55 protein-coding genes and 1 pseudogene (2 of these 56 cut by a window edge) are annotated in these 57,671 nt (G+C 43.6%); 45 read left to right on the top strand and 11 right to left on the bottom strand.

The window, feature by feature from the left end:
* The 4 genes from K4H96_RS07455 to K4H96_RS07440 form a co-directional block, all read left to right on the top strand.
* Positions 1-502: the final stretch of a PTS sugar transporter subunit IIC gene (locus K4H96_RS07455; RefSeq protein WP_002896670.1), read on the top strand. It extends 860 nt beyond the left edge of the window; 502 of the gene's 1,362 nt are visible here — the last part of the coding sequence; its start codon lies off the left edge, out of view; its stop codon occupies positions 500-502.
* Positions 503-2,281 (top strand): glycoside hydrolase family 35 protein, encoded by a 1,779-nt coding sequence (locus K4H96_RS07450; protein WP_223337920.1) that lies wholly within the window; start codon positions 503-505, stop codon positions 2,279-2,281. It abuts the gene before it with no gap.
* A gap of 9 nt (positions 2,282-2,290) precedes the next feature.
* Positions 2,291-3,220, top strand: a complete 930-nt coding sequence (locus tag K4H96_RS07445; protein ID WP_223337919.1) for an aldo/keto reductase — start codon at positions 2,291-2,293, stop codon at positions 3,218-3,220.
* A 118-nt stretch (positions 3,221-3,338) separates the two neighbouring features.
* Positions 3,339-4,754: an LPXTG cell wall anchor domain-containing protein gene (locus tag K4H96_RS07440; RefSeq protein ID WP_223337918.1), complete on the top strand. Its 1,416-nt coding sequence runs from the start codon at positions 3,339-3,341 to the stop codon at positions 4,752-4,754.
* Between the two features lie 43 nt (positions 4,755-4,797).
* Here K4H96_RS07440 and K4H96_RS07435 read toward each other — a convergent pair whose 3' ends face one another.
* Positions 4,798-5,775, bottom strand: a complete 978-nt coding sequence (locus tag K4H96_RS07435) for a nuclease-related domain-containing protein (protein ID WP_223337917.1) — start codon at positions 5,773-5,775, stop codon at positions 4,798-4,800.
* 210 nt (positions 5,776-5,985) lie between these two features.
* Here K4H96_RS07435 and K4H96_RS07430 point away from each other — a divergent pair, with 210 nt between their 5' ends.
* A complete protein-coding gene (locus tag K4H96_RS07430) occupies positions 5,986-6,855 on the top strand; it encodes a glycosyltransferase family 2 protein (RefSeq protein WP_223337916.1) in 870 nt (289 codons plus the stop codon).
* A gap of 70 nt (positions 6,856-6,925) precedes the next feature.
* Here K4H96_RS07430 and K4H96_RS07425 read toward each other — a convergent pair whose 3' ends face one another.
* A complete protein-coding gene (locus tag K4H96_RS07425) occupies positions 6,926-7,702 on the bottom strand; it encodes a glycyl-radical enzyme activating protein (RefSeq protein WP_049553228.1) in 777 nt (258 codons plus the stop codon).
* 124 nt (positions 7,703-7,826) lie between these two features.
* Here K4H96_RS07425 and K4H96_RS07420 point away from each other — a divergent pair, with 124 nt between their 5' ends.
* The 9 genes from K4H96_RS07420 to K4H96_RS07380 all read left to right on the top strand — a co-directional run bounded on the left by K4H96_RS07420 (position 7,827) and on the right by K4H96_RS07380 (position 16,891).
* Entirely contained in the window at positions 7,827-8,570 is a 744-nt protein-coding gene (locus tag K4H96_RS07420) for a DeoR/GlpR family DNA-binding transcription regulator (protein ID WP_002896662.1), read from the top strand.
* An 18-nt stretch (positions 8,571-8,588) separates the two neighbouring features.
* Positions 8,589-9,560 carry a sugar-binding transcriptional regulator gene (locus K4H96_RS07415; protein WP_002914450.1) on the top strand — a complete coding sequence of 324 codons (972 nt, stop codon included), beginning with the start codon at positions 8,589-8,591 and terminating at the stop codon, positions 9,558-9,560.
* A 101-nt stretch (positions 9,561-9,661) separates the two neighbouring features.
* A complete protein-coding gene (locus tag K4H96_RS07410) occupies positions 9,662-10,153 on the top strand; it encodes a hypothetical protein (RefSeq protein WP_185773105.1) in 492 nt (163 codons plus the stop codon).
* A 330-nt stretch (positions 10,154-10,483) separates the two neighbouring features.
* Entirely contained in the window at positions 10,484-10,807 is a 324-nt protein-coding gene (locus tag K4H96_RS07405; RefSeq protein WP_002896659.1) for a PTS lactose/cellobiose transporter subunit IIA, read from the top strand.
* A gap of 20 nt (positions 10,808-10,827) precedes the next feature.
* A complete protein-coding gene (locus K4H96_RS07400) occupies positions 10,828-11,139 on the top strand; it encodes a PTS sugar transporter subunit IIB (RefSeq protein ID WP_002896658.1) in 312 nt (103 codons plus the stop codon).
* Positions 11,140-11,156: 17 nt separating this feature from the next.
* Positions 11,157-12,458: a PTS sugar transporter subunit IIC gene (locus tag K4H96_RS07395; RefSeq protein ID WP_002896657.1), complete on the top strand. Its 1,302-nt coding sequence runs from the start codon at positions 11,157-11,159 to the stop codon at positions 12,456-12,458.
* Positions 12,459-12,626: 168 nt separating this feature from the next.
* Entirely contained in the window at positions 12,627-15,068 is a 2,442-nt protein-coding gene (locus K4H96_RS07390; protein ID WP_223337915.1) for a glycyl radical protein, read from the top strand.
* A 14-nt stretch (positions 15,069-15,082) separates the two neighbouring features.
* Complete coding sequence (locus K4H96_RS07385; protein ID WP_223314782.1) at positions 15,083-15,751, top strand: fructose-6-phosphate aldolase; 669 nt, start codon at positions 15,083-15,085, stop codon at positions 15,749-15,751.
* Between the two features lie 45 nt (positions 15,752-15,796).
* Positions 15,797-16,891: a glycerol dehydrogenase gene (locus tag K4H96_RS07380; protein ID WP_002914442.1), complete on the top strand. Its 1,095-nt coding sequence runs from the start codon at positions 15,797-15,799 to the stop codon at positions 16,889-16,891.
* A gap of 67 nt (positions 16,892-16,958) precedes the next feature.
* On the opposite strand, the gene K4H96_RS07375 is transcribed toward K4H96_RS07380, so the two are convergent.
* Positions 16,959-17,522, bottom strand: coding sequence for a methyltransferase family protein (locus K4H96_RS07375; protein WP_223337914.1), 564 nt, complete (start codon positions 17,520-17,522; stop codon positions 16,959-16,961).
* A gap of 164 nt (positions 17,523-17,686) precedes the next feature.
* Between K4H96_RS07375 and leuS the strand changes: the two genes are divergently transcribed.
* Complete coding sequence (gene leuS, locus K4H96_RS07370) at positions 17,687-20,188, top strand: leucine--tRNA ligase (protein ID WP_223337913.1); 2,502 nt, start codon at positions 17,687-17,689, stop codon at positions 20,186-20,188.
* A 112-nt stretch (positions 20,189-20,300) separates the two neighbouring features.
* On the opposite strand, the gene K4H96_RS07365 is transcribed toward leuS, so the two are convergent.
* On the bottom strand, positions 20,301-21,446 hold the full coding sequence (locus K4H96_RS07365) for a low temperature requirement protein A (protein ID WP_227956445.1): 1,146 nt from the start codon (positions 21,444-21,446) through the stop codon (positions 20,301-20,303).
* A 188-nt stretch (positions 21,447-21,634) separates the two neighbouring features.
* Between K4H96_RS07365 and K4H96_RS07360 the strand changes: the two genes are divergently transcribed.
* From K4H96_RS07360 to K4H96_RS07280, 17 genes and pseudogenes are all read left to right on the top strand, one after another.
* Positions 21,635-22,453: an oxidoreductase gene (locus K4H96_RS07360; RefSeq protein ID WP_061592280.1), complete on the top strand. Its 819-nt coding sequence runs from the start codon at positions 21,635-21,637 to the stop codon at positions 22,451-22,453.
* Positions 22,454-22,471: 18 nt separating this feature from the next.
* On the top strand, positions 22,472-23,452 hold the full coding sequence (locus K4H96_RS07355; protein ID WP_223337912.1) for a helix-turn-helix domain-containing protein: 981 nt from the start codon (positions 22,472-22,474) through the stop codon (positions 23,450-23,452).
* A 158-nt stretch (positions 23,453-23,610) separates the two neighbouring features.
* Positions 23,611-24,327, top strand: coding sequence for an ABC transporter ATP-binding protein (locus K4H96_RS07350; RefSeq protein WP_061592278.1), 717 nt, complete (start codon positions 23,611-23,613; stop codon positions 24,325-24,327).
* Between the two features lies 1 nt (position 24,328).
* A complete protein-coding gene (locus K4H96_RS07345) occupies positions 24,329-25,411 on the top strand; it encodes an ABC transporter permease (RefSeq protein WP_223337911.1) in 1,083 nt (360 codons plus the stop codon).
* A gap of 44 nt (positions 25,412-25,455) precedes the next feature.
* Complete coding sequence (locus tag K4H96_RS07340; RefSeq protein ID WP_161543553.1) at positions 25,456-26,079, top strand: TetR/AcrR family transcriptional regulator; 624 nt, start codon at positions 25,456-25,458, stop codon at positions 26,077-26,079.
* A gap of 169 nt (positions 26,080-26,248) precedes the next feature.
* Complete coding sequence (locus K4H96_RS07335) at positions 26,249-26,938, top strand: VIT1/CCC1 transporter family protein (RefSeq protein ID WP_161543552.1); 690 nt, start codon at positions 26,249-26,251, stop codon at positions 26,936-26,938.
* 246 nt (positions 26,939-27,184) lie between these two features.
* Positions 27,185-28,381, top strand: coding sequence for a phosphoglycerate kinase (locus tag K4H96_RS07330; RefSeq protein ID WP_002910741.1), 1,197 nt, complete (start codon positions 27,185-27,187; stop codon positions 28,379-28,381).
* Positions 28,382-28,681: 300 nt separating this feature from the next.
* Positions 28,682-33,247: an antigen I/II family LPXTG-anchored adhesin gene (locus K4H96_RS07325; protein WP_317628012.1), complete on the top strand. Its 4,566-nt coding sequence runs from the start codon at positions 28,682-28,684 to the stop codon at positions 33,245-33,247.
* A gap of 176 nt (positions 33,248-33,423) precedes the next feature.
* Positions 33,424-34,089 (top strand): COG3942 and LysM peptidoglycan-binding domain-containing protein, encoded by a 666-nt coding sequence (locus K4H96_RS07320; protein WP_223324190.1) that lies wholly within the window; start codon positions 33,424-33,426, stop codon positions 34,087-34,089.
* Between the two features lie 176 nt (positions 34,090-34,265).
* Positions 34,266-34,790: an FUSC family protein gene (locus K4H96_RS07315; protein WP_002896642.1), complete on the top strand. Its 525-nt coding sequence runs from the start codon at positions 34,266-34,268 to the stop codon at positions 34,788-34,790.
* 80 nt (positions 34,791-34,870) lie between these two features.
* Positions 34,871-35,236, top strand: a complete 366-nt coding sequence (locus K4H96_RS07310; protein WP_002898467.1) for a MerR family transcriptional regulator — start codon at positions 34,871-34,873, stop codon at positions 35,234-35,236.
* 31 nt (positions 35,237-35,267) lie between these two features.
* Positions 35,268-36,614 (top strand): type I glutamate--ammonia ligase, encoded by a 1,347-nt coding sequence (glnA, locus tag K4H96_RS07305; protein ID WP_002896640.1) that lies wholly within the window; start codon positions 35,268-35,270, stop codon positions 36,612-36,614.
* Positions 36,615-36,668: 54 nt separating this feature from the next.
* Positions 36,669-37,088, top strand: coding sequence for a GNAT family N-acetyltransferase (locus K4H96_RS07300; protein WP_223337909.1), 420 nt, complete (start codon positions 36,669-36,671; stop codon positions 37,086-37,088).
* Between the two features lie 68 nt (positions 37,089-37,156).
* Positions 37,157-37,576, top strand: a complete 420-nt coding sequence (locus K4H96_RS07295; RefSeq protein ID WP_223337908.1) for a hypothetical protein — start codon at positions 37,157-37,159, stop codon at positions 37,574-37,576.
* A 104-nt stretch (positions 37,577-37,680) separates the two neighbouring features.
* A complete protein-coding gene (locus K4H96_RS07290; RefSeq protein ID WP_223337907.1) occupies positions 37,681-38,094 on the top strand; it encodes a hypothetical protein in 414 nt (137 codons plus the stop codon).
* Positions 38,095-38,298 (top strand): annotated as a pseudogene (locus K4H96_RS07285) (TetR/AcrR family transcriptional regulator); the annotation flags it as partial. It abuts the gene before it with no gap.
* Positions 38,282-39,028: a DNA alkylation repair protein gene (locus tag K4H96_RS07280; RefSeq protein ID WP_223337906.1), complete on the top strand. Its 747-nt coding sequence runs from the start codon at positions 38,282-38,284 to the stop codon at positions 39,026-39,028. The pseudogene K4H96_RS07285 and the gene K4H96_RS07280, both read left to right, overlap by 17 nt.
* A 29-nt stretch (positions 39,029-39,057) precedes the next feature.
* Here K4H96_RS07280 and rnjA read toward each other — a convergent pair whose 3' ends face one another.
* From rnjA to K4H96_RS07265, 3 genes are all read right to left on the bottom strand, one after another.
* Positions 39,058-40,740, bottom strand: a complete 1,683-nt coding sequence (gene rnjA / locus K4H96_RS07275) for a ribonuclease J1 (protein ID WP_223337905.1) — start codon at positions 40,738-40,740, stop codon at positions 39,058-39,060.
* 3 nt (positions 40,741-40,743) lie between these two features.
* Positions 40,744-40,974 carry a DNA-dependent RNA polymerase subunit epsilon gene (locus K4H96_RS07270; RefSeq protein WP_002903426.1) on the bottom strand — a complete coding sequence of 77 codons (231 nt, stop codon included), beginning with the start codon at positions 40,972-40,974 and terminating at the stop codon, positions 40,744-40,746.
* Between the two features lie 347 nt (positions 40,975-41,321).
* Positions 41,322-42,374, bottom strand: coding sequence for an SDR family oxidoreductase (locus K4H96_RS07265; RefSeq protein WP_002903702.1), 1,053 nt, complete (start codon positions 42,372-42,374; stop codon positions 41,322-41,324).
* A gap of 132 nt (positions 42,375-42,506) precedes the next feature.
* On the opposite strand from K4H96_RS07265, the gene K4H96_RS07260 reads away from it, so the two are divergent.
* The 8 genes from K4H96_RS07260 to K4H96_RS07225 all read left to right on the top strand — a co-directional run bounded on the left by K4H96_RS07260 (position 42,507) and on the right by K4H96_RS07225 (position 47,864).
* Complete coding sequence (locus K4H96_RS07260) at positions 42,507-42,971, top strand: MarR family winged helix-turn-helix transcriptional regulator (RefSeq protein WP_000225125.1); 465 nt, start codon at positions 42,507-42,509, stop codon at positions 42,969-42,971.
* 9 nt (positions 42,972-42,980) lie between these two features.
* On the top strand, positions 42,981-43,667 hold the full coding sequence (tsaB, locus tag K4H96_RS07255; RefSeq protein WP_223337904.1) for a tRNA (adenosine(37)-N6)-threonylcarbamoyltransferase complex dimerization subunit type 1 TsaB: 687 nt from the start codon (positions 42,981-42,983) through the stop codon (positions 43,665-43,667).
* Positions 43,664-44,116: a ribosomal protein S18-alanine N-acetyltransferase gene (gene rimI, locus K4H96_RS07250; RefSeq protein ID WP_223337903.1), complete on the top strand. Its 453-nt coding sequence runs from the start codon at positions 43,664-43,666 to the stop codon at positions 44,114-44,116. Before tsaB ends, rimI begins: the two co-directional genes overlap by 4 nt.
* A complete protein-coding gene (tsaD, locus tag K4H96_RS07245; RefSeq protein WP_223337902.1) occupies positions 44,106-45,116 on the top strand; it encodes a tRNA (adenosine(37)-N6)-threonylcarbamoyltransferase complex transferase subunit TsaD in 1,011 nt (336 codons plus the stop codon). Before rimI ends, tsaD begins: the two co-directional genes overlap by 11 nt.
* Before the next feature lie 9 nt (positions 45,117-45,125).
* Positions 45,126-45,821, top strand: a complete 696-nt coding sequence (locus K4H96_RS07240; protein WP_223337901.1) for an AzlC family ABC transporter permease — start codon at positions 45,126-45,128, stop codon at positions 45,819-45,821.
* On the top strand, positions 45,811-46,149 hold the full coding sequence (locus tag K4H96_RS07235) for an AzlD domain-containing protein (protein WP_223337900.1): 339 nt from the start codon (positions 45,811-45,813) through the stop codon (positions 46,147-46,149). The genes K4H96_RS07240 and K4H96_RS07235 overlap by 11 nt, the downstream gene beginning before the upstream one ends.
* A gap of 122 nt (positions 46,150-46,271) precedes the next feature.
* Positions 46,272-47,018, top strand: a complete 747-nt coding sequence (locus tag K4H96_RS07230; protein ID WP_223337899.1) for a class I SAM-dependent methyltransferase — start codon at positions 46,272-46,274, stop codon at positions 47,016-47,018.
* Positions 47,019-47,123: 105 nt separating this feature from the next.
* Positions 47,124-47,864, top strand: a complete 741-nt coding sequence (locus K4H96_RS07225) for a MerR family transcriptional regulator (protein WP_223337898.1) — start codon at positions 47,124-47,126, stop codon at positions 47,862-47,864.
* Positions 47,865-47,895: 31 nt separating this feature from the next.
* Here the strand turns inward: K4H96_RS07225 and K4H96_RS07220 are convergent, their stop codons facing one another.
* Together K4H96_RS07220 and K4H96_RS07215 are read right to left on the bottom strand one after the other, a co-directional pair.
* Positions 47,896-48,351 (bottom strand): 8-oxo-dGTP diphosphatase, encoded by a 456-nt coding sequence (locus K4H96_RS07220; protein ID WP_223337897.1) that lies wholly within the window; start codon positions 48,349-48,351, stop codon positions 47,896-47,898.
* A gap of 44 nt (positions 48,352-48,395) precedes the next feature.
* A complete protein-coding gene (locus K4H96_RS07215) occupies positions 48,396-49,571 on the bottom strand; it encodes a BaiN/RdsA family NAD(P)/FAD-dependent oxidoreductase (RefSeq protein WP_223337896.1) in 1,176 nt (391 codons plus the stop codon).
* A gap of 300 nt (positions 49,572-49,871) precedes the next feature.
* Here K4H96_RS07215 and K4H96_RS07210 point away from each other — a divergent pair, with 300 nt between their 5' ends.
* Positions 49,872-50,366 carry a DUF536 domain-containing protein gene (locus K4H96_RS07210; RefSeq protein WP_002896624.1) on the top strand — a complete coding sequence of 165 codons (495 nt, stop codon included), beginning with the start codon at positions 49,872-49,874 and terminating at the stop codon, positions 50,364-50,366.
* 90 nt (positions 50,367-50,456) lie between these two features.
* On the top strand, positions 50,457-52,211 hold the full coding sequence (locus K4H96_RS07205; RefSeq protein WP_223337895.1) for a glycerophosphoryl diester phosphodiesterase membrane domain-containing protein: 1,755 nt from the start codon (positions 50,457-50,459) through the stop codon (positions 52,209-52,211).
* A 116-nt stretch (positions 52,212-52,327) separates the two neighbouring features.
* Here the strand turns inward: K4H96_RS07205 and K4H96_RS07200 are convergent, their stop codons facing one another.
* Both K4H96_RS07200 and K4H96_RS07195 read right to left on the bottom strand, forming a co-directional pair.
* Positions 52,328-52,627, bottom strand: coding sequence for a YbaB/EbfC family nucleoid-associated protein (locus K4H96_RS07200; protein WP_223337894.1), 300 nt, complete (start codon positions 52,625-52,627; stop codon positions 52,328-52,330).
* 199 nt (positions 52,628-52,826) lie between these two features.
* Complete coding sequence (locus tag K4H96_RS07195) at positions 52,827-55,145, bottom strand: Xaa-Pro dipeptidyl-peptidase (protein WP_223337893.1); 2,319 nt, start codon at positions 55,143-55,145, stop codon at positions 52,827-52,829.
* Positions 55,146-55,249: 104 nt separating this feature from the next.
* Here K4H96_RS07195 and gla point away from each other — a divergent pair, with 104 nt between their 5' ends.
* The 3 genes from gla to K4H96_RS07180 form a co-directional block, all read left to right on the top strand.
* Complete coding sequence (gla, locus tag K4H96_RS07190; protein WP_223337892.1) at positions 55,250-56,146, top strand: aquaglyceroporin Gla; 897 nt, start codon at positions 55,250-55,252, stop codon at positions 56,144-56,146.
* A gap of 234 nt (positions 56,147-56,380) precedes the next feature.
* Positions 56,381-57,115 (top strand): CppA N-terminal domain-containing protein, encoded by a 735-nt coding sequence (locus K4H96_RS07185; protein ID WP_002903409.1) that lies wholly within the window; start codon positions 56,381-56,383, stop codon positions 57,113-57,115.
* Positions 57,112-57,671 carry the 5' portion of a serine hydrolase domain-containing protein gene (locus K4H96_RS07180; protein WP_223337891.1) on the top strand. 376 nt of this gene lie beyond the right edge of the window, so the window shows 560 of its 936 coding nt (coding positions 1-560); the start codon lies at positions 57,112-57,114; its stop codon lies off the right edge, out of view. Before K4H96_RS07185 ends, K4H96_RS07180 begins: the two co-directional genes overlap by 4 nt.

The following is a 57,671-nucleotide window of genomic DNA, read 5'->3' as shown; positions in this document are numbered from 1 at the left end:
TATGGCCAGTCTCTTTGGTGTGACCATGCTGGCCAATCTGGAAGCTTATCAGGCTGGGCATGCGATTCCTTACATGTGGACGGATAATTCTTTCGGTGCTTTTGTCTGGTTTGATGCGATTGGTGTTGCCATTGCCATTCTCTGGCAATCTCGGAACAAGCACTATCGCGAAGTGGCTAAGTTGGGAATTTTCCCAATGGTCTTCAACATCGGTGAGCCAGTCATGTACGGCCTGCCAATCGTTTTGAATCCAATTATGTTTATTCCATACGTCCTGACGCCAATGGTCATGGTAACAGTAGCCTACTTTGCAACCTCTATGGGCTTGGTTGCGCCGGTTACTCAAAACGTCACCTGGGTCATGCCGCCGATTCTCTACGGTTTCTTTGCGACAGCCTTCGACTGGCGGGCAATTATTCTTTCGCTGGTTAATATCGCTATTTCAACCGCTATATATCTGCCCTTTGTCAAGATGGCAGATAAACAGGAGGAGCTTGGATAGATGGCAAAATTTGAAATTAAAGAAGAATTTTACTTGGATGGCAAGCCTTTTAAGATTTTATCGGGAGCTATTCAGTATTTCCGGCTCCATCCAGACCAGTGGCGAGATACCCTTTACAATCTCAAAGCTTTAGGCTTTAATACGGTAGAAACCTATATTCCTTGGGCATTGCATGAGCCTCAGGAAGGTCAGTTTAAGGCAGAGGGCATGCTGGATTTTGAAGCATACTTCAAGTTGGTTGAGGAGATGGGGCTTTATCTCATTGTCCGTCCGACACCTTACATCTGTGCAGAGTTTGACTTTGGCGGCTTGCCGGCTTGGCTCTTGAGATATCCTTCGATGCGCCTGCGGGTCAATCATCCGCTTTTTCTGGAAAAGGTCAGTCATTTTTATGACTGGCTCTTTCCCAAGCTTCTGCCCTATCAGAGTGATCAAGGCGGCCCTATCCTCATGATGCAGGTGGAAAATGAATACGGGTCTTATGCCGAGGACAAGGCCTACATGCGCAGCATTGCGCAGATGATGAAGGTTCGTGGCGTTACGGTTCCCCTCTTTACTTCTGATGGGACATGGATAGAGGCTTTGGAGTCTGGAACTTTGATTGAGGATGATATTTTTGTGACGGGGAATTTTGGCTCTCAACCCAAGGAAAATACAGACAATCTGCGAGCTTTCATGGAGCGCTATGGCAAGAAATGGCCACTTATGTGTACCGAGTTTTGGGATGGCTGGTTCAGCCGCTGGAGCGAGGAAATCGTTCGGCGAGAGGCAGAAGATTTGGCTCAGGATGTCAAAGAAATGCTGCAGCTAGGCAGCATGAACCTTTTCCTATTGAGAGGTGGGACCAATTTTGGCTTTATCAGTGGCTGTTCAGCCCGCAAGACCAAGGATTTGCCACAGATTACCTCCTATGATTTTGACGCACCTATTACTGAGTGGGGGCAGCCAACAGAGAAATACTACGCTGTTCAGCGGGTGACCCACGAGGTCTTTCCAGAGCTTGAGCAGATGGAGCCTATTAGCCGACAGGCCAAGGCCTATGGCAGTTTTCCGTTGCTAGGTACTGCAAACCTGCTGGATGTGGCAGCGGATATCACAGAGGAAATTTTGCTGGATTATCCGCAGCCTATGGAGCAGATTGGGCAGAATTATGGCTATATCCTCTACCGTTCCGATATCAAAAATCAATACCATGAGGAAAGGCTCAAGGCCTTGGAGACTCATGACCGCTGCCATTTCTATGTCAATCAGGAGCACCTAGCTACCCAGTATCGGGAAGAAATCGGTGATGAGATGCTCTTCTCAGCTGACACCGAGCGAATTCAGATTGATGTGCTGGTGGAAAATATGGGGCGTGTAAACTATGGTTACAAGCTGGGCGCACCTAGTCAATCCAAGGGAGTCAAGGGGGGTATCATGATTAACCACCAGTTCCGCAAGGGCTGGAAGCATTATGCGCTTAAGTTTGACCAGGAAATGCTGGCCAAGTTAGACTGCTACTCAGATCCACCGGAAAAAGTCAAAGCACCGACCTTCTATCGCTTTGAAGCAGAGTTGGATGATATCGCTGATACCTTCATCGACTGCTCTAAGTATGGGAAGGGCTGTATTTCGGTCAACGGCTTCAACCTAGGCCGCTACTGGAATGAAGGGCCGATTCACTATCTCTATGTGCCGTCTAGCCTGCTTAAGGAAAAGAATGAATTTATCGTCTTTGAAACTGAAAATGTCAAGATTGAAGAGTTGACCTTGCTTGACCATCCAGTCTATAAGAAATGAGGTGTTGCGATGAAATATATGACAGTCGGAAATGAACTGGAAGGAGCCAGTCAGCTGGTTTTGGGCTGCATGCGACTGGCAGAGCATGATCCTAAAGAGGTCGTTTCCGTTCTTGAAACAGCATTAGAAGTGGGAATTAATTTCTTTGACCACTCAGATGTCTATGCTGGCGGCCAGTCTGAAGCCAAGTTTGCACAGGCTCTTCGCTCGGCTAAGATTCCCCGGGAACGAGTTCTCATCCAGTCCAAGTGCGGACTGCGGGATGTTCACACCAACTACCATTTTGACTTTTCTAAGGATTATATCATCAGCTCGGTTGAAGGCAGCTTGGAGCGCTTGCAGACGGACTATCTGGATGTGCTCCTCCTGCACCGGCCAGATGCTCTTGTGGAGCCAGAAGAGGTGGCTGAGGCTTTCTCACAGCTGCACCAAGCCGGGAAGGTCCGCTATTTCGGAGTCAGCAATCAAAACCCTTATCAGATCGAGCTGCTGCAGAAAAGTGTGGAGCAGCCCTTGATTGCCAACCAACTGCAGTTTGGTCCAGCCCACACTCCGATGCTGGATGCTGGGCTCAATGCCAATATGCTCAATCCTTTAGCAATCGTTCGGGACGGTAGTGTGCTGGACTATTGTCGATTGCATCATATCACGATTCAGCCTTGGTCACCATTTCAGGTCGACTTGAACCAGGGACTTTTTATGGAGCATCCTAAATATGCTCAGCTTACAGAAACTCTGCATGCCTTTGCGTCAGACTATCAAGTTTCTTTTGAAGCCCTAGTTCTCGCCTGGATTTTGCGTCATCCAGCACAAATGCAGCCGATTGTTGGCTCCATGAATCCGCAGCGAATTCGCTCAATGGTGGCTGCTTTTAATATTGAGCTCTCTCGAGCTGATTGGTATAAGATTTACAAGAGCGCAGGGAATCCTCTGCCCTAAGCTTGTTTTTGCTGGGAGATTATTTGTTATTCAGAATCAATGAAGCCTAAGAGCAGCGAATCAGTCTGCTTGCTTTATTGATTAAGCTCGACTCTGTGCCTTATGAAAGGAGAATGATATGAATAATAAGTTTTCTTGGCAAGCCATAGCAAAATCTGCTTCTGCTGCTAAGTATGGGAGCAGCTTGCTGCTATGTGCTTCCCTCTTGTCCTTAGCAGCTTTGACAGTTGTATCAAGAGTTGAAGCAGAAGATGTTGCGCCTGCCCCTGCCGCAGTAGCTGAAACGCCGGCTTCTCCAGCAGCGCAAGCAAGTCCCGAGGCTGAAAATCCAGCTGTAGCTGAACCCCAAGCAGCTCCTGCAAATCAGGCCGAATCAGCTGCAGCCGCTAGCGAGCTGCCAGCCAGTCAGGTCATGTCCGATGAGCAGAAGCAGCGCGCCATTGCTCAGATGGGAGCCAATCAAGGGGATGTCTGGGTTTGGTCGGAGGAAAATGTCGTTGAAGAAAATGGGGAGCGTCAAAAGCGCGGTCCTAATGGTGGCCCCGGCCAATTTAATGGCGGAGCCGTCGTGTTAGGCGGCCGTCCGACTTATGACCCAGCAGCTGATTGGTACTACCTAGCTTATAAAGGCGAAGGGATGACCGACGAAGAAGCACAGGCTGTCTTTGACAAGGAACGCGGCAAATGGATGAATGAATTTGATCCCTGGGGCGTTGTGATGGAAATGACGGACAATAAGGCCAGTAATGCTTGGGCGGATATTCGTAACATGCAGGCTTTTGTGCTCCGGAAGGACTCCAATGTTTGGGAGAAAATTGTGGATCACCCTCAAGGGGTTCAATGGGTTTCTCAATTCAAGGGGAATATGTCCAGCAACGTAGGAGATGCCCGGCAGGAAGCCTTGGCTGGCGGGGGAACAGCTATTGAGGTATTACCTAAGCAGGATCGGGTTGCCCACTGGGGTTCTGATCAGGCCCGTGATATTCCAAATCCTCAAACCATTCGGGCTGTTTTAGTTTCCGTAGAAGCTCGTATTTCTGAAAAATCTGACCCAGATGCCAAGCTTGGTATTCAAGTTGGTGGTGACTGGAAATTTGCTGAAGAAGTAAGTAAGCCGCTCTGGTATCCAGGAGCTGGTCTGGCTGGTATTCAGCGACTGACCAAGGATTGGGCTCGTTACTATTTTGTCAGCCTCACTGGTATTCAAGATGCAGTCGAAGAAAGGGCCATTTCACAAGATGTATTCATGAAGAGTATCGTGCCGTTAGCCGATATGGAGCAGGCCTCTCAAAATCAAGCCCAGCAGCCAACCCCTGCAAGCCCTGATCCAAAGAGTAGCCAAGCGGAAAATCTGACCTACAAAACAAGCGGCCAGACGGATCCTCAAGCAGCGTCTCAAGAGCCAACTCTTCAACAAGCTTCTTCCAAACAACTACCTAAGACCGGCAGCCAAAGCAGTCTATTGACCAATCTGCTGGGATTCGGGCTCTTAGGACTGGCAGCTGGTTTCCTTGGCTTGAAGAAAAAATCTTAGTTTTGCAAGCTAGAGAAAAAAATAATCTACAAAAAAGCAACAGCTAGAATCTGCTGTTGCTTTGTGTTTGATTTAGGTTTTGCACGACAGGCTGTCCAAAATTAGGTGCTTGCGCAGCGGGCGGACTGCAGACAGGCTCTTGGTATTTTTGAGTAAAGCGGCATCTTGGGAAGTTGGAGCAGCCCCAAAATTGCTGACCAGCCCTAGAACCCTTGGATGCTGTACGGAGCACCAATCTATGCTGGCAGCGAGGGCAGATCTTTTCTGCTTCTCTACGCTGTTTATTCTGGGCAATGCTGTTAATATGGCGCTCTTTGATGACCTGCTTTCGTTTGGTCAAAGGTAGCAGCATACGATAGAGGTCGTCAATCTGCTCAGGCGACAGGTAGACTGGACTTTGGCAGGCCTGCTGGTCAATTGCCCCAATCACTTGCCAGGTCTGAATAACCTTATGCCTGTCACTGTTTAGATGGATTTCTTTAAGCTGACAGTCATTGCCAAAGACGATATAGGAATATAGATTTGGGGTGTATTGGTTGAGATAGTAGCTGAGCCATTTGAGATGGACTTTATTTTGAATAATGGGATTGAAAAAAGAATTCTTGTAGGATTTTCCTCGGCCTCTGGAAAGAACCTGAGTCCAGTATTGCTGATTTTCTGAGCCGAAAATCCAGCCCTTGTAGTTTTTTGACTCAAAAATATAAATCCCAGACGGGTGAATCAGCAGGGCATCAATCTCAGTGGTAGTGCCATCTTCTTTGAAGATATAGAGATTGTACAAAATCTTTTTGTAGCCATAGAGCTGGTTCAAGACCTGACCAAGCTGGTACTCTCCCTGTTTTCCCTTGTTATATTTGAGTTCCCAAGGGGCAGTCTGGGTTTGCTGGAAATAGTCAGGATCTTGGCTGTGGCTGGACGACCAATCCGAGTCCGTATCTTCTCGGTCTTCAAGTAGCTTATAACTGATAAAAAAGACGATGCCAAAGACAGCCACGAATGCGACGAAAAAGAATCCAAACATTTCCTAATCTCCCTTAAAATCCCTAATTCGAGTATAGCACAAAATAAAGAACGAAAGATTTTTATAAGTGTAAAAACAAAACAATTGAACAATGAATCGAAATGTGTCTAAAAAGCTGAAACTATCCTTTAAAAACTTATTTTCCAAAAACACCTCACAAACCTAAAAAATCATGTATAATAAAAAGACAGGAAAAGAATAGGAGTTATTATGTCTCAGGAATTAATCAGTGTTATCATCCCTGTTTACAATGTTGAGCAGTATTTAGCAGAGTGTGTGAACAGTGTCTGTCGTCAGACCTATCAAAATCTGGAAATTATTCTAGTCAATGATGGTTCAACAGATGCTTCTGGTCAGATTTGCCAAGAGCTGGCTGACCAGGATGCGAGGATTCGTCTTATTCATCAGGAAAATCAAGGCTTGTCCGGTGCCCGCAACACAGGGATTGAGCACTCTAGTGCAGACTATTTGATTTTTGTGGATTCGGATGACTGGCTGCCTGAGCAGCATGTTGCCCGCCTTTATGAAAAGCTCAAGGAGTACGATGCGGATATTGCCATTGGTCACCACTGTAGCTTCCGTGCAGAGGATTCAGCCTTCCTCTACTATTCGACAGAGCATTTTGAAACCCTCTATACGCGAGAAGAGATAATCGAGGAGTACCCTAGACGGCGCATGCTAGACGGTGTCTTTCTCTGTGCCTGGGCCAAGCTCTATAAGCGTGAGCTCTTTGATACAGTGCGCTATCCAGTCGGCCGAGTGGCCGAAGATGCCTTCACAACTTATAAGCTGTATCTTCAGTCAGAGAAGATTATCTACCTCAATGAACCGCTCTATTACTATCGCTTGCGGCCAAATAGCATCTCCATGACTTGGAATGAGCAGTGGTTCCGAGACTTGATTGTAGGTTTTGAGGAGCAGCTAGCCATTTTGGGTAAGCTGGGCTATGACCTGAGCTTCTACTACAAATACTACACTTTCCTGCTCCAGTATTGTCGCGACAGCGCTGCAGCTGTCGGTATGCAGTCCAGTCGGGTCTGTCAGGAAATTGAAAGTAAACTCCAACTATTTGGAGAATAAATAAAACAAGCTACCTTTCAACAATAGGGCTGAAAGCGTAGCTTGTTTTTTAGTGTTTGAAAATTAAAGACTAAAAATAACAATGAATGTCATGCTTCAAAAAGACATCTTGGTATTCAAATAAGTCTTCAGGGTGCAAGGCCTTGACATCTTCCATGGCATACTTTCGGCCAAGTAATTTGTATTTATTTTCGCCAAATTGATGGAAAGGCAACAGCTGGACTTGATTGATGGATAGTTCATTAAACAAAGTCGCAAACCGCTCTGCATCTTCTAAGGAGTCGTTAAAATCTGGAATGACTGGAATGCGCAGAACAATCGTCTTTTGATGAGTAAAGGCGTAGTGGATATTCTGAACAATTAATTCGTTTTTTACTCCAGTCACCTTGCGGTGGTTGACAGAGTTATAATGTTTCAGGTCTGTATAGATAAAATCAACGTACTGGATGAGATCCACGAATTTTTCGTGTTCTACAAAGGCAGTTGTTTCGATAGCGGTATGAATCCCTTTTTCCTTAGCGGCTTTGAGAATGGCCTTGGCAAATTCAAACTGGGCGAAAATCTCTCCGCCAGATAAGGTCAGGCCGCCGCCAGATTCTTCATAAAAATCTCTGTCCTTTAGGACTTCGTTGATAATCTCCTCTACACTTCTTTCCTCCCCCATAGTGATGCTTTTTTTGGTAGTAGCATCCAGCATAGGCTCGGGTCTGAATTGCTGTGATTCTGGATTGGAGCACCAAGGGCAGCGCAGAGGACAGCCCTTGAGGAAAACCGTTGTACGAATCCCTGGTCCATCATGAATACTGAAATGTTGGATGTTGAAAATAATTCCTTTTGTTGTTTCCATACTCAGGCCTCCTTTGGATACAATCATTATAACTTATTTTAGAAAGAAAAACAATTACGAATGAAAGTTATTTTTATTTTATTTTTAAGGCGTCTTTTGTTACAATAATAGCAGAGGTGATAGAATGGAACGTTTAGATGAAATTGTTAAATTAGTATCTGAATTTGAACGAATCGATGTCAATACTTTGTCTGACCGCTTAAAAGTGTCCAAAGTAACGATTCGCAAGGACTTGGATAAGCTGGAAACCAAAGGTCTGTTGCGCAGAGAGCATGGCTATGCTGTTTTAAATAGCGGCGATGATCTGAATGTCAGACTTTCCTTTCATTATGATACCAAGCGCCGAATTGCCCAGGAAGCAGCAAAAATCGTTCAGGATAATGAAACCATTATGATCGAATCAGGTTCGACCTGTGCCTTGCTAGCTGAGGAAATCTGCCGGACGAAGAAGAATGTCAAGATTATTACCAATTCTTATTTTATTGCGGATTATATAAAACAAACTGATTCTTGTAAAATTATCTTACTGGGCGGAGAATTTCAGAAAGATTCTCAAGTGACAGTAGGGCCTCTTCTCAAGGAAATGATCCGCTTTTTCCACGTAGAACATGCTTTTGTCGGAACAGATGGCTATGATGAAAATCTAGGCTTTACAGGCAAGGATCTGATGCGGAGTGAGGTTGTGCAGTATATGTCAGAGGCATCTGACCAGATGATTGTCTTGACGGACTCAAGTAAGTTTACCAGAAAAGGAACGGTTAAGAGATTTGGCTTCAAGCAGATTGCGCAAGTGGTGACTGACAAGGCGATTCCGAAAGAGGCTGTTGAGCGCTTGAAAGCTGCCGATATCAAGCTGACCCTAATCTAGCAGAGAGAAGGAGATAAGATGAAAAATGAAAGAAAAAAACTATTGGCAAAAATTGCTTATCTCTACTATATCGAAGAAAGAAGCCAGTCTGACATTGCGGCTGAGACAGGGATTTATCGCACCACTATCAGCCGAATGCTGGCAGAAGCGAAAAAAGAGGGCATTGTAAAGATTGAGATTGAAGACTTTGATACTCGCTTGTTCCATTTGGAAAACTATGTAAAAGAAAAATACGGGCTCAAGGGAATCGAAATTGTCAGTAATTTAGTGGATGAATCTCCAGCAGACCTGGAAGAGAGGTTGGCTCAAGCTGCTGCAGGTATGCTACGCAGCCTGATTAAAGACAATGATAAAGTGGGATTTTCTTGGGGCAAGAGCTTGAGCCTTTTAGTAGAGCACTCCAGCAGCAAGCATTTGACAAATGTCCATTTCTTTCCTTTGGCAGGTGGACCGAGTCATATCCATGCACGCTATCATGTGAACACCCTCATCTATAGCATGGCTGGAAAATACCATGGGGACTGCCGTTTTATGAATTCCACGATTATTCAGGAAGATGAGCAGCTGACAAATGGAATATTGGCTTCTAAATATTTTGAAGATCTGAAAAGTAGCTGGCAGGAGCTGGATGTGGCTGTGGTTGGTATTGGAGGGCAGGTTGACACGAGAAATCGTCAATGGTTGGACATGCTGACCTCGGAGGATTTTCTTGCTCTAGAGAGTCAGGATGCTGTTGGAGAAATCTGCTGCCGCTTCTTTAATAAAAAAGGGGAGATGGTCTACCAGCATTTGCAAAATCGAACGATTGCCATCTCTTTGGAAAATTTGAAAAAGGTGCCGCTTAGTTTGGCCTTTGCCTATGGCAGTCAAAAATCTGCTGCCATCTTAGCAGTGTTGCGAGCTGGCTATGTTAATCATTTGGTGACAGATGAAGCGACGATTCTAAAAATGCTAGACTTGGATGGAGATAGGAGTTTCTTCACTTCTTGATGTCAGTGGAATCTCAGGTGCAAGAGATTTCCAAGACGGAATTTAGGGATTCTATTTTTTAATAGTGGATTAGCAGCTATGTATGGAGGTGGATTCTTGATTTGAAAAAGCCAATGAAACGAAAATTGACTAGTTTAGCCACAGGGGAGCTAGTCGCTGTGCTAGTATTTTGGATGAATTTTTTCCTTCTCAAAAAATGGATTCTTACTACTGGAGCTTTGATTTCTATTTCTTTCTCCTTGTTTGTACTGAGTTTTATTTTGATACAGGGCTCTGTTTTCTGGTGGATTTTGATAAAAAGGATTTCCAATCCAAGATTTGCTGAAAGATATACAGGCAAGATTTACAGAATACTAAAGATCTTAGACCTTATTTTACTAGGTGTAGGGGCCCTGATAATTATTTTAAATTACAGTGAATTTCCCACGTCCATAATCTCTTTAGCAATTTGGTTTTTTGCTATCATCGAGTGGATTAATTATTTTAAATGGCAATTATCCTACAGTCTGAATCCTGCTGTTTTATTGAAATACATCCTCCAGAGGAAATTGCGGAAAAGTAAAATAGCAAAGGAAATTGAGAAAGCCGTATAAAAAGATAAGTTTCGATTTCTTAAAATAGCATATATGAGGAAGTAGAAGCAAATAGCTGCTGCTTCTTTTTTGTGTCGAATCTGCTTATCGTTCTTATCTAATAGAGTGCCTTTGATTCGCAGATGAATACAGCTGTATAGAACTGTCCTTTATGGGGGGAGTTTTTATTCTGCACAAATGTGCAAAATAATTTAAATAAGCTAATTTGTTCTATAATATATTGACGGACTGAGATAAAGGTGATACATTCTAGTTACAAACAAAAATAAATCACTTTCAAACAAAAGAACAAGTTTTTGTTAATCATAAAGATAGGAGCGATTGTAACATATGGAAATGATTGTAGCAGATCAAATTATCATGGGTCTTATCTTAGACGCTGGTGATGCCAAGCAGCATATTTATCAAGCTTTATCACTAGCTAAAGATGGTAAGTTTTCAGAATGCGATGAGCAGATTGAGCTTGCAGATAAGGCGCTGTTAGAGGCCCATAACTTGCAGACCAAGTTCCTAGCTCAGGAAGCTGGAGGAACGAAAACAGAGATTACAGCACTGTTTGTTCATTCTCAAGATCATTTGATGACTAGCATTACAGAGATTAACCTCATCAAAGAAATCATCGACTTGAGAAGAGAATTACAAGGGGAAAAATAAATCATCAGGAGGATGAAAAGATGGTTAAGATTGGTTTGTTTTGCGCGGCAGGTTTTTCAACAGGAATGTTGGTCAACAATATGAAAATAGCTGCAGCTGAAAAAGGGCTGGAAGCTGAGATTGAAGCCTACTCTCAGGCTAAGTTGGCTGATTATGCAGCGGATCTGGATGTCGCTTTATTGGGCCCGCAGGTAGCTTATACACTAGACAAATCTACAGCTATTTGCGACAGTTGCCATACTCCGATTGCAGTTATTCCGATGGCTGATTACGGTATGCTAGATGGCGAAAAAGTGTTAAACCTCGCTTTGAGTTTGTTGGATAAACATTAAAATCAAGGAGCTTCGTTATGTCTAAAGTGGATACTCAAAAAATCATTGCGCCGATTATGAAGTTTGTCAATATGCGCGGGATTATCGCCTTAAAAGACGGTATGTTGGCAATTTTGCCCCTTACAGTTGTGGGAAGTCTATTCTTGATTGTAGGGCAATTGCCGTTTGAAGGTCTAAATCAAGCCATTGCTGGTGTGTTTGGAGCAGACTGGACAGAACCGTTTATGCAGGTTTATTCAGGTACCTTTGCCATTATGGGGCTGATTTCCTGTTTTTCAATTGGTTATTCTTATGCCAAGAACAGCGGTGTAGAGCCTCTGCCGGCAGGGGTGTTGTCTCTTTCTTCTTTCTTTATCCTTTTGAAATCCTCCTACATACCAGAAAAGGGTGAGGCGATTGCAGATGCGATTGCCAAGGTCTGGTTTGGCGGACAAGGAATCATTGGGGCCATTCTCATTGGTCTGGCAGTTGGCAGTATCTATACGATTTTCATTCAAAAGCATATTGTCATCAAAATGCCAGAGCAGGTTCCTCAAGCGATTGCCAAGCAGTTTGAAGCCATGATTCCTGCTTTCGTTATTTTCTTGCTGTCAATGCTTGTTTATATTATTGCCAAGATAGTGACAGGTGGCGGTACCTTTATTGAGATGATTTACGATGTCATTCAGGTGCCTCTGCAAGGTCTGACAGGCTCTTTGTATGGAGCTATCGGTATTGCTTTCTTCATTTCTTTCTTATGGTGGTTTGGCGTCCATGGCCAGTCTGTTGTCAATGGTGTCGTAACAGCCTTGCTGTTGTCAAATCTGGATGCTAATAAGGCCCTGCTTGCTGCAGATAAGTTGTCTGTCAGTCAAGGCGCTCATATTGTGACCCAGCAATTTTTGGATAGTTTTCTTATCTTGTCGGGCTCCGGTATTACTTTCGGAGTGGTCGTGGCCATGCTCTTTGCTGCCAAGTCCAAGCAGTACAAAGCACTGGGGAAAGTTGCTGCCTTCCCGGCAATCTTTAATGTCAATGAGCCAGTTGTCTTTGGCTTTCCGATTGTGATGAATCCGGTTATGTTCCTGCCCTTTGTTTTGGTACCGGTTCTAGCCGCTTTGATTGTCTACATGGCGATTGCGGTCGGCTTTATGCAACCATTCGCAGGTGTGACTTTGCCTTGGAGTACACCGGCTATCATTTCTGGCTTTATGGTCGCTGGCTGGCAAGGGGCAGTCATTCAAATTGTCATCTTAGCCATGTCCGCCTTTGTCTATTTCCCATTTGTGAAGTTTCAGGATAAGATTGCCTACAATAACGAATTGAAAAATGAAGAATAATCTGATTTTGATGGATAAAAACACAAAAGTTTCTTGGCTCAGATGGCACAAATGTGCAAAAAATCTTTAATTCTGTAATCGCCTATAAATGATTGAATTCTAGGATTTTGCATGTTACAATAGTTACGAAAGAAATAAATTAAATTTCATAAGAAAGGTCGTGGCCAAATGATTCAAGTAAAAGAAGTAGAAAAAACAACAATAAAAACAGACTATTTTGGCAGCTTAACAGAGCGGATGAATAAATATCGGGAAGATGTTTTAAATAAAAAGCCCTATATTGATGCAGAGCGCGCTGTCTTAGCTACCAAGGCTTATGATAAGCATAAGGAAAAACCAAATGTGTTGAAGCGTGCTTACATGCTCAAAGAGATTTTGGAAAATATGACGCTTTATATTGAAGATGAAACGATGATTGTCGGTAATCAGGCTTCATCTAATAAAGATGCGCCTATTTTCCCAGAGTATACTTTAGAGTTTGTACTCAATGAACTAGATCTTTTTGAGAAACGGGATGGAGATGTCTTCTACATTACAGAAGAAACCAAAGAGCAACTCCGCGGCATCGCTCCTTTCTGGGAAAACAATAACCTCCGTGCGAGAGCTGGAGCTTTACTTCCAGAGGAAGTTCAGGTTTATATGGAAACTGGCTTCTTTGGCATGGAAGGAAAGATGAACTCTGGGGATGCTCACTTGGCGGTCAACTATCAAAAACTCTTGGCCTATGGACTGAAAGGTTTTGAAGAAAAAGCTCGCGCAGCTAAGGAAGCCTTGGATTTGACCGATCCGGCTAGTATTGATAAATACCACTTCTATGATTCCATTTTCATCGTAGTAGATGCTGTGAAAGCTTATGCGGAGCGTTTTGTGGCCTTGGCCAATCAGCTTGCTGAAAAAGCAGAGCCTAAGCGCCGTCAAGAGCTCTTAGAAATCGCTAGAATCTGTTCTAAAGTGCCGTACGAGCCAGCATCAACCTTTGCTGAAGCTGTTCAGTCTGTTTGGTTTATCCAGTGTATCCTTCAGATTGAGTCCAACGGACATTCACTCTCTTATGGACGCTTTGACCAGTACATGTATCCTTATGTCAAGGCAGATTTGGAAGCTGGACGTGAGACAGAGGCTAGTATTGTGGAACGCTTAACCAATCTCTGGATTAAGACGATTACCATTAATAAAGTACGCAGCCAGGCTCACACATTCTCATCTGCGGGCAGTCCCCTTTATCAAAATGTGACAATCGGTGGCCAAACGAGAGATAAGAGAGATGCAGTCAACCCGCTTTCCTACCTTGTGTTGAAATCTGTAGCTCAAACTCATCTTCCTCAGCCGAATCTGACTGTTCGTTATCATGCAGGCTTAGATGCTCGCTTTATGAATGAGTGTATCGAAGTCATGAAGCTTGGTTTCGGTATGCCGGCCTTCAATAATGATGAAATCATCATCCCGTCCTTTATCGCCAAAGGCGTTTTAGAAGAAGATGCTTACGACTACAGTGCTATCGGCTGTGTGGAAACTGCTGTGCCTGGTAAATGGGGCTACCGTTGTACAGGTATGAGCTACATGAACTTCCCTAAGGTGCTTCTTATCACTATGAACGATGGGATTGATCCGGCATCTGGCAAGCGCTTTGCGCCAAGCTTCGGTCATTTTAAAGATATGAAGAGCTTTGCTGAGCTGCAAACGGCTTGGGACAAGACCTTGCGCCATTTGACCCGCATGAGTGTCATCGTGGAAAATTCTATCGACCTGTCTCTTGAGAGAGAAGTGCCGGATATCCTCTGCTCAGCTTTGACAGATGACTGTATCGGACGCGGTAAGCATTTGAAAGAGGGCGGAGCTGTCTATGACTATATTTCTGGTCTTCAAGTCGGTATTGCCAATCTATCAGACTCACTAGCAGCCATCAAGAAGCTGGTCTTTGAGGAAGGCAAGCTGACTCCGGCTGAACTCTGGCATGCACTTGAAACGGACTATGCAGGTGAGCGTGGTAAAGAAATTCAAGAGATGCTGATTCATGATGCACCGAAATATGGTAATGATGATGATTACGCAGATAAGCTAGTGACAGATGCTTATGATATTTATGTGGATGAAATCGCTAAATATCCAAATACCCGTTATGGCCGTGGTCCAATTGGCGGTATCCGATACTCTGGAACATCTTCTATTTCAGCCAATGTAGGTCAAGGTCGCGGTACCTTGGCGACACCAGATGGCCGCAATGCCGGAACACCGCTCGCTGAAGGCTGCTCTCCATCCCACAATATGGACAAGAATGGCCCGACTTCTGTATTGAAATCTGTTTCTAAATTACCGACAGACGAAATCGTAGGTGGCGTTCTGCTTAATCAAAAAGTCAATCCTCAGACCCTGTCTAAGGAAGAAGATAAAGTGAAACTTATTGCCTTGCTTCGTACATTCTTTAACCGTCTGCATGGCTATCATATCCAATACAATGTCGTTTCTCGGGAAACATTGATTGATGCTCAGAAGCATCCTGAAAAACACCGCGATTTGATTGTTCGCGTTGCAGGCTACTCTGCTTTCTTCAATGTGCTTTCCAAGGCGACACAAGATGATATTATCGGACGTACGGAGCACACATTGTAAAAGAGGTCCAATTTATGGAATTCATGCTTGATACCTTAAATTTAGAGGAGATAAAAAAATGGTCGGAAGTCCTCCCCTTGGCGGGAGTGACTTCTAATCCGACCATCGCAAAAAAAGAAGGAAAAATAGACTTCTTCGAACGGATTCGCGCTGTTCGGGAAATCATAGGAGAAGGTCCATCTATCCATGTGCAGGTTGTTGCCAAGGATTATGAGGGAATCTTGAAAGATGCTGCTGAAATTCGAAAAAAATGCGGCGATGCTGTCTACATTAAAGTTCCGGTTACACCGGCTGGGCTGGCAGCTATCAAAACTCTCAAAGCAGAGGGCTACAAGATTACAGCGACAGCCATTTATACAACCTTTCAAGGGCTATTAGCCATTGAAGCGGGGGCTGACTATCTTGCTCCTTACTATAACCGCATGGAAAATCTCAATATTGATTCAGATGCTGTGATTAGCCAGCTGGCTCAAGCGATTGAGCGGGATCATTCCGCCAGCAAAATATTGGCAGCTTCCTTTAAGAATGTTGGACAAATCAATCGTGCTTTTGCTGATGGGGCTCAAGCCATTACAGCTGGACCAGATATCTTTGCAGCAGCCTTTGCCATGCCGTCTATCGCTAAGGCAGTAGATGACTTTGCTACTGACTGGTCAGCAATTCACAATCAGGAATACATTTAAAAGGTATATATAATGCTCTATCTATAAAAAAGAAAGAGGTGTTCTATGAGAATTTTTGCAAGCCCGTCTCGTTATATTCAGGGAGAAAATGCCCTGTTTGAAAATGCAAAACAGATTCTTCAGTTAGGAAGCCATCCAGTCTTGCTTTGTGATGATGTGGTTTACCAGATTGTTGGGGAGAAGTTCCATGACTATCTTACTCGTTATGGTTTTCATGTGCTGCATGTCGCTTTTAACGGAGAAGCTTCTGACGCTGAAATAGAACGGGTCGTTGCTCTGGCTGAAAAAGACGGAGCAGACTTAGTTATTGGTCTAGGCGGTGGGAAAACGATTGACAGTGCGAAGGCGATTGCAGACATACTAGGACGTCCTGTGGTCATTGCGCCAACCATTGCCTCTACAGATGCCCCAACTTCAGCACTTTCTGTTATCTATACAGAAGATGGCGCCTTTGAAAAGTACATTTTCTATAGTAAAAACCCCGAACTAGTCTTGGTGGATACGAAAGTGATTGCTGGAGCGCCAAAACGACTTCTGGCTTCTGGGATTGCAGATGGTTTAGCGACTTGGGTAGAGGCGCGTGCCGTCCAGCAAAAAAATGGCACTACCATGCTGGGACAAAGACAGAGCTTAGCTGGTGTAGCAATTGCGAAGAAGTGTGAAGAAACCCTGTTTGCAGATGGCCTGCAGGCTATTGCAGCCTGTGAAGCAAAAGTCGTGACCCCAGCTCTGGAAAATATCATTGAAGCTAATACCCTTCTCAGTGGCGTCGGCTTTGAGAGCGGCGGTTTAGCAGCAGCCCATGCTATCCACAACGGCTTTACAGCTCTTACAGGCGATATTCATCACTTGACCCACGGCGAAAAAGTAGCCTATGGAACCTTGACCCAGCTCTTCTTAGAAAACCGTTCTAAAGAAGAATTGGAAAAATATATTCGCTTCTATCAAAAGATTGGTATGCCGACAACTCTGAAAGAAATGCATTTAGAAAATGCCAGCTATGAAGATTTGCTCAAAGTTGGTCAGCAAGCGACGATTGAGGGCGAAACCATCCATCAGATGCCATTTGAGATCTCAGCTTCTGACATTGCAGGTGCCATCCTAGCGGTTGACCAATATGTCAGGGATTTGGATAAATAAAAGCAAAATATAAAACAAGCCACCTTCCAACCGCAGGGTTGACAGCGTGGCTTGTTTTTTGGTGAGATTACCAGATGTAAGGAAAAACTCGGTATCTAACCTTTTGGCAATAAGCTTCGTAATTTTTCCCAAAGTGATTGCCTAAAGCTTTTTCTTCTACTCTAAGTCGAATGCTATATCCTAACACGAGTAAAATAAGACTGATAATGATTGTAAGAGGATTTAATGAGGTAATCGATAGGCCAAGGATAGACAAGATACTGCCAGTATAGGCAGGATTTCTTACAATAGAATAAGGGCCATGGTCTACTAATTGTTGACTATCGGTTGTTTGAACGGCCAGTGTGAAGTTTTTTCCGAGATAATTGACTGCATAGACCCGCAATGCGAACCCTGCTAGGGAGATGAGGATTCCAAGATAGATAGTGAGGCTGGGTAAGTGGGAGACAAAGTCGAGAAATTGTCCGTTTATCAAAAATAAGCAGCAGATAACACTGCCAATAATGATGTAGCGGCTCCCTTTATCTGCAGAGTCGTTTACATTGTTTGACTTAGTTTTATTTTTAATCCACATTTCTGTGCTAATAAAAATAACAAAGAAAACATAAGTGAAAATAGTTTGTAAATTCATGATTATTCCTCCGGTCAGAATTATACAACTTTTAATTTTAGAGGTCAATCAGAGACTAACGCTTTAGAGATGAGTTATAGTTTTTGTCAGTGAAAACTGGATTCCGTCTTTCAAAATCCCTTGAAAATGGTATAATAGAAACAGTACAAAAAATGGAGAAAAGAATGGCTTATTATAATCACAAAGAAATCGAGCCCAAGTGGCAGAAATACTGGGCAGAGCATCATACATTTAAGACCGGTACGGATAAGGACAAGCCTAACTTTTATGCGCTGGATATGTTTCCTTACCCATCAGGAGCGGGGCTCCATGTAGGGCATCCGGAGGGCTACACGGCGACAGATATCCTCAGCCGCTACAAGCGGGCTCGGGGCTATAATGTCCTTCATCCTATGGGCTGGGATGCCTTTGGCCTGCCGGCTGAGCAATACGCCATGGATACAGGGAATGACCCAGCTGATTTTACAGCGGAAAACATTGCCAACTTCAAGCGTCAAATCAATGCTCTAGGATTTTCGTATGACTGGGACCGAGAAATCAATACAACTGACCCTAATTACTACAAGTGGACCCAGTGGATTTTCACCAAGCTTTACGAAAAAGGCCTGGCTTATGAAGCTGAAGTGCCAGTAAACTGGGTAGAAGAGCTGGGAACGGCTATCGCTAATGAGGAAGTTCTGCCAGACGGTACATCTGAGCGCGGTGGCTATCCAGTTGTCCGCAAACCCATGCGTCAGTGGATGCTGAAAATCACAGCCTATGCAGAACGTCTGCTCAATGACTTGGAGGAATTGGACTGGCCAGAATCTATCAAGGATATGCAGCGCAACTGGATTGGCAAGTCAACTGGTGCCAATGTAACCTTCAAGATTAAGGACACAGATAAGGACTTCACCGTCTTTACGACTCGTCCGGACACCCTTTTTGGTGCGACCTATGCTGTTTTGGCTCCAGAGCATGCTCTCGTTGATGCCATTACAAGTGCAGAACAAGCCCAAGCAGTAGCAGACTACAAACACGCAGCCAGCCTCAAATCCGACCTGGCTCGGACTGATTTGGCTAAGGAGAAGACTGGTGTCTGGACAGGAGCTTATGCTATCAATCCTGTCAACGGCAAGGAAATCCCAATCTGGATTGCTGACTATGTGCTTGCTAGCTACGGAACAGGAGCCATCATGGCTGTTCCAGCGCATGACGAGCGCGACTGGGAGTTTGCTAAGCAGTTTGACTTGGAGATTATTCCGGTTCTAGAGGGTGGGAATGTTGCTGAAGCTGCTTACACAGAAGACGGTCCGCACATTAACTCTGGCTTCTTAGATGGCTTAGATAAGGCTGCCGCTATTGAGAAGATGGTTGCTTGGCTGGAAGCAGAAGGTGTCGGAAATGAAAAAGTCACCTATCGTCTGCGCGACTGGCTCTTTAGCCGTCAACGATACTGGGGTGAGCCGATTCCAATCATTCATTGGGAAGATGGCACCTCAACAGCAGTTCCTGAAAGTGAATTACCACTTGTCTTGCCTGTAACCAAGGATATCCGCCCTTCTGGTACCGGTGAAAGCCCTCTAGCAAATCTGACTGACTGGCTAGAAGTGACTCGGGAAGATGGTGTCAAAGGACGCCGTGAAACCAATACCATGCCTCAATGGGCTGGTTCCAGCTGGTATTACCTGCGTTACATTGACCCACACAACAATGAGAAATTAGCAGACGAAGACTTGCTCAAGGCTTGGCTGCCAGTTGACATTTATATCGGTGGTGCAGAGCATGCCGTACTCCATCTTCTCTATGCTCGCTTCTGGCACAAATTCCTCTATGATATCGGAGTGGTGCCAACCAAAGAGCCTTTCCAAAAACTCTTTAACCAAGGGATGATTCTGGGGACTAGCTACCGTGATAGTCGAGGTGCCCTAGTGGCGACAGACAAGGTGGAAAAACGCGATGGTTCTTTCTTCAACATCGAAACTGGAGAAGAGCTGGAGCAGGCGCCTGCTAAGATGTCTAAGTCTCTGAAGAATGTGGTCAACCCAGATGATGTAGTAGAGCAATACGGTGCCGATACACTGCGTGTCTATGAAATGTTCATGGGGCCACTGGATGCATCCATCGCTTGGAGCGAGGAAGGGTTAGAAGGCAGTCGTAAGTTCCTGGATCGGGTTTATCGTCTCCTTAACTCTAAGGAGCTGGTCTCTGAAAATAGCGGAGCTTTGGACAAGGTATACAACGAAACAGTCAAGTCTGTCACAGAGCAGATTGAGGAGCTCAAGTTTAACACAGCTATTGCCCAGCTCATGATCTTTGTCAATGCAGCCAACAAGGAAGAAAAACTCTATGTCGAATATGCTAAAGGTTTCATTCAATTGCTTGCGCCTTTTGCACCGCACTTGGCTGAAGAACTCTGGCAGGCAGTAGCTCAAACAGGCCAGAGCATTTCCAACGTAGCCTGGCCAACTTATGACGAGAGCAAACTGGTCGAGGCAGAGGTTGAAATCGTAGTGCAAATCAAGGGTAAAGTCCGTGCTAAGTTAGTTGTAGCTAAGGACCTGAGCCGTGAGGAACTGCAAGAAATCGCTCTGGCAGATGAGAAAATTAAATCTGAAATTGCTGGCAAAGAAGTTGTAAAAGTGATTAGCGTGCCGAATAAACTAGTTAATATCGTGGTGAAATAATTAGTTTGCATTGCATTTGCAGGAGATTTCAATCAAGTCTGCATTAGACAATAAAATGCTATTGTTATCAAATACAAAGAAGACCTTGAGAATATTTTCTCAAGGTCTTTTGTTAGAACAATTCCCAATTAGGTGTTGAGAATTTCTTGGTCTGTGTCATATAAAAATGAGTAAAATGAATTTCCATTGCTAAGGTCATCAGAGTTGCGATAGCAATGACGATGGTTGGGCTGGCTGAAAAAAGGAATGAAAAGGCCAATCCGAGAAGGAAGATTCCTGCTTGGAACCCATGAAAGAACTTGTTATAGCGGAGGTAACTCTTGTTGAAGCGACCATTTGACAAGACCGCAGCTTGGAAGAGCCCGATACCCGTATAGAAGAAACTAGTCGCAAAGAGGTGGTGAGCTTCAGGATTGACCAAGAAACTCATAGAAACAGTGACCATAATCACACCAATGAAAATTGGATAGTGGCTATAAATCAAGAAGATTCCTTTATTCTCACCTTTCTCATTAATGGCATGGTCAAACTGACCAAAGTAGTTCATAAAGAGGTTGACCATGATGATGAAGTAAAGGATAGAACGGATGGAGAAATGTTCAAGGGTAAAGAAATCAGCTAGTCCCATAATCATCTCACCAAAAGTGATGATAACTAGAAGCGAAATGCGTTCAATCAGGTGGGGCAGGTTGATTTGAAAATGGGAAACTTTTCGTGTCAATAGGACGGGCATGATAAAGGTTAGGAGAATCCCAGTCATGTAGACATGAATCCCAAGATGAATTGGCAAAAGAGCAGCTAGGTAGACCAAAATAGTTCGAAGACCGGTCATCCAAAGAAAACCTTTGATGCTTTTACGATTAGCAGAGCTTGTAGATTTTCGAAGATATTCAACCAGATATTGGGAAAATAAGGTCAAGGTCAGTGTCCCAATCGTCCAGCAGAAGGCATGAAAATAGGACTGCCAGTCATTAGTAATCATGTTTGATATCAAGAGTAGCATGGCCATATTGACGAACATGACGACCATATTGAAAAGAGAATTTTTCCCATAGCGATTCGTGTAGACGGTCTGAATAATCCAAGAATTGACCAGAACTAGAAGTGACATCAGGAAACCGAAGATAGCATCTAGGGATAGAACCCCATGATGAASATGATGGATGAGGGCAGTTGTTTTGGAAATCGCGTAGACAAAAACCAAGTCATAAAAAAGCTCGCTAAACTCTACCCGTTTGTGTTTGATAAGATTTGTCATAAGAAGACCTTTCATTGAAATTTCTAACAGTTTATTATAACAGAAAATGGATAGAATGAGGCAGATTGTTTTTTACCAGTTGTTTTGGCGTAAATTGTCATTCCGTTGTTAGAATCTGTCATTTACTTGTCGGATTTTGTATCGTATAATAGTCTCATCAATCAAATAAAACAAAAGAGGAAATCATCATGTCAAATAAAAAAGTTATCTTAGTCACAGGCGCTTCATCAGGTATGGGAAAATTGTCAGCCCAAGACCTCATTAAAGCGGGTCACACAGTTTACGCAGTTGCTCGTAGCGTAGACAAGGTGAAAGACTTGGAAGCTCTCGGTGGTCACATCATGAAGATGGACGTGACCAATGAAGAAGATATCGAGAAAGTAGTAGCGCAAGTTATCGCTGAACAAGGTCGTATCGATATGCTTTGGAACAATGCAGGTTACGGTCTTTATGGTCCAGTAGAAGATTTGTCCATGGAAAAAGCCCAACAGCAATTTGAGGTTAATGTCTACGGTGTGGCTCGCTTGACCAAGAAAGTCTTGCCTTACATGCGTGCTCAAAAAGATGGTCTTATCATTAACACTTCATCCATGGGTGGAAAAATCTATACACCACTTGGGGCATGGTACCATGCATCAAAACATGCCATTGAAGGATTCAGTGACTGCCTTCGTATGGAAGTCAAGGAATTTGGTATCAAAGTCGTTGTCTTAGAACCAGGTATGATCAACACCGGTTTCAACGAAACAGTTGGTCAACACTTCTCCTATGAGTCAAAAAATGGAGCTTACAGCCGTTTGGTCAATGGCTACATCAAAGCTATGGAAAACAACCTAGCACCAGGTTCAAACCCAGAAGTCATTTCTCGTACTGTCTTGAAAATCATCAACTCTCGTAACCCTAAAACACGTTATCTAGTTAGACGTGGAGGAAAACTATTGGTCGGTATTCGCCGTATCTTTGGTGACAAATTCTTCGACCGTATGATGCTCATTTCTATGCGTTAATAGAAATGGAGAAACCCTATGCGTCTCAGTCTCAGTCAGCAATATATTGATAATTTGAAACTGATCGGGTTAGACTTGAATATGATTCTGGAACTAGCCAATCTGCCAGATACCACCTGGAAGGAAGAACTGAACCTCTCAACCCTTGATTACTACCATCTTTTAACGGCTTTTGACAAGGTTGCCACTGATGAGCAGATTATCGCCATGAGCCGTATCAAGGATATTCAGATGTTCATGCCCCCTTTCTTTGCGGCCCTTTCGTCGAAAAATGGTCTCGCAGCAATTGAACATTTTGCCAAATACAAGAAAATCACAGGTCCCATTGTTGTCAGCATTGAGACCTTTGATGACTTAGTCCGTGTTAGCTATCGCTATGATTATCCAGGGCTTGACTTGCCTCGTTTCGCCCTTCTCAATGAACAGCTTTTATTGGTGGATTTGATTCGGACAGGTACAGGAGAAAATATCATTCCAGTACATGTGGGCGCTCCTTATACTTATGAAGAAGCGAGTCTTACGGTATTTGGCTGTCATGTGGAAGAAATGGAAGGAAATGAACTGGTCTTTAAAAAGTCAGATTTAGAGAAGCCATTCCTGACAGCCAATAATGTCATGTTAGATTACCTAGAGCCTCAGCTCAAAGAGCGTTTGGCAGAAGCTACGACGAGTGAAAGTTTTACAGGACTCGTCCAGCAAAAACTCTACCAGGCCATCCCAAGTGGGGCCTTTAGTATCGAGGATATCGCAGTGACTCTCGGCATTAGCAGCCGAACCTTGCAACGAAGCCTGACGGCAGAAGGGACCAAGTTTAACCAGGAATTGCAAAATGTGCAGAAGATTCTAGCCTTTGGTTACTTCAAAAATCCTGACATGACAACGGATGATGTAGCCTATTTGCTGGGCTATTCAGAAGTATCTTCTTTCTCACGAGCCTTTAAAAAGTGGACAGGAAAGACGATATCGGAGTATCGAGAAGAGATTCAGAAACACTCCTAAAATCAGAAATATTTTTAATAAGCATCAGATAATACCATCTGGTATTTTTATTTTTTTAAAGAATTTCAACCTTTTCGCTTGACAAGTGAGTAAACACTCACTAAAATAGCTCTTGTGATTTAAAAAAGGTAAGTATACACTCACCTAGGAGGAAGCATATGAAAAAATTGCTACATTTACAAGATTTGGATAAGTCTTTTGGTCGTCAAATGGTTTTGAATCATGTCAGCTTTGAATTGCAGCCAGGAGAAATTATAGGCTTAATTGGTCCGTCTGGTGCTGGTAAATCAACCATGATTAAGACCATGTTAGGGATGGAAAAAGCTGACGAAGGGATTGCATTGGTATTGGATCATACTATGCCCAATCGTCATATTTTAGGAGATATTGGTTATATGGCCCAGTCAGATGCCTTATATGAGGCTTTGTCAGGCCAAGAAAATTTGGAATTTTTCGGTCAGCTAAAAGGGCTATCCAAAAGAGATCTGACAGTTGAAATTGCCCACGTGGCTCAAGTTGTGGATTTGACAGAGCATTTGAATAAAACGGTATCCGGTTATTCTGGAGGAATGAAACGACGCCTGTCTTTAGCTATCGCACTTCTGGGGAATCCTCAGCTCTTGATTTTAGATGAGCCAACAGTTGGGATTGATCCTTCTCTGCGTAAGAAAATTTGGAAAGAGCTAATCACTCTAAGAGACAAAGGAGTAGGAATCTTGGTGACAACTCACGTCATGGATGAAGCGGAGTTGACGGATAAGGTAGGCTTACTCTTAGGAGGAGAAATCATTGCTTTTGATACACCAAAGAATCTCAAAGCAAGTTATAACGTTTCAAGTATTGAAGAAGTGTTTTTAAAAGCAGAAGGAGAGTAAGATGAGAACCATTGCTATTGCTAAAAAAGTTATCAAAGAATTACTTCGTGACAAACGAACTCTAGCTCTGATGTTTATAGCACCTGTTTTTATCATGTGGTTGATGAACCTCATGTTTTCAGCTAGTACAACCGTGAATGTCAAGTTAGCGACACAAGATTTACCAACTAGTTTGGTAACGAAAATGGATGAGCTCGATCATGTGGACGTTGAGACTTATCAAGGCTTAGATCAAGCCAAAGAAGCACTAGCTAATGAGAAAGTCGATGCTGTGATTTCTTATAAAGACGGGGAGTATCAGGTAGACTACGCAAACACAGATGCCTCCAAAACATCTATGATACGACAGGTGTTACGAACAAGTATCGCCAGTGAGGGCACCGATCAGTTACTATCTCGTGTCAAACAAGCTCTTCCACAATTGGACTCGGACACAAAAACACCAGAAATCAAGGAATCTTACCAGTATGGAGATGAAAATACAAGCTTCTTTACCAGTATGATTCCTGTTTTGATAGGTTTTGTAGTTTTCTTCTTTGTCTTTTTGATTTCAGGCATGGCGCTTTTGAAAGAACGCACCAGTGGAACACTAGAACGTTTGCTAGCAACACCAGTGAAACGGTCTGAAATCGTCTATGGCTATATGTTGTCTTACGGTATTATTGCGATTTTTCAAACAGCAGTTGTAGTCTTAGCAGCAATTTGGCTACTAGATGTAGAAGTAGTAGGAAGTATTTTAAATGTTATAATAGTTAATGTGGTAATGGCTCTTGTAGCACTTGCCTTTGGAATTCTCTTGTCTACCCTAGCAAAATCAGAATTCCAAATGATGCAATTTATTCCTCTCGTCATTATGCCCCAACTTTTTTTCTCAGGAATTATTCCATTGTCATCTATGGGAGAATGGGCTCTAACTGTGGGAAAATTTTTGCCATTAACCTATTCTGGTGATGCAATAAGCCAGATTATTCTTTACGGACACAATCTTGGTGATATTTTGTTAAATCTTAGTGTTTTAATGATTTTCCTGATCATTTTAACAATTCTCAATATCGTTGGATTGCGTCGTTATCGTAAAGTATAATAAGTGATAGATAAGAACAAAAGAGGAAGACRTGAGGGAACGAAATGACTGAAAATATTTTTGAATCTTTTGAGGATTACTTAGAGGGAGCTGCCTACCCCAAAGGAAAAAAGAAAATCATGCAAGCTGCAGTGGATCTCATATCAACAAGGAGCTACAATGGAACTTCTACTCTGCAAATTGCGGAGTATGCCGGACTAAGTCAGGCGACTCTGTTCAAGTATTTTAAAACCAAGGAAGATCTTTTAACAGCTATTTTGCATCCTGTTCTTCCTAGTCTGTTTGGAAGTTTCTTAGACCAGCTGTTGATTTTACAGACAACTGAGGAGAAAATTCACTATTTAGTCCATGATCGAATGGCTTACCTCAAAACAAATCAAGCCTTGTTAAAAATAATTTGGCAGGAGATGTTATCAAACAATAAATTGAAGCAAGAACAGACACTTATTTGGAATCTTCTTCAGGATAAAATTATAGAGCTTCGTACTCAATTAGGGACCGATGCACGTGTCAATCCAGAAATCTCAATTGATCAAATGATTCGGATCTTTACAGGTCCTTTAATAGCTTACTTTGCTCAATTGTATATCATTGGGGACAATGGCGAAATAAGGGAAGAAGACTTAGATTTGTTAGAAAAACAGATCTTAGGTGGCTTGTGGAGATGATACTTGCATTATATTAATGAAGTTTAAGATTTATCTTTGAGAAATATTTTTATTAATCCATTCTTTCTCTTAAATAGTAGAACTTTTCTCATTTTTCGATTTTCTCTTGTATTAGTTATGGATTTTATTTATAATCATTATAAATAAAAGAGAAGAGAAAATTTAAATAGTGGAAGAACATAAAATTGATACGAACTTTAGTGGTCGGCTGAATATATTGCGGGCAGGGGTTTTGGGAGCCAATGATGGCATTATTTCCATCGCAGGAGTAGTAATCGGGGTGGCTAGCGCGACGGACGATATCTGGATTATATTTCTATCTGGTTTAGCGGCAGTCTTTGCGGGTGCCTTTTCTATGGCTGGTGGGGAGTATGTTTCTGTTTCTACTCAAAAGGATACAGAAGAAGCTGCTGTTGCCAGAGAGCGAGAGCTTTTAGAGAAGAATCCCGAGATCGCTAGGCAGTCTCTCTATGCTGCCTATGTTCAAAATGGTGAGTGTGAGACTTCTGCCCAGCTCATGACCAATCGGGCTTTTCTCCAGGATCCGTTGGAGGCTTTGGTGCAGGAAAAATATGGAATCGAGATTGAGGAGTTCACTAATCCCTGGCATGCTGCCGTATCAAGCTTTTTAGCCTTTGCTGTTGGTGCGCTTTTTCCTATGATTACCATTATCCTGCTTCCAGCCGGCGTTCGTATCTGGGCAACCGTATTAATCGTGGCCTTGGCCCTCTTGGGAACAGGCTATACCAGCGCTAGATTGGGCAAAGCACCGCTCAAAAATGCTATGATTCGCAACCTCGTGATCGGTCTTTTAACCATGGCAGTCACCTATGCAGTAGGGCAAGTCTTTGCAATTTAGATAGTAGAAAAAGTTGAAGTCAGTAGTTTTACTGACTTTTTGAATTGTTAAATCTAGAGAAAAAATCCAGCTTTAACTATTGTCTGAATGAGTTCAGAACCCCTCTTCCCATTCTCTAATTTCAAAGTTCGAGAGAAAGAAGTGTCATGCACTTCTTTTTTGTGAAAATTTTCCTTATATCAAGAAAACTTTTGGAAAATATGATATAATAGTTGCGTATAAAATATGAAAAGGAGTTTTTGTAACATGGCAAAACTTACTGTTAAAGACGTTGATTTGAAAGGTAAAAAAGTCCTCGTTCGTGTAGACTTTAACGTACCATTGAAAGACGGAGTGATTACGAATGACAATCGTATCACTGCCGCTCTTCCAACTATTAAATACATCATTGAGCAAGGCGGTCGTGCAATTCTCTTCTCTCACCTTGGACGTGTCAAAGAAGAAGCGGACAAAGAAGGTAAATCTCTTGCGCCAGTAGCTGCAGACTTGGCTGCTAAATTGGGTCAAGACGTTGTTTTCCCAGGTGTCACTCGTGGTGCTGAATTGGAAGCAGCTATCAATGCTCTTGAAGATGGACAAGTTCTTTTGGTTGAAAACACTCGTTTTGAAGATGTTGACGGCAAGAAAGAATCTAAAAACGATCCAGAACTTGGTAAATACTGGGCATCTCTTGGAGATGGTATCTTCGTAAACGATGCATTTGGTACAGCTCACCGCGCACACGCATCTAACGTCGGTATCTCTGCAAACGTTGAAAAAGCTGTTGCTGGCTTCCTTCTTGAAAATGAAATTGCCTATATCCAAGAAGCAGTTGAAACTCCAGAACGTCCATTCGTAGCTATTCTTGGTGGTTCAAAAGTATCTGACAAGATCGGGGTTATCGAAAACTTGCTTGAAAAAGCTGATAAAGTTCTTATCGGTGGTGGTATGACTTACACATTCTACAAAGCGCAAGGTATCGAAATCGGTAACTCACTTGTAGAAGAAGACAAATTGGATGTTGCGAAAGCTCTTCTTGAAAAAGCAAACGGTAAATTGATCTTGCCAGTTGACTCTAAAGAAGCAAATGCTTTTGCGGACTATACTGAAGTGAAAGACACTGAAGGTGAAGCAGTGGATCCAGGCTTCCTTGGTTTGGATATCGGTCCTAAATCTATCGCTAAATTTGATGAAGCCTTGACTGGTGCGAAAACTGTTGTCTGGAATGGCCCTATGGGTGTATTTGAAAACCCTGACTTCCAAGCTGGTACAATCGGTGTTATGGACGCTATCGTAAAACAACCTGGCGTAAAATCAATCATCGGTGGTGGTGACTCAGCTGCCGCAGCCATCAACCTTGGCCGTGCAGACAAGTTCTCATGGATTTCTACTGGTGGTGGAGCATCAATGGAACTCCTTGAAGGTAAAGTATTACCAGGACTTGCAGCACTGACTGAGAAATAAGCAGTAAACCTAGAATATTTAATATTCTATAAAACTATAATAAGAGAAGGACTAGTAAAGACTGGTCCTTTCTTTTTTACGTAAAATCTGTGGAACAGAGAGGGAAGATAAAATCATAAATAGACGTTATACAATTAATGTCCAAAAAACAAAAAAGGTAAATAAACTGAGGAAAAAATGCTTGCAAAACGAGGGAAAACTTGATAGGATAAAGGTATATATTCTGATGCTTAAAGAGGGTCGAAATGAGAAAGAAACTTCTGATTGGTGGCTTCCATTACTTTTTGATTTTCTGAGGGCATGAGAAAACTGCAGACTGTAAAAGTTTGCAGGGGGAGGAGAAAAATGAAGAAAAAAGAAGTTTTTGGTTTTCGGAAAAATAAGGCTGTTAAAACTTTATGCGGTGCTGTTCTAGGTGCGGCTTTTTTAACGTCAACGATGCAAGTAAGAGCAGATGAAGTGGTATCTGATACCAATAGTCCTGTCAATACTGAAATGGTAGGTACTGGAAATGCAGCGACCAATCTGCCTCAAGCTCAAGGGGCAGCCAGTCAGGCATCTCAAGAGAGTCAGGCGCGAGCAGGTCAGGCAGATGGCGGTGTGACAGTGACTGTTCCAACAGCTGGTTTAGATGAAAGCGTCAAAAAGGCTCAAGAAGCTGGGCTGACAGTGGTCAAAGACCCAGCTGTTGACAAAGGAGTAGCCCAGACTGCTCAAGAAACAGCAGACAAAAAAGCGGAGATTGCAGCAGATTATCAAGCGCAGGTAACCGAGATTGATGCCAAGGTCAAGGAGTACAAAGAAAAAGTATCAGCCTACGAGGCGGAAGTAGCTCGGATTACAGCAGAAAACAAAGCGACAGCGGAACAATACGCTAAAGATTTGGCTGCTCATCAAGCAGAAGTAGCTCGGATCACAGCAGAAAATGCTCAGCTGAAAGCAGATTATGAAGCAGCACTGAGCAAGTACAAAACAGATTTAGCAGCGGTTCAAAAGACGAATGCGGATAATGCGGCAGCCTATCAAGCAGCTAAAGCGGCCTATGATGCAGAATTAGCTCGTGTTCAAAAACTGAATGCGGAAACAAAGGCTAATTATGATACGGCTCTGGCGGCTTATGCTAGTGAGCTGGACCGTGTTCAAAAAGCGAATGCGGAAGCTAAGGCTCGGTATGAAAAAGCTTTGGCTGACAATGAAGCTGCCAATGCTAAGATTGCTGCTGATAATGAAGCTATTAAACAGAGGAATGCGGCTGCAAAAGCGGCCTACGAGGCAGCACTTGCCCAATATCAAACAGATTTAGCTACTGTCCGAAAGACCAATGCTGATAATGAAGCGGCATATCAAGCTGCTCAGGCGAATTATCAGGCAGAATTGGCCCGTATCCAAAAGGAAAATCAAGATAAAAAAGCTCAATATGAAGCAGATTTAGCAGCTTATGAAGCTAAAAAGACTCAAATTGAAGCTGAAAATGCAGCAGCTCAAAAAGAATATGAGCAAAAGCTAGCAGAGAACCAAGCTAAGAATGCCACTATAGCAGCTGAAAATGAAGAAATCAAGAAGCGTAATGCTCAAGCCCAAGCAAATTATCAAGCTCAGTTGGCCCAGTATAATGCTGATTTGGCTGTCTATAACACAAAATTAGCCAAGTATCAGCAAGATAAGGCTAAGTATGATGCTGAACAGGCCAAGATTAAGGCTGGACTGGCTATCGCAGAAGCAAAGAAGACTGAAGACGGGCATCTGAGCCGTCCAATTGCGCAAAGTCTGGTTTTCAAATCAGAACCTAATGCTGATCTGTCACTGACTACAACTGGTGAGTTTGTCAGCTATGCTGGCATGGAAGCCGCTGTGAAGAACACTGCAGAGTTTTCTAAGAAACTCTTCCAGTTGGACAACTTCAAAGTAACAGATATTCAAAATGCTAACTATCAGACCAACCAGCAGGAAAGCTTTGGTACGGTTGGCAAGTATGCAGACTATAGTTCTAACGTAACAAGTGGTAAAGGGCCGACTGAATGGTCTTCTGTTTTGCTCAGCCGCGGTCAGTCTGCAACAGCAACCTATACAAATCTTCAGGGAACTTATTATCGAGGGAAAAAAGTTTCTAAAATCGTTTATACTTATACTCTTGATCCAAGCTCCCAATTCCGCAATGATAAGGCTTGGTTAGGTATTTTTAAAGATCCAACCATGGGAGTGTTTGCTTCAGCTTATACAGGAAATTTTGAAGATGCAACCTCTCTCTTTGTGAAGACGGAATTTGTCTTTTATGATGATAAAGGCCAACCGATTAATTTTGACCAGGCCTTGATGTCCGTGGCTTCCCTCAACCGTGAAGCTAACTCTATCGAAATGGCCAAAGATTATACCGGAACTTTCAACAAGATTTCGGGTTCATCTATTGGTGAAAAGAACGGCCAAATCTATGCGACCGAGTCTGAAAACTTCAAAAAAGGAGTTGGCGGATCTCGCTTTACCATGTATAAGAATGCTCAGCCGGACTCAGGCTGGGACACTACAGATGCTCCTAACTCATGGTATGGGGCAGGAGCGGTGGAAATTTCTGGTACAACCAACAGCATGACGATTGGAACGATTTCCTCTTCTGAAGTGTTAGGCCAGCCAGAAGCTACTGATCCACGTAGGGCTGACAAACTAGCTCCTAAGAAACCAAATATTTGGTTTGCGATTAATGGTGATGTTCGAGCGAATGATCTGCCAATCATCACAGTAGAAGAACCGGAAGCGCCCGTAGCTCCTACAGCTCCTGCAGTGCCAAGCGAAGAAGCGCTTAAGCCTTTGGATCCAGCTCCAACTACACCAACACCGAAGGCTCTTCCAACACCTCCGGCAGCACCGACTTATGAAAAAGATCCGACGCCACCGACGCGTACACCGGATACACCAGAGCCTAGTAAGCCATCTGAGCCAAGCTATGAAGTGGAAAAAACTGTTCGGCCAGCAGTGGTAGAACCGACCTATGAAAAGGAGCCAACACCTCCGGCAACACCGACTTATGAGAAGGAGCCGGAAGCGCCAACTCGTACACCAGATACACCGGAGCCTAATAAGCCGGTAGAACCAACTTATAGCCCGCTGCCAACCTTACCAGCAGAGCCTGTTTATCAAAAAGAGCCAGCAGCGCCAGTGGCTCCAACTGTGCACTACCATTATCATCTCTTGCAATCTCAGCCTCAGATTCATAAAGAGATTCAAAATGACCAAGGCGCCAATATTGATAAGACTCTGGTGGCTAAGCAGTCCGTCGTTCAGTTTGCCTTAAAGACAGAAGCTCTTCCAGCTGGACGCAGCGAGACGACTTCTTTTGTCATTGCTGATCCGTTGCCAAGTGGTTATGAAGTTGATTTAGAAGCAACAAAAGCTGCTAGTGCAGGTTTTGATGTTAGTTATGATAAGGCTGGTCACACAGTGACATTTAAAGCAACTGCAGCAACGCTAGCTACTTATAACGCTGATAGGACCAAAGAAGTTGCTACGCTCTTTCCAACGGTAGTCGGCCGAGTACTCAATGATGGCGCAACTTATACTAATAATTTCACCCTGACAGTCAATGATGCCTATGGTGTCCGCTCAAACGTAGTACGCGTGACCACGCCAGGCAAGCCTGATGATTCAGACAATCCTAGCAATAATTACATCAAGCCAACCAAGGTCAATAAAAACAAGGCAGGCTTGGTGATTGATGGTAAGGAAGTCTTGGCTGGTTCGACCAATTACTACGAGCTGACTTGGGATTTGGATCAGTATAAGGGCGACAAGTCATCTAAGAGCACGATTCAAAAAGGTTTCTACTATGTAGATGACTATCCGGAAGAAGCACTTGAACTTCGTCCGGAATTAGTCAAGCTAGTAGATGCAGATGGCAAGGCTGTGGCAGGTGTGACAGTGACCCACTACGAGAACCTTGAAAAAGCCCCTGCAGCAGTTCGAGAGCTCCTTCAAAAGGCGAATATCACTGTTAAAGGTTCTTTCCAACTCTTTGCAGCAGACGATGCCCAAGCCTTCTATGACCAATATGTCGTAACAGGGAAGTCTTTGACCATAACAAGCCCTATGACTGTCAAAGAAGGAATGGGCCGCACAGGTGGTAAATTCGAGAACAAGGCTTATCAAATTGACTTTGGAAATGGTTATGCGACAGACGTAGTCGTCAACAATGTTCCTAAAATCAGTCCTGAAAAAGATATTACATTGAGTCTTGATCCAACAAGTGCAGAAAACTTGGATGGCAAGGAACTAACTTTGGGACGGCACTTTAACTACCGTCTCATCGGAGGCTTGATCCCTGCTAACCACTCTGAAGGTTTGACAGACTATAGCTTTGTGGATGATTATGATCAACGAGGCGATGAGTACACGGGTGCTTACAAAACCTTTGCCAAAGTGGACATCACGCTCAAAGATGGTAAGGTGATAAAGGATGGTACAGACTTGACTGAGTATACAGCTGCGAATATTGATCTTGAGAAAGGTTTGATTTCTATTCGTTTCAAGGAAGAATTCTTAGAGATTATTTCTCTGGATTCAGCTTTTCAGGCTGAAACCTATCTACAGATGAAGCGGATTGCTGCGGGTACTTTTGAAAATACCTACATCAATACGGTCAACCATGTAGTCTATGCTTCAAATACTGTTACAACAGTCACTCCTAAGGCACAGCATCTGATTGTTTCAGATGTAAACGATCCAAGAAGAGCCAATCCAACTTCAGTGGCTAAAAAGATTCCTGTTTCTCTTCTGCCAGAAACGGGAGCCAAAGATACAGTCTATCTGCCATATCTAGGTTTAGCAGCTATTATTGGTGCTTTAGGTCTAGGAAAATTGAAAGGTAAGGAAGACTGATAATAGATGAGGCTAGGGAATCAATCCCTAGCCTTCTTATCTTTAAAAATACTGCAAAATCTCATGTAGCAAAAGTCTAAATCATTTGTAACATGACAAAAACATAACTCTAAAAAAATTGACATGTAAATATTGTATGATTTTTTTATCATCAAATTTTACGGAGAAACACATTTATGAAAAAAGCATTTGCTAAAGCGACTCTTGGTTTAACTTCCACAGCTTTTTTGGCGACAATCGGCGCTCAAGCTGTTCATGCAGATTCTTATGTTGTCCAGCAAGGGGACTCTTTTTTTGCCATTGCTAGTGCCAATGGAATGAATCCTTACGAACTTGCTGCCAATAATGGAAAATCAATTTTTGATACGATTAACCCAGGAGATGTGTTGCAAGTAAATGGCACTGCTTTGGCTCAGACATACAATCCTTACAGCGCTCCAGCTTATGAAGCGACAAGTGATGCTGCTTTGGTATCTGATACAGAAGATGTTGTCTTAAATACGCCAACTGACTATGGCAATTCTTACCCAATCGGCCAATGTACTTGGGGCGTGAAAGAAATGGCGCCTTGGGCAAGTAACTGGTGGGGCAATGCTAATACTTGGGCAATCAATGCTGGTGCTCAGGGTTATGCAACAGGAAATGTTCCAGTACCAGGCGCTATTGCAGTTTGGGATGGTGGCGAATACGGACATGTTGCTTATGTGACAGATGTGCAAAGCGACAGCTCTATCCAAGTCTTGGAAGCCAACTACAATCGCCAAAAGCAGATTAACAACTATCGTGGCTACTTTAACCCGAATGAATTTATGGGTGGAGTTACCTACATTTATCCAAACTAAAGAAATAAAAACGCGGCTGGGACAGATAATGTCTCAGCTTTTAAATAGTCAATAGCTCTTGATGCGCTAGCTGATAGAGCTTTTTCTTTGTGCGAGAAAAGTCCTGAGCAGAAAGAGTTTTTTTGAGACGAAATATGTTAAAATGAAGAGAGGGAGGATTTCCTGGAAGGAGACTAATGAGTTATTTCAATAAGTACAAGTTTGATAAATCGAAATTTCGTCTGGGCATGCGTACCTTTAAAACCGGTCTGGCTGTCTTCATCATCCTATTGCTCTTTGGGCTTTTTGGTTGGAAAGGGCTGCAAATCGGTGCTTTGACGGCAGTCTTTAGTCTTCGTGAGGATTTTGATAAGAGTGTCCATTTCGGGACATCGCGAATCTTGGGAAACAGCATCGGTGGTTTTTACGCTCTGCTCTTTTTCATTGCCAATAGTGTCTTTAAGGAGCAGTATTGGGTCACCCTCCTTTTGGTACCGGTCTGTACTATGCTGACAATTATGACCAATGTCGCTATGAACAACAAGGCGGGAGTCATTGGCGGAGTATCTGCCATGCTGATTATTACCCTGTCAATTCGGCCGGAAGATACCATCTTGTATGTCTTTGCCAGAATCTTTGAAACCTTTATGGGAGTCTTTGTTGCGATTCTGGTAAATTCTGATATAGATCGGCTGCGAACCATCTTTGAAAAGAAAAAATAAAATCTGTGTAAGAAAATCTGACATTATTTCTTGACATAAGATTTATTTCGTCCTATAATAGTGCGTAGAGAGGAATTTGAATGAAGGAAAAAGAGTTTCGCCGAAACATGGCAGTCTTTCCCATCGGCAGTGTTATGAAACTGACGGACCTATCTGCCCGTCAGATCCGTTATTATGAAGACCAGAATCTGATTACCCCTGCTCGGAATGAGGGCAATCGTCGGATGTATTCTTTGAATGATATGGACCGCCTTTTAGAAATTAAAGATTATATTTCAGAAGGTTATAATATCGCTGCAATTAAGAGGAAATATGCTGAGCGTGAAGCCAAGTCCCATAAGACCATTAGTGAAAAAGATGTCCGCCGTGCTCTGCATCATGACATCTTGCAGCAAGGCCGTTTTGCTTCTTCTCTGCCAACCTTTGGTCAGATGCGTCGACCATAGCTATTTTGTTTGAATTACAAGGAGAAATTTAATGTCTATTACAGCAGCTGATATCCGTCGCGAAGTAAAAGAGAAAAATGTTACCTTTATTCGTCTTATGTTCTCTGATATTTTAGGGACTATGAAGAATGTAGAAATTCCTGCTACGGATGAACAGCTTGACAAGGTCTTATCCAATAAAGCCATGTTTGATGGTTCTTCCATTGAAGGTTTTGTCCGTATCAATGAATCAGATATGTATCTTTATCCTGATCTGGATACTTGGACAGTCTTTCCCTGGGGAGATGAAAATGGCAGTGTAGCGGGTCTGATTTGTGATGTTTACACGACTGATCATGTACCGTTCCTAGGGGATCCTCGCAGCAACCTCAAACGCGCCCTCAAGCATATGGAAGAGCTAGGATTCAAGTCCTTTAATCTCGGACCAGAGCCAGAGTTTTTCCTCTTTAAGCTGGATGAAAATGGCGATCCGACGCTGGAAGTAAATGACAAGGGTGGTTATTTTGACTTGGCGCCGACAGATTTGGCAGACAATACTCGCCGGGAAATCGTCAATGTCCTGACCAAGATGGGCTTTGAAGTAGAAGCTAGTCACCATGAGGTCGCAGTCGGCCAGCACGAGATTGACTTTAAGTATGACGAAGTGCTTCGGGCTTGTGATAAGATTCAGATTTTCAAGCTGGTTGTGAAAACTATTGCTCGTAAGCATGGTTTGTATGCAACCTTTATGGCTAAGCCTAAGTTTGGCATTGCGGGATCTGGTATGCACTGTAATATGTCTCTCTTTGATCAAGACGGCAATAATGCCTTCTTCGATCCAGAAGATCCAAAAGGTATGCAGCTGTCAGAAACAGCCTACCATTTCTTGGGTGGTTTGATTAACCATGCTTATAATTACACAGCTATCATGAATCCAACGGTCAACTCATACAAACGTCTGGTTCCTGGCTATGAAGCACCAGTTTATATTGCTTGGGCAGGACGCAATCGTTCACCGTTGGTGCGCGTGCCAGCCTCTCGTGGTATGGGTACTCGCTTGGAGCTGCGTTCGGTTGATCCGATGGCCAATCCATATATCGCTATGGCAGTTCTCTTGGAAGTTGGCTTGCACGGTGTTGAGAATAAAATCGAAGCTCCAGCCCCAATCGAAGAGAATATCTATATCATGACTCCAGAGGAGCGTAAGGAAGCTGGAATTACAGACCTGCCATCAACTCTTCACAATGCCTTGAAGGCCTTGACAGAAGACGAAGTCGTTAAAGCGGCTCTTGGCGAGCATATCTATACAAGCTTCTTAGAAGCTAAGCGCATCGAGTGGGCTAGCTATGCAACCTTTGTCTCCCAATGGGAAGTGGATAATTATCTGGATTTATACTAAACTTAGAGCAGGAGGATTGGCATATCCCCTGCTTTTTCGTGGAGGAGAAGAAAGATGGAAAAATTTCATGATTTTATTAAGCGGGTTTTCGATGAGCAATATGAAGCCTATTTTGGTCCAGATATGCTTGAAAAACTTGAACCTCAAGATTATTATTTAAGGCGGGAGGAAGATGGCCGGTTAATTGCCTTGCTCCATGCCCAACAGGTGTTGGAAAATATTCATGTCAAGGCTTTGGTGGTGGATAAAGAACATCAGAAAAAAGGTTTGGGAGCCAGTCTGCTGGCAGAATTAGAAGAAAAGGCTGCAGAAGCTGGAGTAACTAGCATTACCTTGTCCACTAAATCTTATCAGGCCAGGGATTTTTATATCAAACAAGGTTATGAAATCTACGCTAGTCTATCAGATGTCCCACAAAAGGGCATTACCAAATATCATTTTATCAAGCGATTAAACGAAGCTGTTATCAAATAGATGGAAGCCAATTTGGCTTCTGTTTTTTATGCTATAATAATGATAATGACTGTTAAAAGGAATAAGAAATGAAAAGGCAGAAAACAATAGCCATAGCTTTAGTAAGTCTAGGAATTATCGGTGGAGCTTTTTTTCTTGGAAATCAGGAGAGCTTAAATAAAAGTATAACCAAAAAGCCAAACTTACAAACGATAAAGGAAAAGCAGTTGGATGAATTGAAAAAGCATGAGGAAGAAATTAAAGATTTTATCAAGTCACAAAATCCTAAGATTGAATCTGTTCAGGTGGATTGGAACCAGACAAACTGGGAAGAAGTAGGCAACGGAACACCGTGGGGCGCTGGAGAAATTGTTAATGTATATGGGAGATTCAATCATATTGAGGATTCTTCTTGGAATGTCACTTTTTTAGTAAAAGATAATGAGGTAGTTCCAAATTCAATGTCTTTAGCAAATGATTTAGATGTAGGAGGTAGGATTTTTGAGTAATAGTAATTTAAAAACCTTTGATATTTTTTATGTAGATTTAACGCGTCTTTTCATGTAACTCTGTATTATGATATATGTAACTTCTACTGTCTAGGAGGAAGAAATTGAGGAAACATAAAATCATTTGGTTGGTATTAATTGCTCTTGTTATTGGAGTAGGAAGTCTATATATGTTAAGTCAGAGTAATTTGTTTTCAGATGGCAAAGCTAATTTGCAATCCATAAAAGAGAAACAGCTAGATTTTTTGAAGAAGCATCAAGATGAAATAAAGAATTTTATCAAGTCACAAAATTCTAAGATTGAATCAGTACAAATTGATTGGGAAGAAACGCAGTGGAATCAAGTCGGAAATGGCACTCCCCAAGGCGGGGGAGATGTTATTGATGTTTATGGTAGGTTCAATAATATTGAAAATTCTGGTTGGCATGTCATGATAGATGTACCTGAGGGAGAATTCAATATAGGTGCCATGACATTGGTAAATTATTTAAGTGTTAATGGCGATGAATTTGAGTGATTCTTTCATTCGAATGAGCAATTAGATATTTTATTTAAAGAAGGAAGAATTATCTCTATTGATTTGGATATGGCGGCTCATATGATTTCAGGTGCCTTGAATGAGTTGTCTCTTTTTCTAGCTGAGAAAGAGGGAGAAGCAAAAGTCAGAGAAGCAGTGAGAAGTCTGTTAAGGGGATTTAAAAATCATGGCGAAAGAGGTTAAAGATTATTATGATTTGGTTTATGCGGAGGATTTGAGCCGTCGCTTGCAAACAGTAACAGATAAATTTGATGCTCAGCATTTTATGTCTCTAGTTGAAAGCGGCTTAGAGGCTTTGGAATTTACTCAGCGACAAGAGCTGCTAGCAAAGAGTATCAAAGAATGCTTGCCGTTTTCCTATGCTGATTCTCTGAAGGTTTTTGAGCAGATACTTGGTCCAGAGTTAGAGGGCGGCTTGGGTATGTTCTCAGAGGGGTACTGGTTGTGGCCGATTGGCAAATACGTAGAACTGTACGGAGGTCAGGAATTCGAGCTGAGTGCAGCCTTCAGTAAGGAATTAACCAAGCGATTTACTGGAGAATTTTCCATGCGGCCCTTGCTGGCTAATTATCCTAAAGCTACGATGGATTTACTGCTAGAGTGGAGCCGAGATGAGAATATGCGCGTCCGCAGATTAGCCAGCGAGTGTATGCGTATCCGACTGCCCTGGGCTAAGAAGCAGACTGTGGTCTTAGATTATTTTGATGAATTTACCGCTATTTTAAGGAATCTAAAGGATGATGCGGATAAATCAATCCAAAAAAGTGTCGCTAATAATCTGAATGATTTATATAAAGAAGCTCCTGAAAAGTTTGAGTGTATCATTCAAGCTTGGCAAAAGGAAGAATTGAGTCCGAGTTGCGCTTGGATTATCAAGCATGCTTCGCGAACAAAAAATAAAGCAGAAAAATAAGCTTTGCTAGATTTAGCAAAGCTTATTTTTTAGTTGTCTTCGTCTGGTGTAAGCACCATCGGAATGATAATAGGTTCGCGCTCAGTGCTTTCGTAGAGGAAAGGACGCAAGGCGTTGACGATAGCGCCGCTGACAGATTGAACGCTGGCATCTTTATTCTTGAGTGCAATGCGAATAGCATTGAAGAGGATGCGCTGGCTTTGGCGAATGAGGTCACCTGATTCGCGCATGTAGATAAAGCCGCGGCTGAGAATATCTGGACCGGCTAAGATCATCTTGGATTCAAAGTCAACCGTCGCGACAGCCAGAACCACACCGTCCTCTGACAGGTCTTTACGGTCGCGTAGGACTGCAGCTCCGATTTCACCAATGCGGTTCCCATCAACATAAATATCCTGAGCGTTGAAGCTGCCGGCAATACGAGCTGAGTCAGCTGTCAGAGCCAGCACATCACCATTGCTCATGATGAAGATATTGTCTTTTGGTACTCCAGTATCAACGGCTAGACCTGCATGGACTTTCTGCATACGGTATTCACCATGGACTGGCATGAAATATTTAGGCTTGATCAAGCGAAGCATGAGTTTCTGCTCTTGTTGGCCACCGTGTCCAGAGGTGTGGATGTTGTTAATCTTACCGTGAATCACTTCTACACCAGCCTCGGAAATGATGTTAATCAGTTTGTTAACGCTGGTCGTATTGCCAGGGATAGGACTAGATGAGAAGATGACTGTATCTCCAGGCTGCAGCTGAACCTGACGGTGAGTACCATTGGCAATCCGAGATAGAGCTGCCATCGGCTCACCCTGACTTCCGGTACACATAATCAGCACTTCACCAGCTGGATAGTCCTTGAGTTCATTTGGCTCGATGAAGGTATCTTTAGGAACCTTGATATAGCCCAATTCAATCCCATTGACAATAGCCTTTTCCATGGAGCGGCCAAAGACCGCAATCTTACGGCCGGTCTTAACAGCAGCATCTGCTGCCTGCTGGAGCCGGAAGATGTTTGAGGCAAAGGAGGCGAAAATAATCCGTCCATGAATGCCTTCGATAATCTTCATGATAGACTGTCCGACCACTTTTTCGGAATTGGTAAAGGTCGGAACTTCAGCATTGGTCGAATCAGATAGGAGACAGAGAACGCCTTCTTCGCCCAGAGCGGCCATACGGTGCAGGTCGGCCGGCTCTCCGACTGGTGTAAAGTCAAACTTGAAGTCACCGGTACAGACAATCTTACCCTGCGGCGTATGGATGACAATTCCCAAAGGCTCTGGAATAGAGTGGGTTGTCCGGAAGAAAGTAGTTTTCAGATGCTTGAACTGCAGTTCTGTGTTTTGATTGATTTCATAGAGTTTGGCATCGCGCAAAAGTCCATGCTCTTCTAGCTTGCCTCGAATGAGGGCCAAGGCCAAAGGACCAGCATAGATAGGAACATTGGCTTGCTTGAGCAGGAAAGGAATACCGCCGATATGGTCCTCGTGCCCGTGGGTGATGAGGACAGCTTTTACGCGGTCAATGTTTTCCACGATATAAGAGTAGTCGGGAATGACATAGTCGATTCCTAGCAGGTCGTCTTCTGGGAATTTGATACCGGCATCCACGATGATGATTTCATTTTGGTATTCAATCCCGTAGGTGTTTTTACCGATTTCGCCTAACCCACCAATCGCAAAAACGCCAACTTCTTTGGGTTTTAAGGTATATGCCATGGGTTAGAACTCCGTCAATTCAAAAGTGCCTGACTCTTTTTCATATTCGAGGTGTTTGTCAGACAAGAGCTCGATAAATTCAATATTGTAAGGGGTATTTTCTTCGACTAACTTACGAGCCTGAATACGGCCTTCCAATTCATTAGCTGCTTCAATCTCTAAATAAAGGGCACGTGTCTTTTCACGGCGCGGGCTGCGCTCTTTTGTTTCCTGATAAAAAACTTTGTAAATCATAAGATTCCTTTCTGTGATAAGGTCTAAAAAATAAAAGAAGGCAGGCGTTAGCGCATTTCTTCACATGATAAATTAAAAATGATAAATGGAAAGTGAGCGATTGCTGTGACTTCTGATAGGGCTTACTCAAATGAAGAGGCTAAAATGCTGTTTTAGCCTTGTATCTTATGGAAAAGTAAGAGTAATGAAATTGACCTGATGTTTAATTATTATTGTAATTATACCATAGAATGAGCTTAGGAAGCAAGTCGGGACGGTGAATTTCAGAGACGGTTTTTCAGCCAAAGCGGCTTGACAAAAAGAAAAATCAAGCGATGAACATTTGGTCACTTGATTTTGAGGGCTGCTTATTTGGCGAAATAGCCGTGCTTGCGGTACCAATCTACCACGTCAGCTAAGCTTTCTTCGAGAGGGCGATGCTGTCCGCCTAGCTCGCTCTCGGTTTTGGCAAAGCTAAAATTACTTTTGAGATATTCTTCGGCCATGAGATGAGCGAGCTCATTGGTAACCAAAATTGGTTTTTTGGTGAGCCGGTGGTAGAGCTCACTTGCTTGGGCATAGATTTTGACGAAAAGAGGGGAGATCTTGCGCTTGGGGGCGGGAACGCCAGTGATTTTTTCCAGTATTTGGTACAATTCTGTCATGGTCACTTGCCGTCCAACTGCCAGATAGCGCTCCTTTGAGCGTCCGTATTTCATGGCGCGGAGATGAATATCTGCTACATCTCTAGCATCCACCATATTATAGCTAGCCTTTAAGATACCTGGAAGTTTTTGCTCTACAAAATTGATAATCAGCTGCCCACTGGAGGTCGGACCAAGGTCTCTAGGACCCAACATTACACTCGGCAAGATAAAGCAACCGAAAACATCTGAATGCTTGTCCAAGAAATCACGAACTGCCTCTTCACTCAAAATCTTGCTGCGATAGTAATCAAAAGGAGTATCTTTTGAGCGAGACATGCTTTCATCGATTAGCTGATTGGCCTCACCTTCCAGTACGACACAGGAGGAAGTATGGACAAATTGGCGGATACCAGCCTCGTAAGCAGCTTCTAGGAGGTTATTTGTGCCTATAATATTAGTGTCGTAGAGCTCCTGCCAGTGCTTGCCGCCTTTATAATTATCGCGGAAAAAAGCAGCGGTATGAAAGAGGCTGTCGCAGCCTGCTAGATAGTCACGATAGCTTTCGGGCTCTAAAATATCCCCCTTGACAATCTGGATAGGCAGGTCGGCAAATTGTTTGCGCGCTTTTTCCTCGGAGCGAACGAGAGCGGTCACTTGAATGTTTTCTTTTAGCAGAGCACGCACGAGATTATTTCCTAAAAGACCGGTCGCACCAGTCACAAAAGCGTGGGTCATTGTTCTAGCTGGTTTTTGATTTGTAGGGTTTGGGGTCATCCGTTTTTCCTCCTTTTGCAAATAGATGATATATCATCTATTTAAGATTTTATATTTTTTAACTAAAATTGTCAACAATTTACCTAATCTAGTGTAAAATAGTATAGAAGTGATTTTTGAAAGGAGAGCAGCGTGGTAGCAGAAGGAATTCGATTTGGCTATTTGTTTAGAAGTGCAGAGAGCTTAGCGACGAGAGAATATGGGAAGTTGCTAGAGCCTTTGGGAATTACGCCCAATCAAAGCGAGGTCTTGCTCGTTTTGGGCGAACATGCTCCGCTGTCTCTCAAGGGCTTGGGGGAATCCCTGATTTGTGAGGAAAAAAGCCCTAGTCGCTTGGTGCAGGCTTTGATTAAAAAAGGCTTGGTCAAGAAGGAAATTTCTAGCAAGGACAAGCGCAGTTCTCGCTTGAGCTTGACTGCTGCTGGAGCGGATTTGCTGCCCAAGATTGCTGAGCAAGAAGCGATTTTTGGAAAACACTTGGCGCAGCAAGTGCCTAATTTGGAGGCTTTTAGCCAGATTTTAGAGGAATTTTTGGTAGATAGTTTCTACGAAGACAAATTAAAACGCCGCTCACTTTGGCGGCAAGAGGAAAAATAGAGGATAAGCATGAAGATTGCAGCTTTTGATACGTCAAGTAAGGCGCTGACGCTCGCGATTTTAGAGGACGAGACCTTGCTGGCGCAGATGACTTTAAATATAAAGAAAAACCACAGCATTACCCTGATGCCGGCTATTGATTTTCTGATGAATAGTCTGGACATGAAGCCGACGGATTTGGATCGTATCGTAGTTGCTCAGGGTCCGGGCAGCTACACAGGTCTGCGAATGGCGGTGGCGACAGCCAAGACTCTGGCTCATACCCTCAAGATTGAGCTGGTCGGTGTGTCTAGTTTGCTGGCTTTAGTCCCAGAGCAGGTGGAAGGTTTGGTCATTCCTGTCATGGATGCCCGCCGCAATAATGTCTATGCTGGCTTTTATCAGTCTGGTCAGTCTGTACGGCCGGAGGCTCATCTGCCATTGGCAGAGGTTTTGGAAATAGCTGGCGTTGCTGATCAGCCAGTCACCTTTGTCGGAGAGACTGCAGTGTTTGCGGAGCAGATTGAAGCTGCTCTTCCTGGGGTATCGGTTCAGCCGACTTTACCAGATGCGGCAGCTATTGGTCGTCTCGGTTTAGACCAGCCAGCCCAGTCTATTCATGACTTTGTTCCTAACTATCTCAAGCGGGTAGAAGCCGAGGAAAATTGGCTCAAGACCCATCAGGAATCCAGTGATTCTTACATTCAGCGCCTATGATTGAGATGAGAAAATGGAGTGACAGCTCGGATGTGGACGCAGCAACTCTCGCAAAAGAGCTGGAACAGCTCTTACTTGCAGTCTATGAGGTCAGTCCTTGGACAGCTATACAAATGGAAGAGGTTCTGCGCTCGGATGTGAACAGTTGTATGCTAGCAGAAGATGGGGAACAGCTTGTCGGCTTTTTAGTCTGGCAGGAGACAGACTTTGAAGCAGAAGTCCTGCAGATTGCTGTATTGCCTAGCTATCAGGGACAGAAAATCGCGACAGCCTTGTTTGACTTTTTGCCAGTAGACAAAGAAATTTTCCTCGAAGTGAGGGAGTCGAACAAGCCAGCTCTGCTATTTTACAAAAAAGAAAAATTTGAAGAAATCGCGCGGCGGAAGGCCTACTACCATGCGCCAGTGGAAGATGCGATTGTCATGAAAAGAGAGATCCATGAAAGATAGATATATTTTAGCTTTTGAGACGTCTTGTGACGAGACCAGTGTGGCAGTTCTGAAGAATGAGACGGAGCTTTTGAGTAATGTCATTGCCAGCCAGATTGAGAGTCACAAGCGTTTTGGCGGAGTGGTACCGGAAGTGGCCAGCCGTCACCATGTAGAGGTCATTACAGTTTGCATTGAGGAGGCTTTGGCAGAAGCAGGGATTAGCGAGGAGCAGGTCACAGCGGTGGCCGTTACCTACGGTCCTGGCCTGGTTGGGGCACTTTTGGTCGGCTTGGCAGCGGCCAAGTCTTTTGCTTGGGCTCATGATATTCCCTTGATTCCGGTCAATCACATGGCTGGACACCTGATGGCAGCCCAGAGCGTGGAGCCCTTGGAATTCCCCTTGCTGGCTCTCTTAGTCAGCGGTGGTCATACTGAGCTGGTCTATGTCAGTCAGGCTGGTGACTATAAGATTGTGGGGGAAACCCGAGACGATGCGGTCGGTGAAGCCTATGATAAGGTCGGTCGAGTCATGGGCCTGACCTATCCAGCAGGTCGGGAGATTGATCAGCTGGCTCATCAAGGGCAGGATATTTATGATTTTCCGCGGGCGATGATTAAGGAAGACAATCTGGAATTTTCTTTTTCCGGTCTCAAGTCGGCCTTTATCAACCTGCACCACAATGCCCAGCAAAAAGGAGAGGTCTTGTATAATCAAGACTTGTCAGCAAGCTTTCAGGCGGCGGTCATGGATATTCTCATGGCCAAGACTAAGAAAGCGCTGGAAAAATATCCAGTCAAGACTCTGGTCGTGGCGGGCGGTGTTGCGGCCAATCAAGGACTGAGAGAACGCTTGGCAGCTGAGATTCAGGATGTTAAGGTGATTATTCCACCGCTTCGCCTCTGCGGTGACAATGCTGGTATGATTGCCTATGCCAGTGTCAGTGAGTGGAACAAGGAGAATTTTGCCAGTTTGGACCTGAATGCTAAGCCGAGTCTGGCTTTTGAAACCATGGAGTAAAGGAGAAGAATGCGCGGACAGACATTTAAACAAGGGGCACAAGCGGCGGTGCCAACGGCTCTGGGCTATATTGGGATTGGTCTAGCCTGCGGCATCATGGCATCGCCTTATATGAATCCCTTGGAGATGGGGTTGATGAGTATTCTGGTTTATGCGGGCAGTGCTCAGTTTGCCATGATTGGTTTATTTGCCCAGCAGGCGCCGGTCTTGGCCATCGCACTGACTGTTTTTCTTATTAATATCCGGCATCTTTTGCTCTGTTTGCATGCATCAACTCTTTTTCGTAAGGCTAGCTTGATGCAGAATATTGTCATTGGCTCTTTTTTGACGGACGAATCTTATGGGGTCTTGATGGGAGAGCAGGTGCATACAGAAGAGATTGCGGCTAGCTGGATGATGGGTAACAATTTCATGAGTTATACTTCTTGGATTTTGGGTACTATTTTAGGAACTGCCCTCGGCGCCCTTCTGCCCAATCCTGAGAGTTTTGGCCTAGACTTTGCCCTAGTCGCCATGTTTATTGGTATTTTCTCCTCTCAGTTTACAATCATGCTGCGACGGGTTAAGATAAAGAAGCTCTTTTTAGTCTTAGGTGTAGTGGGCCTTGCCTACTTGCTCCTGACCATGCTGCTTCAAAATTCGCTGGCGGTGCTTTTTGCAACCTTGTTAGGATGTACAGTGGGGGTGATTTTGGATGATAAGTAAGTATATTTTGCTGGCCATTCTTTTGTCAGCCCTGGTCACTTGGATTCCACGGGTTTTGCCCTTTATCCTAGTCAAGTACAAGGGGCTTCCGCCCATGGTAGAGCGTTTTCTCAAATATCTGCCAGTTTCCATTATCTTTGCCCTTATCCTGTCCAGTGTCACCAATGCTAAAACAGGTCAGCTGCCGAGTTTTAAATGGCTGGATTTAATAGCCATTTTTCCGACTAGCTATGTAGCTTTTAAGTATAAGAACTTAATTGCAACTGTTGTGTTTGGTGTAGTCTTAGTAGCCTTGCTGCGCTATCTGGTTGGATTTCTTGGGCTGTAAAGAGATACAAGACAGATTGAATCGGTCGATTCGGTCTGTTTTTTTGCTAAATTCTAAGAATTGTCTGAAAATATAATATTTTATGCTATAATGGAACCAATCAAAATTATGGAGGTTCGGAAATGGCAGAAGCAGGTCATAAATTTTTAGCAAAATTAGGAAAGAAGCGTCTTCGACCCGGAGGTAAGCTAGCAACGGACTGGTTGATAGAGCAAGGAAAATTTTCCAGTGATAAAAAGGTTCTAGAGGTTGCCTGCAATATGGGAACTACAACGATTGAATTAGCAAAAAAATATGGTTGCCAGATTACTGCAGTTGATTTGGATAAGGCTGCGCTGGCTCAGGCTAAGCTTAATGGAGACAAAGCTGGTGTTAGTGAACTCGTCACATTTGAGCAGGCTAATGCCATGAAGCTGCCTTATGATGACAATTCTTTTGATATTGTTATCAATGAAGCTATGTTGACCATGCAGACGGATAAGGGGAAAGCTAAATGTATGGATGAGTACTATCGGGTGCTGAAGCCAGGCGGAGTGCTCCTCACCCACGACGTCATGCTCAAGCAAAAAGATGAGAATGTCCGAGAAGAGCTATCTCGTGCGATTAATGTCAATGTGGGGCCTCTAACCGAGGGATCTTGGATTCAGCTGGCACGTTCTCATGCTTTTGACCGTGTGGACACCTTTGTCGGCGAAATGACCTTGATGAGCCTTCGAGGGATGATATATGACGAAGGGCTGGGTGGCACTCTGAAAATCTGCTTCAATGCCCTCAAGAAAGAAAATTATAGTCAATTTATGAAGATGTTTAAGATGTTCCAAAAAAATCAGGAAAAATTGGGCTTCATTGCTATGGTTTCTCGTAAATAACTTCTAGCCGCTTTGGAAACTGTAAGGAAATTTTAAAAAATTTCTAGAAAAACTTGACTCTGACCTTAGGTTAGGGCTTATACTATAGTGGTAAGGAGGTCTATCATGTACCAGATCAAAGAAGCGGCACAACTGTCAGGTGTTTCTGTCAAAACCCTGCACCATTATGACAAAATCGGACTGTTAGTGCCCGCCAAATCAGAAAATGGCTATCGGACATACTGCCAAGCTGATTTAGAGAGGCTGCAAGTCATCCTTTACTATAAGTATCTGGGTTTTTCTTTGGAGAAAATAGCAGAGCTGCTGAGTCAGGATGAACAGGCTTTATTGCCGCATCTGGTTAGGCAGTTAGAGTATTTGCAGCAGGAAAGAGACCGCTTGGATACCTTGATTTCCACCTTGCAAAAAACCATCCAAGATGAAAAGGGAGAAAGAAAGATGACAATGAAAGAAAAATTCGCAGGTTTTACCTACGAAGACAATCACAAATACCATCAAGATGCTGTCGAAGAATACGGTCAAGAAGTCATGTCAGAAGCATTGGCTCGTCAAAATGGACGGGAAGAAGAATCTGCCGCAGCTTTCAATCAAGTTTTTCAAAGTCTGGCAGAGAATATGCAACAAGACTTGCCGATTGAAGCAGCAGAAAATCAGGAGCAGGCAGCGCGTCTCTTACAAGCCATTCGCACTTATGGTTTTGACTGCTCTATTGAAGTATTCGGTCATATCGGTAAAGGCTATGTCTATAACCCAGAGTTTAAAGAAAACATCGATAAATTTGGATCAGGAACTGCCCAGTACACAGCAGATGTGATTGCTGCTTATGTTCGGACAAATGCGAAATAAATAGGCTAGGAATTTCCTAGCCTATTTATTTCTACTTCAAGTCATAAAGCCAGTCATCACCGTCTTTATAGTAAAAGAATTCACTTAAATCGTCTTCTAAAAAAACACGCAGCATATCAGACATGTCACTTGTTGCTAGCTTTAAATGGGACAAATTTTTAAAATCTTCCCACCAGACCTTTCCTTCATCTGAGGATTGCAGCACACCAGAATAGTGCTTTGTCTTGTAGAGCAGGACGACATAACGAAAATCTTTATCATCATACCAGTTCTTTATGCCGCAAAGTTGAGGATTGAATATGGTTAATCCAGTTTCTTCTTTGACTTCTCTGATAACTGCATCGGTAAAAGATTCCCCGTGCTCTACATGCCCGCCAGGAAAAGTGATACCAGGCCAGTCAGATTTGACTCGTTCTTGTACGAGAACTTTTTCTCCGTCATAAACCATGCACATGTTGACGAATTCTACATTTTCTAGTCGATTCATTTGCTTATTCCTTTTGTTTGACCTGAATGGATAAATATGAGCCATCACTCATAATGCAAGCTTCCTGCTACCCAGCCGGTGCAGAGGGCAGAAGTGATGTTGAAGCCGCCTGTGTGGGCATTGATGTCTAGGACCTCTCCAGCGAAGTGGAGGCCGGGAACGAGCTTGCTTTCCAGAGTTTTGGGATTGATTTCTTTGAGGCTAACGCCGCCTTTGGTTACAAAGGACTTGGCCAGGGACATTTTGCCAATGACAGGGATGGGCAGTTCTTTGATTTGTTTGATCAGAGCCTCTTTTTCACTGAGATTGAGTTGTTTGACTTTCTCGGGAAAGGGCAGGGCAAAAAAGTCTGCTATTCGCTCAGGTAGGAGGATTTTCAGGCAGTTCTTCAGCGATTTTTCGCGCTTTTCTTCTAAAAAGTCCGCCAGAGCCTGCTGACTCATCTGTGGCAAAAGGTCCAGATAGATGGTTTCTCCACCCTTGACAAAGCTAGACAAGCGCAGGGCTGCCGGGCCTGATAGGCCAAAGTGAGTAAAGAGCAGGTCGTGGGTAATGACATGCTTGCCATAGCTGAGGGTCACATCGTCCAGCGAAATCCCCTGAAGCGCTTTGTGAGGAAAGTCAGTCAGAAGAGGACTTTCAGCAGCTTCCAGGTCAGTCACCGTGTGCTTGAAGTGTCGGGCAATATCGTGACCAAAGCCTGTCGAGCCTGTTGAAGGGTAGGACTTGCCGCCAGTCGTCACAATCAATTTCTGGCAGGTCCAAGTCTGGTCGCTGGATCTGATAGTGAAAAGATTATCATTTTTTTTGACGGAGACGATTTCGGTATTGGTGATGACAGTGCCACCCAGCTCTGCAATTTTCTTTTCCAAAGCTTCGATAATAGTGCGGGACTTGTCTGTCGCTGGGAAAACACGGCCGTGGTCCTCAACCTTGAGTTTGACACCGTTCTCTGTAAAGAAGTTGATGATATCATGGTTGTCAAACTGGGAAAAGACGCTGTAAAGAAAGCGCCCGTTGCCCGGAATACCGGCCATGAGGTCATCTAGGTTTCCGTTGTTGGTCACATTGCAGCGCCCGCCGCCTGTACCAGCTAGTTTCTTGCCCAGTCGTTTATTTTTCTCGAGGAGCAAGGTCTTCTGTCCGTAGAAAGAGCTGGAAATGGCAGCCATCATGCCAGCCGGTCCTCCGCCGATGATGATTGTATCGAAATGCTTCATTGGTCTTTTCCTTTCGTGGAGAGTGGTTTCTATCAGTTAGTCAGAAATCTTGTGCTTCCTTGGTGAGCAGAATTTGCTATCTTGTAGACGTTCTTGGAAGGTTGTAGCTGAACATCTCTAGGCTTCTAAATTCATTTGGTTTTTTCATTTCTTTTACTAGACTAATCTGTCTCATTGTATCACAAAAAAGGGCTGAAAAGATAGGAGTCAGGCTCAAAAAATATTGTGAAATTTGACAGTTAAGGCTTGATATGATAAGATTTAGGTATCTACAAACTAGAAAAAGTTTTTGAGGAAATTATGGCAATTGAAAAGACAGTCAGCGAGTTAGCCGAGATTCTTGGAGTTAGCCGCCAGGCGATTAACAATCGTGTCAAGGCACTGCCGCCAGAAGATACGGAAAAGAATGAAAAAGGAGTCACGGTGGTGACCCGCAGTGGCTTGATTAAGCTGGAAGAGATTTATAAGAAAACTATTTTTGAAGATGAACCTGTTAGCGAAGATGTGAAGCAACGCGAGCTGATGGAAATCTTGGTGGACGAAAAAAATGCTGAGATTGTGCGTCTCTATGAGCAGCTTAAGGCCAAGGACAGCCAGCTGGCTAAGAAAGATGAGCAGCTGCGCATCAAGGATGTCCAGATTGCTGAAAAGGACAAGCAGCTGGACCAGCAGCAGCAGCTAACAGCTAAGGCTATGAATGAGCGTGAAACCTTGCTGTTGGAGTTGGATGAAGCCAAGGAAAAGGTGCAGGAGCAGGAAAGCAAGGGCTTCTGGGCACGTTTATTTGGAAAATAAAAATAAGGTTGGGACATCTGTCTCAACCTTGTTTTAAATAAGAATCGCTTTTTAGCAAGTTTTGTATTGTTCACAACATAAAGGAGAAAAATGAAATCACAAAGACTGGGACTTTTACGTCTCTATCGCAATCTTGATAAAATTCTGTTGCTCTTTTTCACGGTCTTTATGCTCATGGAGCTGGCTTGGGTGCCTTTCAACTCCTTTGCAGCAGAGACTCTGCTCAAGCAGACAGGCTACCTCTTCTTATCTTATACGAATGCCCTGAAGGTTCTGACTTCAAATGTCTGGGTTGGCTTGGCCTTTCTAGCGCTTTTTGCAGCCAATCTCTTTGTCGCTTATTTTCAGATTGGACTGATATTTATGGGGCTCCGCAATCTTTTAGATGAGGAAGAGCGAAGCGCTTTTCAGTTTATCAAGAAAAGTTTCAAAGACAGCGGCTCGCTGATTCGCTACGCCCGACCCAGCAAGGTCCTCTTCATTGCACTGTATATGGGCTTTATCTTTCCCTTTTTGCGGCAAATTCTTAAAATCTACTACTTGAATAAAATTCTGATTCCAGAATTTATCGTGACCTATCTCAAGACGGCCTTATGGATGAAATTATCAATCTATGCTTTAGGTTTTCTGCTTTTTTTGATAGCTGTCCGCCTAATGTTTGCCCTGCCCAAGCTCTTTTTTGAGCATTTCCGCCTACGAGATGCGATTAGGTATAGTTTGGATAAGACCAAGGGGCACTTGATTCGCTATACTTGGCAGCTCTTTTGGATATTGGCCAAGAGCTTTCTCTTCTTTCTTTTAAGCAGCATTCCGATTTTAGTGTTGCAGCAGTATGCGGATGGCCAGTCCAATCAGATAGCCTTGACAGCAGCGGTTGTTAATTACTGCCTCATCAAGCTGGCTTATTACTTTATGGTAGCCTACTTTCTGATTAAGTTTGTGGCTTTTCTGACAGACAGTAAGCTGTCTGAATACCGCTACAGAAAAGGCCTGCCTCTCATGCGCTGGTTTATCCTTTTGGTCACTAGCTCTGTCTTTGCCCTTGAAGGCTTTGCCTATCTCAATCTGCCCTTGGAAAACGTCCCTCTGACCATCTCGCATCGTGGAGTTTCGCAGGGAAATGGTGTCCAGAATACAGTTGAGTCGCTTGAGAAGACAGCTCTGCTCAAGCCAGACTATATCGAAATGGATGTTCAGGAGACCAAGGATGGCCAGTTTGTCATGATGCACGATGCCAATCTAGAAGCTTTGGCCGGCATCGATGCTAGACCGCAAGAGCTGACTCTGCAAGAGCTGACGGCTTTAGATATTTCAGAAAATGGACACACTGCCAAAATTTCCAGTTTTGATGCTTATCTCAAACGAGCCAATCAGATGGGGCAGCGACTCTTGATAGAAATCAAGACCAGCAGCTTGGACTCAGACGATATGATGGACCGTTTCCTGAGCCAATATGGAGCTAATATCAAGGTTTATGGCCATCAGATTCAGTCTTTGGACTATCAGGTTATTGACAAGACTGTCCAGTATGATGAGAGCATACCGACTTTTTTTATCCTACCCTACAATACTATTTTCCCACGGACGCAGGCTTCCGGCTATACGATGGAGTACTCGACCCTTGATGAAAACTTTGTCGATAAGCTATGGACGACAGATAAGCAGCTCTACGACTGGACCATCAATGATGCAGACAGCATTGGCAAATCCTTCCGTCTGGGCGTTGATGGGATGATTACCGATGATTTAGAGCTGGTGCAGAGCTCTATCAAGGAGCTGCAAAACAATCCCGACTATGCCGTGCTTTTGATGAGTAAGGTAGCAGATTTGCTTAATTTTGTGTAGTGGACTGGTGAGGGAACGCCTATAAATCAAAAAAGACTGAAGAATCTCAGTCTTTTTTGCTGGTTCGAGTATTGCTTGACTTATGTTTAGTCAAGAGGTAAGGTTATTTATCTTGCTTAAAAAGGCAATTTGCCTGCGAAAGCGCCCATTTTCTTCTGAGTAGCATCATCAATCTGAGCCAGCGCCTGATTCAGGGCCTGCGCAGTCATCTCTGACAGAGTTTCCAAATCTTCAGGATCCACAACGGCTGGATTGAAGTCAATGCTGACTACCTTTTTATCGCCAGTCAGTTTAGCAACGACTAAGTCTTGAGCTGATTTGCCGGTAAATTCTGTTGTAGCCAGTTCTGCCTGTCCTTTTTCCATTTGTTTTTGAAGCTTTTGTGCTTGCTTCATCATGCTTTGCATGTTCATCATAAGATTTTCTTTCCTTTCTCTCGCAAGGGCTTAGCCCTTGGTAATCTTCACTCTTCAAATTATATCATTTTTTGGAAAAGTGGCAAGAAGCAGAGCCAGAGTTTTTCAATAATGAAAAGCAGGCTATGCTCTTTATAAGGGGAATGTGTATCGTATTGAGAATTTTTGATGAAACCTATTTGATGCGAGCCTTGCTCTTTTAATTGCTTGTTTCGTCTAAATCTTCGTTCATATTAAAGCTCATGGTCGGCAAATCTAGACTAGATTGCTTCAAATCTACAGTCAGCTGATAATCGGTCTTATCACGGACGGTATGCTCAAAGTCTGTAGTGTAGAGGACAAGGCGCAGTTGGTCGCCTTTTTTCATCTTATAGATGGTTGGTTGCAGTTCAAAGGAAAATTCCAGCCATTGGTCAGGAGTGACTTCTTCGACCATCAGTAGGTTGGTCCGGTTTTGCAGGTTGATGAATCCTTTGGTGATGACGCGATGAGGCGTTTCGGCAAAGGGCAGTTCAACCAGATTGTCCAGCATATAGTAGCGGCCGTTGTCCATGACTCTAGGCTCAATAGGAGTAGGAATCGGTGTGAGGCGCTTAGCTGGTCCGAAGTCCAGCAATTGAGCAGAAATCAGTCCTTTATCAGTGCTGGATTTGAGGCGAAGATTGAGCTGGCTCGCTCCGTTGAGAAAGAGGTCCTTTTCCAAGGTCCAGTCCAGAGTAATCTGGTTGACCTTATCTTCAAAAAGCTCAGTTTTAAAGCTTTGGTAATTTTTAGCAAAACGATTATAGTCTTCTTCTGGGTATTGATTTTGGATAGATTGGCAGTCTTGGCCTAGTTGGAGTTGAAGCTTCTGCTCTTGTCCACCGAAGTCTTCCAAGGTCAGCCAGCTTTGAGCTTGGCTATTGTCCTGCCAGATGACTGCTGGCAGTTCAAAGTCTGATTCACAACCCAGCAGTTTCTTGCTCAGCAGAGCATTGATAGACTCACGGAAGTCAATGGACTGCCAGTTGTTCATGTATACATGGGCACCGTTATGGAAGAAGAGATGCTTTTTGATGTGGGATGGTAAGGCTCGGAACATATTATAGACATGGAGGGGCTTAACATTCCAGTCCTGAGAGCCGTGGGTGAAGACGACTTCAGCCTTGACCTTATCTGCATGGAGAAGGTAGTTGCGATCGTGCCAAAATTGATTGTAATCTCCAGTTTGCCGGTCTAGGTCTTTGCGCTGTTGCTCTAGGCTTTGCTGATAAGCATGATTATGACGCAGGTAGTCACCAGCTCTCAGGTTGCGGGAGTAGGTCAGTTCGGTCAGGGATTCAAAATCCTCTCCTGGATAGCCGCCAGGACTAGTGACAAGGCCGTTTTCACGGTAGTAGTTGTACCAAGAAGAAATCCCAGCTTCGGTGATAATGACTTCCAACCCATCTACACCGGTCGTAGCCAGCCCATTGGACATGGTGCCCAGATAGGAGATGCCGGTCGTAGCCACTTTTCCGTTGGACCAACTAGCCTTGATTTCCCGTTGGCGAGTGTGGTCGGTGAAGGCTCGGCAGCGGCCGTTGAGCCAGTCAATAACATTCTTGTAGGCCTCAATCTGCTGATAGTCTCCGCTTGTCATCAGACCTTCAGAGTCTTTGGTTCCTACGCCAGACACATAGAGATTGGCAAAGCCGCGGGGCAGCAAGTAGTCGTTGAGCGTGTAGGTGCTGATATGACCCAGTTTTTCCTCGGCTTCAGAGACTTCTTGGGCAGGAGCCAGCGAATCAAGCTGGAGCAATTTGAGCTCAGGATCTTGTACTGTGATTTGATGGGGCTCTTTTTTTGCTAAGTCCACATTCATATCATGGAGAGCCTTGTCGCTTGCGGGGTCGTTGGTTCCTTGATGATAAGGAGAAGCGGTCATAACTGCAGGAATTTGTCCTTGATAGTGGGGCCGGATAATGCTGACTTTGATGAGGTCCGGACGGCCGTCTCGATCAGTATCCACACGTGATTCCACATAAACCACCTCACGGATAGCATCATGGCTGGAAAAGGTTGCCAGGCTCTTGCCGTTGAAGTAGTGGTGGGTATTGTCCTCAGGAATCAAACCCTCGCTGACTAGCTTATCAACTAAGAGGTTGCCATTTTTTGTCCGAGTGTTGAGCAGCTGGTAGAGATTTTCCAACAAGTCTCCAAATGTAATGGGAAAGCCTGTTTCCTTGCGAAAGGCCTCAACATCTGTAAAATCAATAAAGGGCGAGAACTCAAGCAGTTGAAAAGCCACAGTGTAAAAGATAGGTGCTGTCAGTTCTCTGTCAGACTGGAAAAAGCTCAGCAGGTCTGTTTGGCTGTCAGCAGCCAAGGATTTCAAGGGATAATCTGTATTTTTATAAGTGAAAAAGCTGGTGCGGAGAAAATCTTCAAGATTTTCCTTATCAGAGCGATTGCTGTCATAAAAAAAGCCTAATTCAGCTAATTCTATCAACATATTTTCCCGTTTCGTTCTTGCATAACTATACTGATTAAAACGCATATTCTTCCCTCATTTTCTTATTTTTATTAAAAATGACCTTTACATTATCCATTATACTTGATAAAATAGACTTTGTCTAAAAAATATTTAAGGAGTAACATTAAATGGATTTCGAATGGGTCGTTAAATACGCCACAGAATTTTTAGGAACAGCTATCCTCATTGTCTTGGGGAACGGAGCTGTTGCCAACGTTGAATTAAAAGGAACTAAGGGACATCAGAGCGGTTGGTTAGTCATCGCTGTCGGTTACGGTATGGGTGTTATGATTCCAGCTTTGATGTTTGGTAATGTGTCCGGTAACCATATCAACCCTGCCTTTACTTTGGGACTTGCTGTCAGCGGTTATTTCCCTTGGGCACAGGTTGCACCATATATTGCAGCGCAGATTTTGGGAGCTATCTTCGGACAGGCTTTGGTCGTTGCGACCCACCGTCCTTACTATCTGAAAACAGAAAATCCTAATAATATCTTAGGTACTTTCTCTACCATCTCTAGCCTAGACCATGGTACGCCTGAATCACGAAAAGCAGCCTTGTTCAATGGTTTTATTAATGAGTTTGTTGGTTCTTTTGTTCTTTTCTTTGCTGCTATGGGCTTGACAAAACTTCATTTTGGTGCAGAGCTAAAATCAATTATTGAGTCAAATGTTCAGCAACAAGCTTTACAAGCGGCTCAAGTTGGTCAAAAAATAGCAGAAGCTGATTTGGATAAGGCGGTGCATAATACCTTTGCTCAAGCAACCAATGCTTCATCAGCAGTCGCTCACTTGGCACTTGGTTTCTTGGTAATGGCTTTGGTAACCTCACTGGGAGGCCCTACTGGACCAGGACTGAACCCAGCTCGTGACCTCGGACCTCGTATCCTCCACTTCATCCTGCCAGAAGCTGTTTTGGGTAAACACAAGGGTGATTCAAAATGGTGGTATTCTTGGGTTCCAGTTGTGGCACCGATTCTTGCAGGTATTACAGCGGTCCTCTTGTTTAAAACAATCTACGGATAAGCACATAAGATTAGAGTTGGGGGATTTCCCCAACTCTTTTTTCGAAGGCTAGAGAAGGTAAAGAGGAAGAAGCAAGTTTGGCAATTTTATATTTATTTCACTATCTCTAAGGGTCATTGCTCAGACCGTTTACCAATAAATCCAAGTCCTTCTTGTTTTAAAAATTGTTTATTTGCGTATAATTTCTTGTCAAAAAGATGAAAATCCATTACAATAAAATGGTTTGGAGGAATTATGAGCGCGAATCATATTATTAGAATTATCCCTGTATTAAAGATCAATAATCGTCATTTAAATCAAGAGTTTTTTGTAAATCAGCTGGGCATGAAGGCTCTTTTAGAGGAAGCTGCTTTTCTATCCTTGGGAGATCAGACCAAGACTGAGAAACTGCAGCTGGAAGAATCGCCCAGTATGCGGTCGCGGCGAGTCAAAGGTCCTAAAAAATTAGCCAGAATCGTTGTTAAGGTTGCAGATGCTAAAGAAATCGAGTCTCTATTGGCTCAAAAGCCTGCTTGGACAAAGCTGTATCAAGGAGAGAAAGGCTATGCTTTTGAAGCTCTGTCACCAGAGGGTGACTTAGTTCTCCTGCACGCTGAAGATAATAGAGCAAATCTGCAAGAGGTCACAGCGGCGACTGACTTTGAAAAGCAAGAGGACTTTATCGGTCTTAGCCAATTTGAGATAGAGACAGTAGAAATTCGTGTGCCTGATGCCAATGCAGCCCAAGAATTTTACAGCAAGATTGAAAATGTGCTGGATTTCCTGACCTTTACAGAAGCAGAGGGACAAGACTTGCAGGCAGACAATGCCCTAACTTGGGATTTGACCATGCTCAAAGCTCAGGTCAATCGTTTAGAAACAGCTTCTCTGCGTCCTGTCTTTGAAGGGCAGGGGGTCTTTGTACCCAAGTCGGATAAGTTCCTGCTGAGTCAGGATTCTAGCAAGATTGAATTGTGGTTTGAAGCATGACTCTAGAAAAAATCATCAGTAAAATCCAAGAACAGCTGAAAGACGGTATCTATCCCGGTGCTAGTCTGGCCTTGTATCAAGCTGGCTGGTGGCAGGAATTCTACTTTGGTCTGGCAGATCCGCAAGAAGGAAAGCCCACTCAAGCGGGTTTGGTCTATGACTTGGCTAGCGTCAGCAAGGTGGTCGGAGTTGGCACTCTGGCAGCCTTTTTGTATGAGCAGGGCAAGCTGGAGCTGGATTTGCCCTTGCAGCACTATTATCCGGCCTTTCATCGAGAAGATGTGACCTTGCGTCAGCTCTTGACCCACACATCTGGGCTGGATCCCTTTATTCCCAATCGTGATCAGCTGACAGCTCCCGAGTTGAAAGAAGCACTCAATCATTTGACGGTGCTTGAAGATAAGACCTTCCGCTATACGGATGTGAATTTTCTGCTCTTGGGCTTTATGTTGGAAGAGATCTACGGTCAGTCCTTGGATCAGATTTTTCAAAGTCAGATTTTCCAGCCTTGGGGTTTGACTGAGACAGGTTTTGGACCAGTTCCAGGAGCTGTGCT

Origin of the sequence: Streptococcus sanguinis (assembly GCF_020729765.1) — a bacterium.
GTDB classification, from domain to species: Bacteria; Bacillota; Bacilli; order Lactobacillales; family Streptococcaceae; genus Streptococcus; species Streptococcus sanguinis_Q.
This window is presented reverse-complemented; position numbering and strand designations above follow the sequence as displayed.

Bases quoted from the DNA above. Each gene is read 5' to 3' on its own strand.
- K4H96_RS07385 (WP_223314782.1), top strand. From the start codon at position 15,083: ATGGAATTCATGCTTGATACCTTAAATTTAGAGGAGATAAAAAAATGG.
- K4H96_RS07200 (WP_223337894.1), bottom strand. From the start codon at position 52,627: ATGATGAACATGCAAAGCATGATGAAGCAAGCACAAAAGCTTCAAAAA.
- K4H96_RS07320 (WP_223324190.1), top strand. From the start codon at position 33,424: ATGAAAAAAGCATTTGCTAAAGCGACTCTTGGTTTAACTTCCACAGCT.
- K4H96_RS07430 (WP_223337916.1), top strand. From the start codon at position 5,986: ATGTCTCAGGAATTAATCAGTGTTATCATCCCTGTTTACAATGTTGAG.
- K4H96_RS07340 (WP_161543553.1), top strand. From the start codon at position 25,456: ATGACTGAAAATATTTTTGAATCTTTTGAGGATTACTTAGAGGGAGCT.
- K4H96_RS07425 (WP_049553228.1), bottom strand. From the start codon at position 7,702: ATGGAAACAACAAAAGGAATTATTTTCAACATCCAACATTTCAGTATT.
- K4H96_RS07240 (WP_223337901.1), top strand. From the start codon at position 45,126: ATGCGCGGACAGACATTTAAACAAGGGGCACAAGCGGCGGTGCCAACG.
- K4H96_RS07280 (WP_223337906.1), top strand. From the start codon at position 38,282: ATGGCGAAAGAGGTTAAAGATTATTATGATTTGGTTTATGCGGAGGAT.
- K4H96_RS07235 (WP_223337900.1), top strand. From the start codon at position 45,811: ATGATAAGTAAGTATATTTTGCTGGCCATTCTTTTGTCAGCCCTGGTC.
- K4H96_RS07395 (WP_002896657.1), top strand. From the start codon at position 11,157: ATGTCTAAAGTGGATACTCAAAAAATCATTGCGCCGATTATGAAGTTT.
- K4H96_RS07300 (WP_223337909.1), top strand. From the start codon at position 36,669: ATGGAAAAATTTCATGATTTTATTAAGCGGGTTTTCGATGAGCAATAT.
- K4H96_RS07310 (WP_002898467.1), top strand. From the start codon at position 34,871: ATGAAGGAAAAAGAGTTTCGCCGAAACATGGCAGTCTTTCCCATCGGC.
- K4H96_RS07345 (WP_223337911.1), top strand. From the start codon at position 24,329: ATGAGAACCATTGCTATTGCTAAAAAAGTTATCAAAGAATTACTTCGT.
- leuS (WP_223337913.1), top strand. From the start codon at position 17,687: ATGGCTTATTATAATCACAAAGAAATCGAGCCCAAGTGGCAGAAATAC.
- rnjA (WP_223337905.1), bottom strand. From the start codon at position 40,740: ATGGCATATACCTTAAAACCCAAAGAAGTTGGCGTTTTTGCGATTGGT.
- K4H96_RS07400 (WP_002896658.1), top strand. From the start codon at position 10,828: ATGGTTAAGATTGGTTTGTTTTGCGCGGCAGGTTTTTCAACAGGAATG.
- K4H96_RS07215 (WP_223337896.1), bottom strand. From the start codon at position 49,571: ATGAAGCATTTCGATACAATCATCATCGGCGGAGGACCGGCTGGCATG.
- K4H96_RS07375 (WP_223337914.1), bottom strand. From the start codon at position 17,522: ATGAATTTACAAACTATTTTCACTTATGTTTTCTTTGTTATTTTTATT.
- K4H96_RS07405 (WP_002896659.1), top strand. From the start codon at position 10,484: ATGGAAATGATTGTAGCAGATCAAATTATCATGGGTCTTATCTTAGAC.
- rimI (WP_223337903.1), top strand. From the start codon at position 43,664: ATGATTGAGATGAGAAAATGGAGTGACAGCTCGGATGTGGACGCAGCA.
- K4H96_RS07390 (WP_223337915.1), top strand. From the start codon at position 12,627: ATGATTCAAGTAAAAGAAGTAGAAAAAACAACAATAAAAACAGACTAT.
- K4H96_RS07355 (WP_223337912.1), top strand. From the start codon at position 22,472: ATGCGTCTCAGTCTCAGTCAGCAATATATTGATAATTTGAAACTGATC.
- K4H96_RS07295 (WP_223337908.1), top strand. From the start codon at position 37,157: ATGAAAAGGCAGAAAACAATAGCCATAGCTTTAGTAAGTCTAGGAATT.
- K4H96_RS07415 (WP_002914450.1), top strand. From the start codon at position 8,589: ATGAAAAATGAAAGAAAAAAACTATTGGCAAAAATTGCTTATCTCTAC.
- K4H96_RS07325 (WP_317628012.1), top strand. From the start codon at position 28,682: ATGAGAAAACTGCAGACTGTAAAAGTTTGCAGGGGGAGGAGAAAAATG.
- K4H96_RS07440 (WP_223337918.1), top strand. From the start codon at position 3,339: ATGAATAATAAGTTTTCTTGGCAAGCCATAGCAAAATCTGCTTCTGCT.
- K4H96_RS07270 (WP_002903426.1), bottom strand. From the start codon at position 40,974: ATGATTTACAAAGTTTTTTATCAGGAAACAAAAGAGCGCAGCCCGCGC.
- tsaD (WP_223337902.1), top strand. From the start codon at position 44,106: ATGAAAGATAGATATATTTTAGCTTTTGAGACGTCTTGTGACGAGACC.
- K4H96_RS07330 (WP_002910741.1), top strand. From the start codon at position 27,185: ATGGCAAAACTTACTGTTAAAGACGTTGATTTGAAAGGTAAAAAAGTC.
- K4H96_RS07220 (WP_223337897.1), bottom strand. From the start codon at position 48,351: ATGAATCGACTAGAAAATGTAGAATTCGTCAACATGTGCATGGTTTAT.
- K4H96_RS07435 (WP_223337917.1), bottom strand. From the start codon at position 5,775: ATGTTTGGATTCTTTTTCGTCGCATTCGTGGCTGTCTTTGGCATCGTC.
- K4H96_RS07380 (WP_002914442.1), top strand. From the start codon at position 15,797: ATGAGAATTTTTGCAAGCCCGTCTCGTTATATTCAGGGAGAAAATGCC.
- tsaB (WP_223337904.1), top strand. From the start codon at position 42,981: ATGAAGATTGCAGCTTTTGATACGTCAAGTAAGGCGCTGACGCTCGCG.
- K4H96_RS07210 (WP_002896624.1), top strand. From the start codon at position 49,872: ATGGCAATTGAAAAGACAGTCAGCGAGTTAGCCGAGATTCTTGGAGTT.
- K4H96_RS07350 (WP_061592278.1), top strand. From the start codon at position 23,611: ATGAAAAAATTGCTACATTTACAAGATTTGGATAAGTCTTTTGGTCGT.
- K4H96_RS07420 (WP_002896662.1), top strand. From the start codon at position 7,827: ATGGAACGTTTAGATGAAATTGTTAAATTAGTATCTGAATTTGAACGA.
- K4H96_RS07230 (WP_223337899.1), top strand. From the start codon at position 46,272: ATGGCAGAAGCAGGTCATAAATTTTTAGCAAAATTAGGAAAGAAGCGT.
- K4H96_RS07185 (WP_002903409.1), top strand. From the start codon at position 56,381: ATGAGCGCGAATCATATTATTAGAATTATCCCTGTATTAAAGATCAAT.
- K4H96_RS07265 (WP_002903702.1), bottom strand. From the start codon at position 42,374: ATGACCCCAAACCCTACAAATCAAAAACCAGCTAGAACAATGACCCAC.
- glnA (WP_002896640.1), top strand. From the start codon at position 35,268: ATGTCTATTACAGCAGCTGATATCCGTCGCGAAGTAAAAGAGAAAAAT.
- K4H96_RS07195 (WP_223337893.1), bottom strand. From the start codon at position 55,145: ATGCGTTTTAATCAGTATAGTTATGCAAGAACGAAACGGGAAAATATG.
- K4H96_RS07450 (WP_223337920.1), top strand. From the start codon at position 503: ATGGCAAAATTTGAAATTAAAGAAGAATTTTACTTGGATGGCAAGCCT.
- K4H96_RS07205 (WP_223337895.1), top strand. From the start codon at position 50,457: ATGAAATCACAAAGACTGGGACTTTTACGTCTCTATCGCAATCTTGAT.
- K4H96_RS07360 (WP_061592280.1), top strand. From the start codon at position 21,635: ATGTCAAATAAAAAAGTTATCTTAGTCACAGGCGCTTCATCAGGTATG.
- K4H96_RS07445 (WP_223337919.1), top strand. From the start codon at position 2,291: ATGAAATATATGACAGTCGGAAATGAACTGGAAGGAGCCAGTCAGCTG.
- K4H96_RS07315 (WP_002896642.1), top strand. From the start codon at position 34,266: ATGAGTTATTTCAATAAGTACAAGTTTGATAAATCGAAATTTCGTCTG.
- gla (WP_223337892.1), top strand. From the start codon at position 55,250: ATGGATTTCGAATGGGTCGTTAAATACGCCACAGAATTTTTAGGAACA.
- K4H96_RS07225 (WP_223337898.1), top strand. From the start codon at position 47,124: ATGTACCAGATCAAAGAAGCGGCACAACTGTCAGGTGTTTCTGTCAAA.